Source organism: Eggerthella sp. 1_3_56FAA, from assembly GCF_000185625.1.
GTDB lineage: Bacteria > Actinomycetota > Coriobacteriia > Coriobacteriales > Eggerthellaceae > Eggerthella > Eggerthella lenta.
Genome location: NZ_GL622580.1, coordinates 644,727 through 695,754 on the forward strand (window position 1 = coordinate 644,727; position 51,028 = coordinate 695,754).

At 62.8% G+C, this 51,028-nt stretch carries 35 protein-coding genes and 1 pseudogene; 23 read left to right on the forward strand and 13 right to left on the reverse strand.

Annotated features, from left to right (window positions below):
• The 7 genes and pseudogenes from HMPREF1023_RS08105 to HMPREF1023_RS08135 form a co-directional block, all read left to right on the forward strand.
• A pseudogene (locus HMPREF1023_RS08105) lies at positions 1 to 475 on the forward strand (serine/threonine protein kinase); the annotation flags it as partial.
• 252 nt (positions 476 to 727) lie between these two features.
• Complete coding sequence (locus tag HMPREF1023_RS08110) at positions 728 to 1,867, forward strand: DMT family transporter (RefSeq protein ID WP_009305726.1); 1,140 nt, start codon at positions 728 to 730, stop codon at positions 1,865 to 1,867.
• An 86-nt stretch (positions 1,868 to 1,953) separates the two neighbouring features.
• Positions 1,954 to 2,514 (forward strand): hypothetical protein, encoded by a 561-nt coding sequence (locus tag HMPREF1023_RS08115; RefSeq protein WP_009305727.1) that lies wholly within the window; start codon positions 1,954 to 1,956, stop codon positions 2,512 to 2,514.
• A 323-nt stretch (positions 2,515 to 2,837) separates the two neighbouring features.
• Positions 2,838 to 4,133 carry an MFS transporter gene (locus HMPREF1023_RS08120; RefSeq protein WP_009305728.1) on the forward strand — a complete coding sequence of 432 codons (1,296 nt, stop codon included), beginning with the start codon at positions 2,838 to 2,840 and terminating at the stop codon, positions 4,131 to 4,133.
• 119 nt (positions 4,134 to 4,252) lie between these two features.
• Positions 4,253 to 4,852 (forward strand): TetR/AcrR family transcriptional regulator, encoded by a 600-nt coding sequence (locus HMPREF1023_RS08125; protein WP_009305729.1) that lies wholly within the window; start codon positions 4,253 to 4,255, stop codon positions 4,850 to 4,852.
• A 194-nt stretch (positions 4,853 to 5,046) separates the two neighbouring features.
• Entirely contained in the window at positions 5,047 to 7,209 is a 2,163-nt protein-coding gene (locus tag HMPREF1023_RS08130) for an amino acid permease (protein ID WP_009305730.1), read from the forward strand.
• Positions 7,210 to 7,255: 46 nt separating this feature from the next.
• Complete coding sequence (locus tag HMPREF1023_RS08135) at positions 7,256 to 8,743, forward strand: glutamate decarboxylase (protein WP_009305731.1); 1,488 nt, start codon at positions 7,256 to 7,258, stop codon at positions 8,741 to 8,743.
• 306 nt (positions 8,744 to 9,049) lie between these two features.
• Here the strand turns inward: HMPREF1023_RS08135 and HMPREF1023_RS08140 are convergent, their stop codons facing one another.
• The gene (locus HMPREF1023_RS08140; RefSeq protein ID WP_226844630.1) at positions 9,050 to 9,664 is read right to left on the reverse strand and encodes a helix-turn-helix domain-containing protein; all 615 of its coding nucleotides are present in this window, start codon (positions 9,662 to 9,664) and stop codon (positions 9,050 to 9,052) included.
• A gap of 231 nt (positions 9,665 to 9,895) precedes the next feature.
• Here HMPREF1023_RS08140 and HMPREF1023_RS08145 point away from each other — a divergent pair, with 231 nt between their 5' ends.
• On the forward strand, positions 9,896 to 10,588 hold the full coding sequence (locus HMPREF1023_RS08145; RefSeq protein ID WP_175282522.1) for a type 1 glutamine amidotransferase domain-containing protein: 693 nt from the start codon (positions 9,896 to 9,898) through the stop codon (positions 10,586 to 10,588).
• Positions 10,589 to 10,699: 111 nt separating this feature from the next.
• Here the strand turns inward: HMPREF1023_RS08145 and arcA are convergent, their stop codons facing one another.
• Positions 10,700 to 11,917, reverse strand: coding sequence for an arginine deiminase (gene arcA, locus HMPREF1023_RS08150; RefSeq protein ID WP_009305734.1), 1,218 nt, complete (start codon positions 11,915 to 11,917; stop codon positions 10,700 to 10,702).
• Positions 11,918 to 12,361: 444 nt separating this feature from the next.
• On the opposite strand from arcA, the gene HMPREF1023_RS08155 reads away from it, so the two are divergent.
• Positions 12,362 to 13,216, forward strand: a complete 855-nt coding sequence (locus tag HMPREF1023_RS08155; protein ID WP_021409887.1) for a helix-turn-helix transcriptional regulator — start codon at positions 12,362 to 12,364, stop codon at positions 13,214 to 13,216.
• Positions 13,217 to 13,355: 139 nt separating this feature from the next.
• On the opposite strand, the gene HMPREF1023_RS08160 is transcribed toward HMPREF1023_RS08155, so the two are convergent.
• A complete protein-coding gene (locus tag HMPREF1023_RS08160; RefSeq protein ID WP_009305736.1) occupies positions 13,356 to 15,101 on the reverse strand; it encodes an FAD-dependent oxidoreductase in 1,746 nt (581 codons plus the stop codon).
• Between the two features lie 328 nt (positions 15,102 to 15,429).
• On the opposite strand from HMPREF1023_RS08160, the gene HMPREF1023_RS08165 reads away from it, so the two are divergent.
• From HMPREF1023_RS08165 to HMPREF1023_RS08180, 4 genes are all read left to right on the forward strand, one after another.
• Entirely contained in the window at positions 15,430 to 16,896 is a 1,467-nt protein-coding gene (locus HMPREF1023_RS08165; RefSeq protein WP_009305737.1) for a helix-turn-helix transcriptional regulator, read from the forward strand.
• 117 nt (positions 16,897 to 17,013) lie between these two features.
• A complete protein-coding gene (locus HMPREF1023_RS08170; RefSeq protein WP_009305738.1) occupies positions 17,014 to 19,524 on the forward strand; it encodes a transporter substrate-binding domain-containing protein in 2,511 nt (836 codons plus the stop codon).
• A gap of 172 nt (positions 19,525 to 19,696) precedes the next feature.
• Positions 19,697 to 20,947 (forward strand): Nramp family divalent metal transporter, encoded by a 1,251-nt coding sequence (locus HMPREF1023_RS08175; RefSeq protein ID WP_009305739.1) that lies wholly within the window; start codon positions 19,697 to 19,699, stop codon positions 20,945 to 20,947.
• Positions 20,948 to 21,521: 574 nt separating this feature from the next.
• On the forward strand, positions 21,522 to 22,301 hold the full coding sequence (locus HMPREF1023_RS08180) for a carboxymuconolactone decarboxylase family protein (protein WP_009305740.1): 780 nt from the start codon (positions 21,522 to 21,524) through the stop codon (positions 22,299 to 22,301).
• A 96-nt stretch (positions 22,302 to 22,397) separates the two neighbouring features.
• Here HMPREF1023_RS08180 and HMPREF1023_RS08185 read toward each other — a convergent pair whose 3' ends face one another.
• From HMPREF1023_RS08185 to pxpB, 7 genes are all read right to left on the reverse strand, one after another.
• Complete coding sequence (locus HMPREF1023_RS08185) at positions 22,398 to 23,162, reverse strand: LamB/YcsF family protein (protein ID WP_009305741.1); 765 nt, start codon at positions 23,160 to 23,162, stop codon at positions 22,398 to 22,400.
• Between the two features lie 67 nt (positions 23,163 to 23,229).
• Complete coding sequence (locus HMPREF1023_RS08190) at positions 23,230 to 24,264, reverse strand: YhcG family protein (protein ID WP_009305743.1); 1,035 nt, start codon at positions 24,262 to 24,264, stop codon at positions 23,230 to 23,232.
• A 214-nt stretch (positions 24,265 to 24,478) separates the two neighbouring features.
• On the reverse strand, positions 24,479 to 25,318 hold the full coding sequence (locus HMPREF1023_RS08195) for a putative hydro-lyase (protein WP_009305744.1): 840 nt from the start codon (positions 25,316 to 25,318) through the stop codon (positions 24,479 to 24,481).
• 672 nt (positions 25,319 to 25,990) lie between these two features.
• Positions 25,991 to 27,340, reverse strand: coding sequence for an acetyl-CoA carboxylase biotin carboxylase subunit (accC, locus tag HMPREF1023_RS08200; protein ID WP_009305746.1), 1,350 nt, complete (start codon positions 27,338 to 27,340; stop codon positions 25,991 to 25,993).
• Between the two features lie 13 nt (positions 27,341 to 27,353).
• Positions 27,354 to 27,827 (reverse strand): acetyl-CoA carboxylase biotin carboxyl carrier protein, encoded by a 474-nt coding sequence (accB, locus tag HMPREF1023_RS08205; protein WP_009305748.1) that lies wholly within the window; start codon positions 27,825 to 27,827, stop codon positions 27,354 to 27,356.
• A 74-nt stretch (positions 27,828 to 27,901) separates the two neighbouring features.
• A complete protein-coding gene (locus HMPREF1023_RS08210) occupies positions 27,902 to 29,071 on the reverse strand; it encodes a biotin-dependent carboxyltransferase family protein (RefSeq protein WP_009305751.1) in 1,170 nt (389 codons plus the stop codon).
• Position 29,072: 1 nt separating this feature from the next.
• Positions 29,073 to 29,801, reverse strand: a complete 729-nt coding sequence (gene pxpB / locus HMPREF1023_RS08215; RefSeq protein ID WP_009305753.1) for a 5-oxoprolinase subunit PxpB — start codon at positions 29,799 to 29,801, stop codon at positions 29,073 to 29,075.
• Positions 29,802 to 29,893: 92 nt separating this feature from the next.
• Here pxpB and HMPREF1023_RS08220 point away from each other — a divergent pair, with 92 nt between their 5' ends.
• The gene (locus HMPREF1023_RS08220; RefSeq protein ID WP_009305754.1) at positions 29,894 to 30,607 is read left to right on the forward strand and encodes a sulfite exporter TauE/SafE family protein; all 714 of its coding nucleotides are present in this window, start codon (positions 29,894 to 29,896) and stop codon (positions 30,605 to 30,607) included.
• Positions 30,608 to 30,678: 71 nt separating this feature from the next.
• The gene (locus HMPREF1023_RS08225) at positions 30,679 to 31,119 is read left to right on the forward strand and encodes a universal stress protein (protein WP_009305757.1); all 441 of its coding nucleotides are present in this window, start codon (positions 30,679 to 30,681) and stop codon (positions 31,117 to 31,119) included.
• Positions 31,120 to 31,278: 159 nt separating this feature from the next.
• Here HMPREF1023_RS08225 and HMPREF1023_RS08230 read toward each other — a convergent pair whose 3' ends face one another.
• Positions 31,279 to 33,081: a LuxR C-terminal-related transcriptional regulator gene (locus HMPREF1023_RS08230; RefSeq protein WP_009305759.1), complete on the reverse strand. Its 1,803-nt coding sequence runs from the start codon at positions 33,079 to 33,081 to the stop codon at positions 31,279 to 31,281.
• A gap of 240 nt (positions 33,082 to 33,321) precedes the next feature.
• On the opposite strand from HMPREF1023_RS08230, the gene HMPREF1023_RS08235 reads away from it, so the two are divergent.
• Positions 33,322 to 35,088, forward strand: coding sequence for an FAD-dependent oxidoreductase (locus HMPREF1023_RS08235; RefSeq protein WP_009305760.1), 1,767 nt, complete (start codon positions 33,322 to 33,324; stop codon positions 35,086 to 35,088).
• Positions 35,089 to 36,033: 945 nt separating this feature from the next.
• Here HMPREF1023_RS08235 and HMPREF1023_RS08240 read toward each other — a convergent pair.
• Positions 36,034 to 37,806, reverse strand: a complete 1,773-nt coding sequence (locus HMPREF1023_RS08240) for an FAD-dependent oxidoreductase (RefSeq protein WP_229033388.1) — start codon at positions 37,804 to 37,806, stop codon at positions 36,034 to 36,036.
• 247 nt (positions 37,807 to 38,053) lie between these two features.
• On the opposite strand from HMPREF1023_RS08240, the gene HMPREF1023_RS08245 reads away from it, so the two are divergent.
• Positions 38,054 to 39,577, forward strand: coding sequence for a helix-turn-helix transcriptional regulator (locus HMPREF1023_RS08245; protein ID WP_009305762.1), 1,524 nt, complete (start codon positions 38,054 to 38,056; stop codon positions 39,575 to 39,577).
• Between the two features lie 213 nt (positions 39,578 to 39,790).
• On the opposite strand, the gene HMPREF1023_RS08250 is transcribed toward HMPREF1023_RS08245, so the two are convergent.
• Complete coding sequence (locus HMPREF1023_RS08250) at positions 39,791 to 40,219, reverse strand: DUF2871 domain-containing protein (RefSeq protein ID WP_009305763.1); 429 nt, start codon at positions 40,217 to 40,219, stop codon at positions 39,791 to 39,793.
• A 200-nt stretch (positions 40,220 to 40,419) separates the two neighbouring features.
• On the opposite strand from HMPREF1023_RS08250, the gene HMPREF1023_RS08255 reads away from it, so the two are divergent.
• From HMPREF1023_RS08255 to HMPREF1023_RS08275, 6 genes are all read left to right on the forward strand, one after another.
• The gene (locus HMPREF1023_RS08255) at positions 40,420 to 41,601 is read left to right on the forward strand and encodes a pyridoxal phosphate-dependent aminotransferase (RefSeq protein WP_035577440.1); all 1,182 of its coding nucleotides are present in this window, start codon (positions 40,420 to 40,422) and stop codon (positions 41,599 to 41,601) included.
• Positions 41,602 to 41,812: 211 nt separating this feature from the next.
• Positions 41,813 to 43,213: an APC family permease gene (locus HMPREF1023_RS08260; RefSeq protein WP_009305765.1), complete on the forward strand. Its 1,401-nt coding sequence runs from the start codon at positions 41,813 to 41,815 to the stop codon at positions 43,211 to 43,213.
• 162 nt (positions 43,214 to 43,375) lie between these two features.
• A complete protein-coding gene (locus HMPREF1023_RS08265) occupies positions 43,376 to 44,284 on the forward strand; it encodes a PfkB family carbohydrate kinase (protein ID WP_009305766.1) in 909 nt (302 codons plus the stop codon).
• 161 nt (positions 44,285 to 44,445) lie between these two features.
• Positions 44,446 to 45,855, forward strand: a complete 1,410-nt coding sequence (locus HMPREF1023_RS15975) for a GGDEF domain-containing phosphodiesterase (RefSeq protein ID WP_255346934.1) — start codon at positions 44,446 to 44,448, stop codon at positions 45,853 to 45,855.
• Complete coding sequence (locus HMPREF1023_RS15980) at positions 45,797 to 48,748, forward strand: PAS domain-containing protein (protein ID WP_009305768.1); 2,952 nt, start codon at positions 45,797 to 45,799, stop codon at positions 48,746 to 48,748. Before HMPREF1023_RS15975 ends, HMPREF1023_RS15980 begins: the two co-directional genes overlap by 59 nt.
• 219 nt (positions 48,749 to 48,967) lie before the next feature.
• On the forward strand, positions 48,968 to 50,845 hold the full coding sequence (locus HMPREF1023_RS08275) for an MFS transporter (RefSeq protein WP_009305769.1): 1,878 nt from the start codon (positions 48,968 to 48,970) through the stop codon (positions 50,843 to 50,845).
• Positions 50,846 to 51,028 lie beyond the last annotated feature (183 nt).

Here is a 51,028-nt window from a genome sequence, read left to right on the forward strand (position 1 = left end):
CTACCCCGAGCACCGCGTGCACGCCGTGAACTTCCCGGGCGACCCCTACCCGATCCACATCGACGCGACCTTCGTGCCGCTGCGCCCCGGCCTGATCATCAACAACCCGCAGCGCAAGCTGCCCGAGGAGCAGCGCGCGATCTTCGAGGCCAACGACTGGCAGATCGTCGACGCCGCCCAGCCGGCCCACTCCGAGCCGCCCGAGTTCTGCTACAGCTCCGTGTGGCTGTCCATGAACTGCCTGGTGCTCGACCCGAAGACGGTCATCGTGGAGGCCTCCGAGGTCTACCAGCAGGAGGAGATGGACAAGCTCGGCATGAACGTCATCCCCGTCGACCTGCGCGGCGCCTACGCCTTCGGCGGCGGCCTGCACTGCTCCACGGCCGACGTCTACCGCGAGGGCGAGTGCCTCGACTACTTCCCGAACCGCGTCGCCGACCCGACCCTGGTTCGCCCGGAGATGTGGAACGACTAGTCGCGTAGCTTGACCTACTTGTCACAGACAGGCATCGTCACTTCGTAAAAAGAAAGGGGATTCGGTTTGTAAGGCATTCCGGATCCCCTTTTCCTTTTCATAATCCAATTATCACGCACAAACAGATCGGTCATGTAGGATCAAAGGTAAGACTCCAATCGTTTCGCATTCGATCTTGCATGACAAGAAAACCCCTCTGACAGGGGGTTAGGTGGGGCATACTCTTTTTTGCTACTGGTTTAAGGAGGACCAATGGCAGACAACGCTAACAAGGAAATCAAGACCGCGACAGCCGATGACGGCTCGACCGGCTACGAGATGAAGATCGGTCTTGGCACCATTGCCATGCTGATCTCGGCGACGGGCATGGGCTTGGTGCCCCTGTTCAGCCGCTGGGCAACTCGTACGGACATGTTCGACGGGGCGCTGGGTCTGAACGCTGGCGACTCCATCGGTGCTTTGATGGCCGTGGGCCGCATGAGCATGGGCGTGCTGTTCTTCGTCGTCATCATGTTCGCTACGGGCAAGGTAGAGACGTTCAAGAAACTCAAGCTGACGCCGGCCATCGCGTTGGGCGGCTTGATGATCGGCATGTCGCTGGCGTGCTACGTGACGTCTACGCTGTTGACCACCATCTCGAACGCTGTTCTGTTCATCTACATCGGTCCTGTCGTTTGCGTAGTGCTCGCGCGCATCTTCCGCAAGGAACCCATGTCTGCTTTACAGTGGGTATGCCTGGTTGCGGTGTTCATCGGCATGTTGTTCGGCAACAACCTGATGGGTTTCAACGAGTCTGGCTTCTTCGTAGACTTCAACCTGGTTCCGTCTACGCCTGAGTTCCCGCAGAAGGGTCTCGGCGACGCCTTCGGCCTGGCTTCCGGCTTCTTCTACGGCGCTTCGATGTTCTTCAACGGCTACCGTAAGGACGCCGACACCACGGCTCGTGGTGTGTGGAACTTCATCTTCGCCGTCCTGGGCGCTGGTGTTATCACCGTCGTCCTGAACTCGCTCGGTGCAAACCCCGGCATGGAGAACTGGGCTCTCAACATCCACTTCACCGCATTCAACTGGATCGGTGCCCTGCTTTTGTGGGTCATCTGCGGTCCTGTGGCTCTGGGCTTCTTGCTGGTGGCTGGCCGCAACCTGCCGGCTGCTGACTACGGCACCATTGCGTACTGGGAAGTTCCCGTGGCCATCTTCGTGGGTCTGGTCGTGTTCGGCGAGGCCCTGACGGTTAACACGATTCTCGGTGGCATTCTCATCATCGGCGGCGGCGCTATCCCCTCTATCAAGGGCATGCTTTCCGCTCGCAAGATGAGAAAAGAAGAGGAGATTTGCGAGAATCTTGCCGCTCGCTTGGAAGAGGAAGAAGTCAAGGAGCACCTGCAGTAGGTTTGGCGGCGTGCGCCTGGTTCTCGGGCGCACGCCTTTCCGCTGAGAAGCGGTAATCCATAACCGGAAAGGAAGGGGTGTGATTCATGAAGATCACGAGCAACCTGACCCATGTTGCCACTGAAATCGAGTTCGAAGCGCCGTTGAACGAGGAGGAGCTGCTCGCCGTGTTCGAGAAGAGCGGCGTCCAGGGCTTCCCGGCCGAGCTCGACATCGCCGAGCGCACGGAGGACCACGTCCAGATGATGTCGCTTGACGGCCTGCTGGGCTTCGCCAAGGCGTCCGGGCTGTCCGCGGTGACCTACGACGTGACGTACTTCCCGCACGCCGACGACGCGGAGGTGGCCTACCAGCTCAGGCAGCTGGCGCGCGACCTGGAGATCAGCGCCGAGGTCATCCGCGACGTGTGCGCGGCCGAGATCCAGGAGTACCTGGCCCTCGACGCGAAGCGCGACGCCGGCCTGCCCGTCCACAGCATCGTGGAGGCCTACACGGGCGGCACCGCGTTCGCCTGGTACGGCATGAGCGACTACCCGCGCCTCAAGCGCTTCATCCTGCGCAAGCTGGCGCAGGGCGGTCAGAAGGCCAAGCACAGCTTCATCATGCGCGCCAGCAAGGCCCAGGTGGATATGCTCGACGAGTACTGATCGTCTTTTGCGGTTGAACCTTCGGGTTGCCCTACGGCCTGTCAGCGAGAACGCAGCACGTCCAAAATTATGCGTTTCACGAGGCATTTTAGGTGGAGCCCGTTTGCTGCAAAACGGGCTCCACGCCTTTTCGGGGCAGGGCTCTCGACGGTTCAAACGCATATAAAAGGTTACAGGTTTACCCCGTATTGCCGTTTTTGCGGTATGATAACCTCAGGTTAAGGCGTTTTCCGACTATCGAAAGGGGCTTCTTTTGGAGCACCAGATACGCCGACAGCTTGCGTGTACTTCTAACGAAGCTGCTAATTTCTTAGGGGATTACCATGGGATCTAACGACCAACGTTCCACTATCAGAAAAGTAGCCGTTTCATCGTTCCTTGGGAACTTCATCGAATGGTTCGACTACGCAACCTATTCGTACTTCGCAGTGGTCATCGCCAACGTGTTCTTCCCTGGCGACGACCCGGCGCTTGCGCTCATGCAGACGTTCGCGGTGTTCGCGCTTTCGTTCCTGCTGCGCCCCATCGGCGCCATCTTCTGGGGCAGCATGGGCGACAAGAAGGGCCGCAAGTGGGCCCTGTCCACGTCCATCTTCCTGATGACCGGCGCTACCTTCTGCATCGGCTTGCTGCCGGGCTACCTGGCCATCGGCCTCGCCGCCCCCATCTTGCTGCTGCTGCTCCGCATGATCCAGGGTTTCTCGGCTTCCGGCGAGTATGCCGGCGCTGCTACGTTCCTGGCTGAGTACGCTCCCTCGGACAAGCGCGGCGTGTACTGCTCGCTCGTGCCTGCTTCGACGGCCGTGGGCCTGTTGGTGGGCTCTACGTTCGCCACGGTCATGTACACGATCCTGCCTGACGCAGCCGTGAACGAGTGGGGCTGGCGCATCCCGTTCCTGTTGGCAGGACCGCTGGGTCTCGTCGCTCACTACATTCGTACCAAGCTGGAGGATTCGCCGACGTATCAGGAGATGCAGGCTGCTATCTCCAAGACCGACGACTCGAATCATCCTATCCGCGACCTGTTCCGTCATCACACGAAGGAGCTCATCATCTCCTTCGGTGCCGCCATGCTGAACGCGGTGGGCTTCTACGTGGTTCTCACGTACTTGCCGGTCTACCTGGAGACGGTGGTCATGATGCCGGCGAACGAATCGTCGCTGATCACCACTATCTGCCTGGTCGCGTACGTGGCGTTCATCTTCGGCATGGGGCATCTGTCCGATAAGTTCGGGCGCAAGAAGATGCTCATCATCGCCTGTGTGTCGTTCATCGTGCTGACGGTGCCGGCGTTCATGCTGTTGAACACTGCGCAATTCTTCACGGTGCTGGCCGTCGAGCTGGTGCTGTGCCTGGCGCTTACCATCAACGACGGTACGCTGTCCAGCTATCTGACCGAGACGTTCCCGACGGCGGTGCGCTACACCGGCTTCGCCCTGTCGTTCAACTTGGCGAACGCCCTGTTCGGCGGTTCCGCCTCGTTCATCTCGACTGCTCTGATCGCCGCTACCGGCTCCGGTCTCGCGCCTGCCTGGTACATGGTCGGCGTGTCTTGTGTCGCGCTGGTGGCGATGATACTATCGCACGAACATACGGGTAAGGATCTGTCCGAAGTGTAAGGCCCTGCGGTCTGCACGACGATAGTGCTGATACAAACGGGCGCCGTCCAGACCTGCTGGTCCGGACGGCGTTCGCTCATGAGACGGCGTGCTCGCGCCGCCCGTACAATGGAGGACGAATGGCTGAAACATCGCAGACGCCGAAGTCTTTGAAAGCTCAGATCACGCGCACGTCGCTCGTGCTGGCCGCGGCGGCGTTGTTGCGCGAGCAGGGGCCGAAAGCCGTGACGTATCGCAAGGTGGCGAAGTGGGCCGGTGCGGCCTCGTCATCGGTCGGATATTACTTCGACTCGGTGACGCAGTTGCTGCACGAGGCCGGTCGCTACAATATTCAGCTGTGGGCCGAGCGTGCAGAGAAAGCGGCATCGGCTGCCGAAGGCCTTGAGCCTGAAGAGTGTCGTCGTCATGTAATCGACCTACTCATTCGCGCCTGCTTGCCCGATGAATCGGTGGTGCCTTCGGCTCACTACGGGCAGCTGATTGCCGCGGCCGAATCGGACGTGGTCACCGAGGCTTACCAGAAGGGCCGCGTTTCGCTCGATGCCGCCATCGAGCGCATCCTTGCACGCGCAAAGATCGATATGCCGCCACGTATGGTGGGCACCGTGGTAGACGGCGCGGCAGTGGCCGCCATTTCCGAGGGGTACGACGTGCGCAAGTTCGCGTCCGATATCCTGCGCGATGCCGTCGAAGTCTACATCAAGGCATCTGAAGCTTAACGCTTGTAGCGCGCCTCAGTAATCCAGCAACTCACGTTTCGGCGACGGGAGGGTGAACGCCCTCCCGTCGCCGTTCTTCTTTCCAGCCTGAATGGTAGAACGGATGCAAGAAACGCATCGATTGCGATGTCGCGCCGCTGTGTTCGCGAGCGGCGCGACATCGCGTCCTAGGTGAGGAAAGGGGTTGAGGCAGCATGAGCGATACTCGTCGCGCACCGGAGGCGTCTTCGGCTGACGCGGGCCCGGTGGGCTCGGTGAGCCGGCCGTCGTTCAAACGCACGTTGACGTTCTTCGGATTCTTCGCCATCACGGCTTCCATGGTGATGACGGTATACGAGTACCCGTCGTTTGCGTCGTCGGGATTCCAGCTGGTGTTCTTCCTGATCATCGGCGGCATCCTGTGGTTCTTGCCCGTGGCGCTGTGCGCTGCGGAAATGGCCACGGTGAAAGGATGGGAATCGGGCGGCATTTTCGCCTGGGTGGGCAATACGCTGGGCAGACGGTGGGGTTTCGCCGCGCTGTTCTTCCAGTGGTTCCAGATCACAGTTGGGTTCGTCACCATGGCGTTCTTCATCCTGGCGGCGCTGGCCTACGTGTTCAGGTGGGACGCGCTGTACAACAACCCGCTGGTGATGTTCTTCGGCGTGGCGGCCATCGTGTGGCTGCTCACGCTCACGCAGCTGGGCGGCACGAAGTACACGGCGCGCATCTCGAAGGTGGGCTTCGTGGGCGGCATCATCGTGCCCGTGCTAGTGCTGCTGGTGGGCTTGGTGATCTACTTCGCCACGGGCGGCGTCTCGCAGATCAAGATGGACGCGGCCACGTTCGTGCCCGACTTCGGCAAGGTGGACACGCTGGTCATCTTCGCGTCGTTCATCCTAGCGTACATGGGCGTGGAGGCTTCCGCTTCGCATGTGAACGAGCTGAAGAACCCGAACCGCAACTACCCGCTTGCCATGATCGTGCTGGCAATCCTCACCATCGCGCTGGACGCGCTGGGCGGCTTGGCCGTGGCCACGACGCTTCCGGCGTCGGTTCTGGACGGCAACCTGTCGTTCGGCGTGATCGAGGCGTTCCGCGCCATCTTCGTGCAGCACATCGGCCCGTCTATGAGCTGGATCGTGTTCGTGGTGGCGCTGTTGCTGGCGCTGGGCGTGCTTGCCGAGATCTCGGCGTGGATCGTGGGCCCGTCGCGCGCGCTGCTTGATACGGCGCACGACGGCATCCTGCCCCCGTCGTTCAAGAAGGTTAACAAGCACGGCGTGTCGGTGAAGACGGTGGTCATCCAAGCCGTCATCGTCACGGTGTGGGACGCGGTGCTGTGCGGATCCATCGCGCTGTCCGGCGGATCCAGCTCGTCGGTGGGCTACCTGACGGCCATCGGTCTGACCGTGGTCATCTACCTGGTGGGATACGTGCTGTTCTTCCTCGGGTACTTCTATCTGATCTTCAAGAAGAAGAACCTGCAGCGCTCGTTCCAGCTGCCCGGCGGCACGCCGTTCAAGGCCATCGTGGCGGGCGTCGGCCTCATCATGACCGTGGCGACGTTGATCATCTCGTTCTTCCCGTCGTCGAACCTGGACGCGCAGTCGAACGCGGTGTACCAGGCGACGCTGGGCGTGGCGTTCGCGATATCGGTGGCTATCCCCTTCATCATATACGCGTTGCGTCATCGTTGGGAGCCGAAGCCTGTCGTGCCGGTAGGGGCGACGGTTGCCGCGCCTTCGGGCGCTGCCATGCCCGCGCGTCCCGCGGCTCCCGAACAGGGCGCTCATGTCCGCACCGATGCGGGCACCTCGGGCCCCATCAACAAGCGCACGAAGGCGCGCGACGCGATGGGCGGCCCGCGTGACGCTTCGGGCACGCCGCGATCGGCCGGAGCAAGCGGCGCGGTTGCTGGCGGCGGTCTGAGCGAGCGCGTGGCACAGGGCATTTCCAGCGTGGTGGTCGGCGTGACCAGCCGCCCGCCGGGACCCATTCCTGTGGACGCGAAGGATCCGCACGGTGCCCCCGACCCGCTGTGCACGCCTACCGTGGACGAAGGCCGTGCGCACGAGATGTCCCAGCCTCCGGCCTGCGGCGTGCCCACGCCGCAGAACCCCATGCCGGTTCCGTGCGACGTCTCGGACGAGGATTCCGCCTCGCGGCATGCGGCTTCCAGCTCCGGTGCCGAACGGCCTGCGGCCGATGCCGCCGACGTGCGCGACGATCTGATCGACCGCACGGCGGAAGGCGACCCCAGCTTGCGCTCCAGCGTGACGGAGGGCGTGGTCGGGCAGGGCGTTCCCCAGGCCGACCCCGATACGCCCGATCCGCAGCGCGAGACGGGCATCGACACCGACAAGCCGGCCCGCTAGCGCGCAGCGAACAACCAGGTATCAAACTTCGAAACAGGAGGTTTTCATGAAGGAACAGACATCTACCAGCAAGATCCTCGACAGCATGGACGAGGGCACCAAGTACTCGACGCCCATCTTCGGCTCCGAGGCGTCCGACGTGGCCATGCCGCGTCTCAAGATGAACGCCCAGCCGGTCGAGCCGCGTATCACGTACGAGATGATCAAGGAGTATCTGTCCATCGAGGGCAACGCCACGCAGAACCTCACCACGTTCTGCCAGACGTACATGGAGCCCATGGCCACGAAGATCATGGCCGAGACGATGGAGAAGAACGCCATCGACAAGGACGAGTACCCCATGACGGCCGACCTCGAGAACCGCTGCGTCGCCATGATCGGTGACCTGTGGCACGCGAACCCTGACGAGGAGCCCATGGGCACGTCCACCGTCGGCTCGTCCGAGGCGTGCATGCTGGGCGGTTTGGGCATGCTGTTCCGCTGGAAGAAGCTGGCGAAGGACGCGGGCATCGACATCTACACCGAGCAGCGTCCGAACCTGGTGATTTCCGCGGGCTACCAGGTATGCTGGGAGAAGTTCTGCCGCTATTGGGACATCGAGATGCGCCTTGTGCCGCTTGAGAAGGATCACCTGTCGCTGAACATGGACACGGTCATGGACTACGTGGACGACCACACCATCGGCATCACGGCCATCCTCGGCATCACGTACACCGGCAAGTTCGACGACGTGCAGAAGCTCGACGAGCTGGTGGAGGCGTACAACCAGGAGCATCCGAAGCTGCCCATCCGCATTCACGTAGACGGCGCGTCGGGCGGCATGTTCGCCCCGTTCGTGGAGCCCGACCTGGTGTGGGACTTCCAGCTGAAGAACGTGTGGTCCATCAACTGCTCCGGCCACAAGTACGGTCTCGTGTACCCCGGCATCGGCTGGGTGGTGTGGCGCAGCAAGGAGGCGCTGCCCGAGGACCTGATCTTCTGGGTGAGCTACCTGGGCGGCGAGGAAGCCACCATGGCCATCAATTTCTCGCGCTCCGCGTCGCAGATCGTGGGTCAGTACTACGTGCTGATGCGCAACGGCTTCGAGGGCTTCAAGGAGATCCAGGAGCGCACGCTCGACGTGGCGCGCTACCTGGCCGCCGAGCTCAAGGAGATGGGCATCTTCGAGATCTACGAGGACGCGTCGCACATTCCCATCGTGTGCTGGGGCTTGAAGGACGACGCCGACGTGGAGTGGTCGCTGTACGACCTGTCCGACCGTCTGCGCATGAGCGGCTGGCTGGTGCCGGCGTACCCGATGCCCGCCGACATGCAGGACACCACCGTCCAGCGCGTCGTGGCGCGCGCCGACTTCTCCATGCAGCTGTGCATCAAGCTGGTGGAGGACATGAAGAAGGAGATGGACACGCTGAACAAGGCGAAGTTCGTCACCGGCAACACCCAGGGCGTCATCCAGACCGGTTTCAACCATGGCGGCCGCTCCGCCGTCGACAAGGGCGAAAAGGTGCAGACGAAGGCGAAGAGCAACCAGTAACGGCTGGTGGTAGAAAAGCAGGTAAGGGGCCTGAACTTCGGGCCCCTTACCTGTATAGTGCAGGCGCCTGTAAATATGATTGATAAAGTCATGGACAAAAGTGGGCACTTTTCCGTAGGTTTTGCCGGGAAATCGGATAGGCCGCACATCGTGTTTTAGAAAACGCCTGGTGAAAGAGTTGTCGCTTCATATATTCTCATAGAAACATAAAGAAAAGTGGCGCTTTTTGTCCATTATTAAAATAGTCATATATAAAAGCCATCGACAAAGCATGTCGATGGCTTGTGCAAATCGTTTGCGCGCTCGCTATCCGAAGATGCCGAACTTGTAGACAAAGTATCCGGCGAGGGCACCGACGATGGCGGAAACTAGTGTGAGGATCACGCCCCTGAGCACGGGATGCCGACGGGCACGCTGGCTGCGCGGATTGCTGCGATCGACGGGCTCGCCCTTCGAGTATGCGAGAATCTCGTGATAGGTTACCAGATCGTGCTCTTTCTTGATGCGCTCCACGCGAGCGAGTAGCACCATTCCGAAGCCCCATATCAACAGGCCGATAATGCCGGACGGCACGGCGTCCCAGCCCCACCAGCTGATGCCTGCGATGGCGGCCGCGACTCCCAGAATAACGATGCCGAAACCTGCCCAGGTCAAGGCCATCATCTTCTTGTAGTCGTTCGAGATTGCTTCCTTCATGGCTTCCACGTCTCCTTTGATCAGTTCGTCGACTGTAACGTCGAAGAGGACGCTGAGCAGCAGCAGGCTTTCCACGTCAGGGTAGGTTTTGTCGTTCTCCCAGCTTGAGACGGTCTGGCGCGAAACGTAGATCTTCGCGGCGAGGTCGTCTTGCGAGAGCCCTCGTTCCGTCCGATGACGTTTGATCTGACTGCCGAGCTCCATGCGTTTCCCTTCGTTGATCATAGGTTGCCATGACGCGGCAAAGTGTACCATCAAATGGCCTTGACGCAGGGCGTTCCATCTCCGGCATACTCTGTCAAAAGTTCTTTACATGCTATTTGAACAGGGGCGATGCATCATGGCATCCTGGATGCCGTTTGGCGACGCGGTACTTACGGATGACAGCGAACGCGATCTTCGAGCAGCGCCCGTCGTATGCTCGGACGCAGTGACGGTGTCGATGAGGAGCGCGCTGTGAAGAAGATTCTGATTGTCCTGACCAACACTGCTGCGTACGGGGAGAGGAATGTCGCCACGGGGCTATGGTTGGGGGAGGCTGCGGAGTTCATGGACGAGGCGATTCAGCGCGGGTATGCGGTGGATTTCGTCAGCCCCAAGGGCGGCTACGTGCCGCTCGACCCGCGCAGCATGAAGCCTGCGTACGTCGATCGCGCTGCGTTCGCGCTGTACCGCACGCGTGACTTCCAGGAGAGAGCCCTTGCGCATTCGATGCATCCCGACGACGTGGATCCTGGCGAATACGTCGCCCTGTATTACACGGGCGGTCATGGCGTGATGTGGGATTTTCCCAGCAGCGAGGGTCTTGAACGGCTCTGCTTGGAGGTGTACGGCAACGGTGGCTACCTCGCCACGGTGTGCCATGGCATCGCCGGGCTGCTGTACGTGAAGGAAGGTTCCAGATACCTGATCGAGGGAAAGAGCATCACGGGTTTTACCGCGATGGAGGAGCGCCTCAGCGGTAAAAGCGCTGTTATCCCATTCTGGAACGAGCAGGTGGCGAAAGCGCATGGAGCCGTGTTTCGCAAGAAACGCCCGTTCGCCGAGCACGCCATTCAGGACGGAAGGATCATCACCGGCCAGAATCCCGAATCGCCCCGCGCCGTTGCCCGCCTGCTGCTGAAAAACTTAGAACGCCCCCTGTGCTGAACCCGGTTCTCGTTCGCCATTTGGGACCGGATTCAGCACAGGGGGCGCCTGGGGAAAGGAGGCGGTTGCGCGGAGCGAATCGCGCGCAACCGCTGTTGGCGATGGAAAAGCTTAGTCCTCGCGCTCGATGGGCATGCTCATGCAGCGCGGGCCGCCACGGCCGCGGGACAGCTCGGCGGACGGGACGATGATGAGGTCGAGGCCCTTGTCGCGCAGCACCTTGTTCGTGACGTCGTTGCGCTCGTACACCACGATCTTGCCCGGGGCGATGCACAGCGTGTTCGAGCCGTCGTTCCACTGCTCGCGCTCGGCCGCGATGCGGTCGCCGCCGCCACAGGGGATGAGCTCGACGGGATGACCGACGTAGGTCTCCAGGATGCTCTCCAGCGTGCCGTTCACTTCCTTGACCTTGATTCCCTCGCCCGCAGCGGTGATCTCGAAGACGGTCAGCGGGCCCATGATGCCGGGATGGATGGTGAACTTGTCCGTGTCGATCTGCGTGAACACGGTGTCGAGGTGCATGAAGGCGCGGGAGTTCGGGATGTTGAACGCCAGGATGGTCTCGATGGGGCTCGTCGGATCGTTGAAGATGTTCTTCGCGATGGCATCGATGGCATCGGGCTCGGTGCGCTGGGAAATGCCGATGGCCAGCACCTTGTCGTTGATGTTGAGGATGTCGCCGCCCTCGATGTGGAACGTGTTGTAGCGGCTGTAGTACTCGGGGGTGCCCTTCAGCATGGGATGATGCGCGAAGATGTACTCGCCGTAGATGGTCTCGCGGTTGCGGGTCTCGGAGTACATGCGGTTGATGGACACGCCGTTGCCGATCATCGCGAACGGGTCGCGGGTGAAGTACAGGTTCGGCATGGGCTTGATGACCATCTTGGAAGACTCGGAAACCAGGTCCACCAGCGAGTTGGACTTGTCGGTGTGCAGCTCGGTGAGGTTGATGCCCTCCATCGTCTTCAGCACGAAGTCCTTGGCGTCGGGATAGTTCTCCTGCATGTAGTCGAAGATGATCTTCTGGTAGCGGTCCGTGCGGATGCCGGCCTCTTCGATCCACTGCTTGAGGAACTGCTCGCGCAGCTCGGGGTTGGCCTCGAGAACCTCAGCCATGAGGTCTTCCAGGTAAAACACTTCGACGCCGTTGTCGCGCAGAGCCTGCGCGAACGCGTCATGCTCCTCCTGGGCGACCTTCAAGAACGGGATGTCGTCGAACAGCAGCTCTTCGAGCGTGTTCGGCGTCAGGTTCAGAAGCTCTTTTCCCGGGCGGTGCAGCAGGACTTTCTTCAAGGGCTTGATCTCGCTCTTGACGTTCACTCCTGACATGTGCAACCCTCCTTCTTCCTTTACGTCGGTTCCGCAGGGAACCGATCTTCGCCAAGTCGCCGTGCGGTCCTTTATGCCGTTCGGCGCGTTGGCACCACCATGCTCCAACCCGATAGTGAAGAAAAGATGTAAACGAGGTTTACCGGCAAACAAAGAAGGTTTACCGTCGGGAAGCGGGTCGATAAACCTCTACTAAACTGCTGATCGCAGGCTTGATCGCAAAATGCAGCGTTCGCAGGCCGAAAGCAGAGGGCTTCACGCCCGATTCCCAGAGCGGTTGTTTCGTGTATCATGGGAGGAAGGTTTAGGCAGTCGCTTCGCGTTTGAGAGAGGTGCCGCTCCGTGGGTTTCGTGCTCTTCCATTACACGCTTTTCGTGCTGTTAGGATCCATTCTGACATCGGCCACGTGTTTGTCTGCTTACCTTGTTTCAAGGAAGCGAACGATGCTGTACGCCTCCTTTGGTTTCCTGTTCTATTTCTTCGATGTGGCATGGGTGTTTCAACGAGATTTCTTCACCGGTGCCGATGCCGGAGTTGGGCCTGCGTATGCGCTGATCATGTCGCTGCTGATGGTGTTGGCCGGTTGCGGGTTCCTCACGTCGTTTTGGTTGCTGGTGTGCGATTACGTGGGCGAGACGCGCAAGGCGCTCAAAGTGATTCCGGCGGTCGTGTTCGTTGCGGCCAGCGTCGCGGTGCTTCTGATCGTGCCCGAAGGCGGCTTGCGCAGTTTCGCGTTCTACAGTCCGAGAGCGTTGTACCTGTTCTGGATGCTGGCTTTCGCCGGGGCATGGTACTTGAGGTCGAAGGACGCTGCCGAGCGTGCCCGCCTTCGACGTCATTTGGGTCTGTACGGGGCGCTGTGGTTTTTGGGGCTGTCCGTGGTGGTGGAGGACGCGTTGGTGTTCCTGCTGCCCGATCCTATCTTCATCGGGCCGCGCGCGTACGCTCCCGAGCGCAACTTCGCCGAGAACGCGCTGATGCTGTGCTGCGCGTTCTTCGCGTGCCGCGACGCGTTCCGGGTTTTGTCGCTGCGCTTCGACCGACCGCCCATGCGCGGCGGAGGGCGACAGGAAGAGCTCATAGACGACAACCTCATGATGTACGGCAAGCGCCACCAGCTGTCCGAGCGCGAATGCGAGGTGCTGCGCTACGTGCTGCTGGGCAACGACAACCAGAACATCGCGTCGTCTATGCATCTGGCACTGAGCACCGTGAAAGTGCACGTGCACAACATCCTTCAGAAAACCGGTCAAGCGAACCGCCAAGCATTGGTTCAGGACTTCTGGAAGATGTCATAGCAGTATGGACGTGTGACTGTGTCAAGGGGACGGGTCATTTGACACACTGCAGACACAGAAGCGCCCTCCCGGGAAGGGGAGGGCGCTTCTTCTCGAGGCGTCTGGAAGGGGGGAGGGAAACGCCTCGCGTAGGGGTTGCCTACACTGCCGCGGCGGCGTTCTTGCCGGCCAGGCGGCCGAAGGTGAGCGCGCTGCCCAGACTGATGCCGGCCACCACGACGGGGTAATCCACCAGCAGGCGGCGGCCCATCGTGTTGCCCGCCACGTACAGGCCGGGGATGGGATCGTTCGTGCCGTCCTTGGTGACGCGCAGCTCGTGGTCGCACTCCAGACCGCCGAACATGACCAGCATGCCCGCGTTGCCGAACTTGCACGCGTAGTACGGCGGGTTCTCCACCGGGAACATGCGCTTGGACATCTTGCCGAAGTCCTCGTCGATGCCCTTGTGGCACAGCTCATTGTAGCGCTCGATCTCGGCCTTCATCGTTTCCAGGGGCAGACCGGTCTTCTCGGCCAGCTCCTCCAGGGAGTTCGCGATGACGTCGGTGCGCTCGTCCACCATGGCCTGCGTCGTGTAGCCCAAGCCGAAGCCCGAGAGCACGGTCTCGTACTCGGCGGCCTGGTCATCCGGCACGAAGTAGGTGGTGTAGCCGTGGCCGTCGGGCATGTGGATGATCTGCTCGGGCCACTTGCTGTCGAAGATCTGCCACGCCTTCACGCCGGCCTTCGCCAGCTCGGGGTCCTTCGCGACGGGCTGGCGCGTGTGCTCGGCGGCGATGTTCTGGCCGGGCACGTCCTCGTTCATGAAGCGCTTGCCCTCCATGTTCAGCTGCAGGAAGCTGTCGACGCCAAGCGATCCGCCCATGTGGTGGGTCATCGGCGCGTGGGGGCCCAGCTCCATCCAGCCGCCGGCCCAGATGCCCATGAGCTGGCCGCGGCCGTCATCGACGCCGCCCATGAACTCCTCGGTCCACGGCGCGTAGTAGTGGCGCATCTCGGGGTTCGCGCCGTAGTCGCCGCAGCACAGCACCACGGCCTTGGCGTTCACCTTCAGGTAGCCGTCGGGCGTCTTCGCGTACGCGCCCACAACCTTGTCGTTCTCCACGATCAGCTGCTCGCCCTCGGCATTGTAGATCAGCTCGGCGCCGCCGGCCACGGCTGCGTTGAACGCTGCTTCGCACGCCCACTGCATGTTCGGGTTCGTGGTAATGGTGCCGTGGAAGTAGGGGTAGACTTCTTCCTTGTAGTTGTAGGTTTCCAGCGGCGGGAAGCACTTCGGGCGGATGAAGTTCGGCTTGTCCGTCTTGCGGTTGGCCGCGGTGGATTCCAGCACTTCGTAGTCGGCGCCCTCGATGAACCAGTCGAAATCCTCGCCCGAGTGGTCGTACCAGTAGTTCATCATCCAGGTGTCGCAGCGACCGCCCGTCTCCTTGACGAACTCGTTGAAGATGTCCTCTTTCGGAGCCCACTCGATGCCCAGGTCCTTCTGGATTTGGGATCCCACGACGCCGAAGTCGCCGGCCATGGAGATGACCGAGTAGCTGTCTTCCGGCTGCTTTTCCAGCACGATGACCTTCTTGCCGGCTTCGGCGGCTTCCTTCGCCGCGGCGGTGCCGGCGATGCCCATGCCGATGACCAGCACGTCGCAGTCCTTCTCCTCCTTGACGTCGGTGGGAACCGGCGGGGGCGTGAGGAAGTCGGGGGTGTATTTGGTGGGGGAGACGCTCGACGCGCTGCCGCCGTTCGGGCTGCCGTCGCCCTCGGCGGATGCGGTGCCGGCGCTCTGCTGCGGAGCGCAGCCGGCCAAGCCGGCGGCTCCAGCGGCAACGGCTGCGGTGGCTCCCAAGCCCAGGAATGCGCGACGACTCAGTCTGGTTTCTTTCATGTCCCTCTCTCCTTTCGATGAGAAGCGGGTTGGTTTTCCGCTGCCCGCTTCATCGCGAGGATTTCCGGTATGGAATCCTCCCCTGCGCTGCCAACCATACGCGCCCGCGAGCCTGCCCGCCACACCTGCGGGCGGGTGGTTTTTTGCGTTTAGGCCGGTGAGAAGCCCACCTGATACGGGTAGGGTATCGGATAGGATGCCTGATGGAACGGTGTATGAGTACGCGTTTGCCGTGGCGGGGGCTGTGCTGGGGCTCGAACCATGAGCCGGGGACGAATCCTTTTCGATGGGATATACTGGCGAGGAAGCAGACGGAGGGTAGGGGCCGATGAGCTGTTTGAAGGATCTGTTCACGGGCATGAGAGCGCGCGACGTCGTGTTCATGAGCGGGTATGCGCTGTATTTGACGTTCGGCTACATGTCGTTCGAGTCGCCGACGGTGCTCACCTCGTTGGGAGAGTCGGGCGCCATCGTGCAGTCGCTGTTCCTGGTGGCGGTGATCGCGGCGCGCATGGTGGTGTACGCGGCGATGATCGCGTTGGCGCGCCGGTCGGGGCGCGGGTTCTCGACGGCGGTCGTCCTCGTGTGCGCGGGCGTTGCCGCGACAGGGTTCATCGTCACGCGCATGGCTTTTCGGTTCGCAGAGTTCGTGCCGCTGAACGAGCTGGTCCCGTGGCTGGTGGCGGGCGGTTTGTGCTTCGGTGCGGGCGACGCGCTGATCAACCTGTTGTGGGCGCGTTTCTCGGGTACGTTCGATTTGCGGCGCGTGTACCTGTTCGTGCTCTTGAGCAGCGGGCTCAGCCTGATCGTGTACTTCGTTGTCACGCTGCTGCCGGCGGCGCTCATGCTGCCGGCGGGCGCGCTGCTGTTCTTCGCTTCCGTGGCGTTCTGCCGCCAGTGCCTCGCCGCGCGCGAGCCCATCGACGAGGAGTTCTCCGCGCCGGTGTTCAAGGGCGCGTTGTCGGTGCTGTGGCGTCCGGTGCTTGGCACGTCAATCCTGGCGTTCATGAGCGGTCTCATGCTGCAGCTTTCGATGTCTGAGGCCATCCCGCTGGGGACGTTCCAGTTCACGGCGCTTATCACGCAGGCTGCCGTGATCGCTGCCCTGTTGTTGCCCGCCTTGCTGGTGAAGAGCCAGCCTGGTTTGGGGTCGGTGTACCGTATGGCGCTTCCGCTGTCGGCGGCGGGCTTTTTGCTGCTGCCGCTCATCTGGAACGGCGCAGGTGGCTTGGCGAACGCGTGCGCCCAGTTGGGAACGCTGGTGGCCGGGATCATCCTGTGGTGCATGGTGGCGCATACGGTGCACGACACGAAACTGCCGGCAGCGTTGCTGTTCTCGTGCACGCTTGTGTGCACGAACGCCGCGCAGATGGCCGGCGCCCTCGTTGGCATGTTGAATGCGCATACGCTAGGGCAGGGCGACATCGCGCTGACGGCGGTGGCGCTGGTTGCCATCTATCTGCTGGCGATGGTGTCGCTGTTTCTGTTCAAAGACAAGACCCTGTGCGGCTTCGACGCCGTGGCCGAGGAAGGGGCGCCCACCGCCGAGCAGCAGGGCGACGCGCTGGAGGCGCGCTGCGCGCATGTGGCGGAGGCGCACGGGCTTACGCCGCGCGAGTCGGAGATCCTCGTGCATCTGGGGCAAGGGCGCACCGCGCGCGCGATTTCCGAGAAGCTGGTAGTATCGGAGAACACGGTGAAGTACCACATCAAGTCCATCTACCAGAAGCTTGACGTGCACTCGCGCGACGAGGTGATCGACCTCATCGAACGCTCGGGTGAGGAGGGAATGTGAGACAGGATCGAGTCAAGGGGAGTATAATGACAGCATTTACGAGGGGAAGCGAGCGGGGGATTGGGGCAAGAAGAGGAAACGCGATCTGAATGCGGCCCTTGGCGGGCCGTTCTTGCCGTGTTTTCGCTCGCGACCTTTCTTCTGCTGCTGGTTTTCGGCGCTCTTCCTTCCGTTTTCGATCCTGCACGGGCGTACGCCGACGAAGCGCCTTCCGATTCTGCTCGCGTCATTCGCGTCGCGTACGTGCAGCAGGAGCCGATGTCGCCGGCAGACGAGTCGGGGGCGTTTGTGGGGTACACCTACGAGTATTTCGAACGTTTGGCGCAGTATACGGGATGGTCGTACGAGTTCGTTCCGGTGGAAGGCTCGGGTCCGGCTGCCTATAAGACCCTGCGAGACTTGTTGGGTGCGGGTGATGCCGATGTTGCCGTCGGCTTGATGGCGACGCAAGAGGGTCGAGAGTCGCTCGCCTTCACGCGCGACAGCTTTGCTGCCTTGAACGTGGTGCTCAGAACCGCTGCCGAAGTGTCCGATGACCCTCTTGACGAGGCGACTTCCGATCACCCGCTGCGTGTGGCGGTGATCGAAGGCTCTCCTCTCGCGAGCGACCTCGAAGCGTTCTGCGCGCAGAACGAAATCCCTTACGAAACGGTGGGATTCGCCGATGCCGGCGAGGCGCGCGACGCCGTGCTGAACGGTCGGGTCGATGTGGAGCTTGCAGCCGATATGTCGGATACTACGGGGTTGCGCACTGTCGTTCATATGACAACTCATCCTTTGTATTTCGCCGTAGCGCTCGATAATCGTGCATTGGCCGGCGAGCTCGACGACGCGCTCGACCGCATCGACCAGGTGGATCCTCTTTTCAGGGCGCGTTTGCGCGATAGGCATTTCTCCGTTGCGTCTCCCGTGTTCTTGCTAACGGATGTCGAGAAGTCGTTCGTCGAAGGCGCTGCTCCGGTGCGGGTGGGCGTGCTGAGCGATCAACCGCCGTACCAATATCAAGAAGACGGCCAGGTCAAGGGCATTGCGGTGGATATACTTGAGACCGTGGCGCAGAAGACGGGACTGAGATTCGAATACGTTGCCGCCGAGACGGTGGAGGCTCTCGACGCTTTGCAGGCGGCGGGCTCTATCGACATGGTCGCGGGCATCGATCGCGACTATTCCACGGCCAACGAGCGAAACCTCGCGCTGACGCAGCCGTATGTGAGCGCTTCGTACGTGCTCGTGGCGAACAAGAGCGTTGCCGATGGCGCCATTTCGGGCAAGCGGCTGGCGATTTCCTCCTCTAGCAGCTACGATGGCGGTTTTTTGGGCGATGCGATACAGTTTCCCTCAATTGCCTCTTGTTTGCGCGCGGTGTTCAAGGGCGAGGCGGATTACACGTACGTGGACGAGTACATGACGCAGTATTTCCTGAACACGCCGGAATTTCGCGACGTGCGCATTGCGCCCCAGACGTACGAGCCGCGCCGCGTGAGCCTGGGGGTGGTGCGTTCGGACGACACGACGCTGCTGGGCATCGTGGATCGCGCGGTAGGGTCGCTCACCGAGGTCGAGCGCCAGGCGGTCATCAACGGCAACGTATTGCGCGAGCGGCCGGTTGATCTGGGCGAGCTCGTGCATGCGAATCCGGCCATCGCGCTCGCGGTGGCGTCGGCAACGTGCTTGATCGTGGTTCTGTTCGTGCTGATAATTCTCGGGTTGCGCGCGCGAAGCAACGCGAAGACCGCGTTCGACCTCAAGAAGCGCCTGCGGTTGTACGCGCTGTGCGACGACAGCTTCTTCGAGTTCGATTGCCGCACGAAAAGGCTGATCATCTCGATGCCTGGGAAAGGCCAACAAGGGCTCAGCGAGCCGTTCGCCTTCGAGTGCGACGCCCCGGCGGTGTTTGACGAGGAGCGCAAGCGTTCGTTCGCCGAACTCCTCGGCGGCAAAGAGCATCGCGTCGAAGAAGTGCGGATGCCCGATACGGACGGCATCGAGCATTGGTTGCGCGTGACGGTGGATCCGGTGGAGGACGCGTCGGGGCGCGTGGCGCATACGGTGGGCAAAATCGAGGTCATCGACGAAGAACGGCGGGAGAAAGACCAGCTCGTGGCGCGCGCCGAACGCGATAGCCTCACGGGCTTGCTGAATTCCGAGACCACTCGTCTGCGCATCGGGCAGCAGCTGGATGCGCTTGCGGGAGGCGAGCGGGGCGCCTTGCTGGTCGTGGACGTCGATTGCTTCAAAGACGTGAACGATACGCACGGTCATCTCGTGGGCGATCTCGTGCTGGCCGATATCGCCCGCATCCTGCGAGAGAACTTCCGCATCGGCGACGTGGTGGGGCGTTTGGGCGGCGACGAGTTCATGGTGTACCTCGACCGCGTCGGCTCGACGGACGTCGTGCTGGGGAAGTGCGACCGGCTGCGGCGAGCGGTAGAGCGCCATGAGTATCCGGGAACGGACTGCCGCGTCACGATCAGCGTCGGCGTTGTGCTGGCGCATGCAGGTGATACGTTCGACGATCTCTACGGCCGCGCCGACGAAGCCCTGTACGCCGCCAAGCGCGACGGCCGCAACCGGTGCGGCCTTGCCGACGGTGCTTTGCGGTCGCCGAAAGCGGCGCCCGCTCCGTAACCTCGGCATATACGCGCGGCCTTTATTCTGCTAAAGTACATCCATCTGTTCGACGCATCTGCGTGTCGGCAATGGAAGCAAGCGCGTTCGCAACGAGGACGAAACGCGCAATGGGGATCATGGGAGGACGAGAGGAAATCGTCCGTCCGAGAGAGATTCGAAAGGAGAGGGTATGAGCAGCTCTATCGTTCAGAAATTCAAGAACGTCGGGCCCGGCGCACTGGTCGCCGCAGGCTTCATCGGGCCAGGCACCGTCACCACCTGCACGGTTTCAGGCGCGAGCTACGGCTACACCATGCTGTGGGCGCTGCTGTTCGCCACGGTGGCCACCATCATCTTCCAGGAGATGGCGTCGCGCGTCGGCATCGTTTCGGGCAAGGGTCTGGGTGAAAACATCCGCGATCGTATTCCCAACAAGGCGCTTATGTGGATTGCGATCGTGATTGTTCTCATCGCCATCTTCGTGGGCAACATCGCGTACGAGACGGGCAACATCACGGGCGGCATCCTGGGCATCCAGGCCGTGCTTCCCGACGTGCCGATGATCCCTATCGTCATCGTTCTGGGTATTCTGGCGTTCGTCGCCATGTGGATTGGCTCGTACAAGGTGGTCGAGGTTATCCTCACGGCCATCGTCGTGTTCATGGGCGTGGTGTTCTTCGTCACGGCCATCGCCTCCAGCCCTGATTGGGGCGCCATCGCCACGGGCCTGTTCGTGCCGACGCTGCCCGAAGAGGGGTCGAAGGGCATCCTCACGGCGGTGGGCCTCATCGGCACCACCATCGTGCCGTACAACCTGTTCCTGCACGCCTCCGGCGCCTCCGAGCGTTTCAAGGATCCCGAGCAGGTGTCCGACGCCCGCTTCGACACGGTGCTGAGCATCGGTCTGGGCGGCATCATCTCCATGGCCATCCTCATCTGCGCCGCCGCCAACATCTACGGCACCGACACCGTGGTGACGAATGGCAAGGACATGGCGCTGGCGCTGCAGCCGCTTCTTGGCTCGTGGGCCACGTGGATGATCGGCCTCGGTCTGCTGTGCGCCGGCTTCTCCAGCGCCATTACCGCTTCGTTCTCGGCCGCTTATGCCGTGAACGGCGTGCTGGGCTGGAAGAAGACGACGAAGGATCTGCGCTTCAAGCTCATCTGGATCATCGTGCTGGTGTGCGGCTGCGTGATGGCTGTGGCGCTGGGCAAGAGCCCCACCGAACTGATCCTTGTGGCTCAGGCGGCGAACGCCATCCTGCTGCCCATCATGGCGTTCTTCGTGCTGTACTGCGCGAACGGCAAAGATCTGGGCAAGTGGCGAAACCACATCTTCGCGAACTGCGCAGGCGTGGTGATCATCGTGATCACGCTGTTCATGTGCTGGCGCAACATGTCCAGCTTCCTCGCGTCGCTGCAGACGCTGGTCGGCGCCTAACCGCGGTTGGTCCTGCTTCTATCGAGTGCGTTCGCGTGCCCGCCGGTTTCGGCGGGCACGCGTGTTTTCGAGGGATGTGGGGTGGGGGCGAGCGCGAAGAGCGCTGTCGGAGCGCGCGGGCGAGGTGCGGAGCAGCGCATGCTGCTGGGCGCTGAGCCGTTTCGTTCCCGCAAGGTCGATGAGCCGAAAATCGGTTCCGCGGGGTAAAAATAAACCGGTTTGGTAATCCTCTTTTACCGCTTTCTTCGTGCGCTAACTTTCCGAACTGGGCAAACGTGCGAAGACGATATCGGCCGGGCGTCGAAACGGCGGTTCGGGTTCTTCCAGGATTACCAAACCGATCGATTATTGCCGCAGGAGGTCGGATTTTGCTACACGGGTCGTTTTCGCTGACGGACCGGCGCGGCAAAGCGTCGCGGAGCTTCGCCGGCCGGCCGACGCGGCAAAGCGTCGCGGAGCTTCGCCGTCGTCTTCCGAAGTTTCAAATGTATCATTTTCTGTGACATTTTTCACGGAAGCGGTTTCAGAAGGTACTATGGCCTCGAGACAACAAGCACGTGAGAAGGAGACGGATATGACTACTGAAAACAGAGAGCGCGCGCAGGCTTACCGCAACCGTTTGTTCCCCGGGTTCGATTCGCCGCTTGCGTGCACCGATCCCGAGTTCGTCGAGCGCATGGACAACTTCGCCTTCGGCGAGGTGCCCGCCAGCGATGATCTGGACGACCGCACGCGGATGATGGCCATCCTGGCCGCGCTCATCGGCGCGCAGGCCATCGACCTGTTCAAGGCCATGGCGAAGGGCGCCTTCAACGTGGGCGTCACGTCGGTGGAAATGAAGGAGCTGGTGTACCAGTCCACTCCGTACGTGGGCATGGGCCGCATGCTGCCGTTTCTGTATGCGGTGAACGAGCTGCTGGAGCACCGCCTGGTGTCGCTGCCGCTTGAAAGCCAGGCCACCACGACGGAGGACACGCGCTTGGAGGCGGGCGCGCAGAAGCAGGTCGACCTGTTCGGCGAGGATATGGCCGACTTCTACCAGTCGGGTCCCGAGGAAACGCGCCATATCAACCGCTGGTTGGCCGAGAACTGCTTCGGCGATTACTACACGCGCACGGGGTTGAGCGACGCACAGCGCGAAATGATCACGTTCTGCCTGCTCATCGCTCAGGGCGGATGCGAGCCTCAGGTGGTCAGCCATGTGCGGGCGAACCTGCGTGTGGGCAACGACCGCGCGTTCCTCATCAAGGTGGTGTCGCAGTGCGTGCCCTACATCGGCTACCCGCGCTGCCTGAACGCCCTGCGCTGCATCGACGAGGCTGCCGAGCAGGTGGCGGAATCCAACGGCGAGTAAGTGCTCATCCGGAGCCGTTCTCTGGGCGAGGCGGCCCTTCATCGATTCGGCTCCGCACGTCTTTTTCGTGCGGGGCCGAATCGCGAGCGTGCCCCTTTATTCCGCTCCTACCGCTTTGATGACGATGTCGTCTTGCTCGAGTTCCTGGCGGATGCGGCTGACGAAGGCCAGCGCGCTGGGGGAATCTCCGTGCACGCACAGCGTGTCGGGGTGGAGGTCCACCAGCTTGCCCGTGACGGACAGCACGGCGCCTTCGCGGATGGCGTTCTTGACGCGCTCGATGGCGTGTTCTTCGTCGCGTATGAGCGCGGCGGGGTCGTTGCGGCTGACCAGGCGGCCCTCGTCGGTGTAGTTGCGGTCGGCGAAGAACTCCTCGGCCGTGACCAGCCCCAGCTTGCGGCCTTCGTCCACAAGCGCGCTGTTGGCCAGGCCCACCAGCACTAGCTTGGGGTCCACGTCGCGGACGGCCTGCGCCAGCGCAGCTGCCAACTCGGAATCGATGGCGGCGTGGTTGTACAGCTGGCCGTGCGGCTTCACGTGCGCGAGCTGCACGCCCTGCGCCGAGCAGAACGCCTGCAGCGCGCCGATCTGGTACAGCATGTACGAGTACGCCTCGTCGGGCGACAGGTGCATGTCGCGGCGCCCGAAGCCCTGCAGATCGGGATAGCCCGGATGCGCGCCGATGGCGATGCCGGCGTCCTTCGCCATGCCCACCGTCTTGCGCATGACCACCGGATCGCCCGCATGCTGCCCGCACGCGATGTTCGCGCTGGACACAAGCGGGATGATCTGGTCGTCGAGCCCCAGCGTGTAGCGCCCGAAGCTCTCGCCCAGGTCGCTGTTCAAGTCGATGCGGTACATAGGCAGCCTTCTTTCGTGCGTGGTTTTCAGCCTATTGTAAAGCAACGCCGTACGCGCGGGGAATACTTCACTTGTTTTCGGTTTGCTCCCAGCTGAGCAGCACGTTTTCCACTTGCTGCACCAATTGTTCTTTGTCGGGGATGTGGGAAACGTATCGTGAAGCGAATATGGCATTCTGCAATCCGCCGAGTGCATATTCGGCGGTAACGACATCTTTGTCGGTACACAAGATGATGCCGATGGGAGGATTATCGAATTCGTCGTTCATCTCGCGAGCGTAATAATTCAGGTACATGTTGATTTGCCCGACCGCCTCAGGCATCAACTTGGAAGTTTTCAGCTCGATCAGGACATATGCACGAAGAAGCTTGTTGTAGAAGACCATGTCCACGTAATAGTGCGTGTTGTTGAGCGTGATGCGCTGTTGTGTGCCGACGAACATGAAGCCTTGCCCTAGTTCGAGGAGGAACTTCTCCATATGTGCTATGAGTGCGCGTTCCAGTTCGCTCTCCGGTAAAGGGGCGTCGTCAGGGATTCCTAGGAATTCGAATACGTACGGATCCTTGATAATCTCGGCGGGTTGCAAGGCGCGAGCTCTGTTGGTTGCGAGAGCGGGATTGCCTTGCACGCTTGAAGAGCTGTTCGCTAGAAGCAGACGCTCGTACAGCGACGTTGAGATCTGCCGCTTGAGTTCGCGCACCGACCATCCGCCGGCAATCGCTTCGCGTTCGTAGAAGCTCCTCTTATCGGGATCTGAAATGATCAAAAGCTCGCAATAGTGGGACCAGCTCAATTTGCCAGACAGTGTCTGGCAAATTGGATAATCCAAGTAGAGTAGGCGCATGTTTTGCAAATTAGACCGCGAGAATCCCTTACCGTACTCTTCCGTCAGTTCTCGAGATAGTCGCTTGAGCGTCGCTGCGCCGTACTCCGCACGATTGGGGTTTGTCTGCTCGTGCTCCACGATGACGCGGCCGATGTTCCAGTAGGTAACCAGCATTTCATGGTTCACGTGCGCTACCGCGTGTCGGCGCCCCTGCTCCAATACAAGTTTGATGTCATTGAAAACGGACTCGTAGGATGCGATTTCTTCGTAAGGCATGGCAAGTCTCCTCTTCGATTCCCGGGGATGAGAAGATCTTGCTGGATCTTGCAGGCGTGGTACGGGCAGCGGGGGCACGCTGTCATCTATGGGCCGTCCATCTGAGGATCGGCGCCTGCACTGGTTCTCCGTTCGTGCAGTATAACAAAACGGGAACCTCATTCGAAGTCCCCGTTTTGTTCGAGCATGGTTCAAGTGCGTTGTTCGAACGAGCCTATTCTTTCAGGTTGATGTTCTTGGTGTCGGTGATCAGCATGCAGCCGGGGGCGTGGGTGATGGCGAAGGGCGGCTTGCTGTTCATGACGATGGACTGGGGCGTGACGCCGCAGGCCCAAAACACGGGCACTTCGCCGTCGCGGATTTCCACGGGGTCGCCGAACTCGGGATGCATGATGTCTCGCACGCCGATGGCATCCGGGTTTCCGATATGGATGGGCGCGCCGTGCACCTTCGGGATGGCGCCGGAGATCTGCACCGCCTTCACCACCTGGTCGTAGGGGATGGGGCGCATCGACATCACCATGTTGCCGCTCATGGAGCCCGCCGGCGTGCACGGCACGCCCGTCAGGTACATGGGCACGTTGCAGCCCATGGTGTTGTGGCGGATCTCGATGCCGGCCTCGATGAGCTCGGACTCGAACGAGAACGAGCAGCCGATGACGAACGACACGAGGTCGTCGCGCCAGTAGTCCTCGACGTTCTCCACCTCGGCCACCAGCTTGCCGTGCTCGTAGATGCGGTAGCGCGGGAAGTCGGTGGCAATGTCGCAGTCGTTCGCGCAGATGGTGGCCTCGCGCGCGCCCACCTCGGTCACTTCCAGCAGCGGGCACGGCTTGGGGTTGCGCTGCGCGAACAGCAGGAAGTCGTAGGCTTGCTCCTTCGGCAGCACGATGAGGTTCGCCTGCGCATACCCGGGACACAGCCCGCTCGTCGGCGCCGTGAACTCCCCCGAGCGAATGAGATGCCGCGCCTCAACCGGAGAAGCGGAAAGCATCTGCGCCCAAACGTCGTCAGCCACGCCCTCGGGCTTGACGGGAACTTGAGCATCCATCATAAGAGAACCCCTTTCCTCGGTGTTGTTCTTATTATGGCACTTCGGAAGTCGCTTTCGAGCAGCGTCTTTATGACCGCCATGTTGTTTCCGAGTCACGTGTTCCGTGCCTTGGCAGAGATCGCACGCTATGCACGATTTTGCGCGCGAATCGCAGAAGCCGACCAGCGATTTCTCCGAGATGACGTGCTGGTTACCCGAAAAAATCGTGCATAGCGTGCGATCTCTGCCAAGGCGGGGTGGGCCGATGTTTTTCTGTTCCCGAACCGGGTGGCCGATCGCAGGTTCGAGGGGTTGAGGACGGCGGCGTCTTTTGCTGGCGCCGCACGGGATCCTTCGACTCCGCGCCTGCCGGCGCTCCGCTCAGGATGACAACCTGCGGGGCTCGGCCTCCGCTCAGGATGACAACCAGGTAGCCCATCCCTTTCTCTCTCAAAACGGCGAACCTCGCAACCCGCACAAAAAGGGCTTTTCGAGCCTACGTCCGATGCCGCCCTCGCCGCCCGCAAGCCCCCCGCCGGTCCATGAAGGGCGACGTAAGACGTGCGAAGGGGTTCTGTCGGGCGGCGTTCACCAAGCGAGTTCCGCACGAGCCGAAACGCCCAGTGGGCGTTTCGTGCGAGCAGGACTGTTTGAGCGACTGAACGTTGCCCGACAGAACCCCGCCAGAAACCCCTACACTTCGCCCTTCATGAAGCGCTCGATGAAGCTGGTGTCGGCGTGGCCGGCGGCGAACGTCTCGTTCTCCATGATGGCGTACTGGAAGTCCAGGTTCGTCTTCACGCCCACCACCACCATCTCCTCCAGCGCGGTGCGCATCTTCGCGATAGCCTCGGTGCGGTCGCGTCCATGCACGATCACCTTGGCGATCATGGAGTCGTAATACGGCGTGATCTCGTAGCCGTCGTACGCCGCCGTGTCCACGCGCACGCCGTTGCCGCCGGGCAGGTGCATCTGCGAGATGGTGCCGGGCGACGGCAGGAACCCGCGCTCGGGCTGCTCGGCGTTCACGCGGCATTCGATGGCGTGGCCGCGGTACGTGATGTCGTCCTGCGTGAACGTCAGCGGGTCGCCCGCCGCCACGCGGATCATCTCTTCCACGAGGTCGGTGCCCGTGACCATCTCGGTGACGGGGTGTTCCACCTGGATGCGCGTGTTCATCTCCATGAAGTAGTAGTTCAGCTTATCGTCCAGCAGAAACTCGATGGTGCCCGCCGACGTGTAGCCCACGGCCTGCGCCGCGCGCACGGCGGCTTCCAGCATCTCGTCGCGCACGCGCTCCGTCATCACGGGCGAGGGGCTTTCCTCGATCATCTTCTGGTGGTTGCGCTGCACCGAGCAATCGCGCTCGCCCAGGGCCACCACGGTGCCGTACGTATCGGCGATGATCTGCACCTCCACGTGGCGCGGGCTCAGCACGCAGCGCTCCAGGTACATGGTGTTGTCGCCGAACGCGCCCACGCTCTCGCGCTGAGCGATGGAGAACTGCTCGGAGAAGTCGTGCTCGTCGTGGCTGATGCGCATGCCCTTGCCGCCACCGCCCGACGACGCCTTGATCATGATGGGCCAGCCGATCTCGCGTGCCATCGCCAGCGCTTCCTCCGGATGGTGCACGGGCTCCTTCGTGCCGGGAACCACGGGCACGCCCGCCTCCATCATGGTCTTGCGGGCCTGGCTCTTGTTGCCCATGCGGTCCAGGACCTCGGGCGCGGGGCCGATGAACACGATGTCGTTCTCGCGGCACAGCTTCGCGAACGTCGAGTTCTCCGACAGGAAGCCGTAGCCGGGATGGATGGCCTGCGCGCCGGTGCCCTTCGCGGCGGACAGGATGGCGGCGATGTTCAGGTACGAGTCGCGCGCGGCGGGCGGGCCGATGCACACGCTCTCGTCGGCCAGGTACACGTGCAGCGAATGCTTGTCGGCCGTGGAGTACACGGCCACCGTCTTGATGTCCATGGCGCGGCAGGCGCGGATGATGCGGACGGCGATCTCGCCGCGGTTGGCGATGAGTATCTTGTCGAACATGGCGCGCGCCGCCCTAGTGCGTTTCGCCGGCGGCGGTGGCCACGCGGAACAGCGGCTGGTCGTATTCGACCTGCGTGCCGTTGGCTGCCAGCACCTCCACGACGATGCCGGGGGCGGGCGTGGTGATCTCGTTCATCATCTTCATGGCCTCGACGATGGCCAGCGTCTGGCCGGACAGCACTTCCTGGCCCACCTTCACGAAGGGATCTTCGTCGGGGCTGGGCGAGATGTAGAACATGCCCACCATGGGGCTGCGCACGAGGATGGAGCTTTCGTCGGCGTCCTCGACGGCGGCCGCTTCGTGGCTTTCGGTCTTGCCGGCCAGCAGCGCGCTCACGCGATCGGCCATGAGCGGCAGCGCGGTAGACGAGAGCGGGCCGTGGTTGCGCTCCAATTCGATTGTCGTTTCGCCGTCATCCACGCGCAAGGCCGTGAGCTCGGCCTTGTCCATGATGGCGATCAGTTCTTCGATGGCTTTCGTATCCATGGCGGTTCTCCTACGTTTGTGACGGGGTTCTGTGACGGCCGGCTTCGGCGAACCCCTACCTACTTCTTCTTCGTCTACGTCGTTGCGCGTTCGGTGGTGTCGGTTGCGTCGGGCGGTTGTTTCTTTGGCGGGACGGTTCCCAGGGCGTTGCGGTTGCCGACGCGCTGGGAGCGATCGGCTCGGTCGATCCACAACATGTCGGCCTGCGACTTGCGTGCCTGTTCCTCCAGGATGGGGGTCAGGCGCCGCGCCGTGCGCCGGGGCGATATGCCGTCGGCGCTGGGCCGCCTCACTTTCAACGCCAGCATTTCGAACAGGTGCGCCTCTTCGCGCAGCAGCGCTTGGGCCTCCTGCACGCCGATGGACTCGAAGCGGATCTTGCCGCCCGGCGGACGTTGCACCAGCTTCGGGATGTCCACGCTGGCGATGGTGCCGATTTTCGCGTAACCGCCGGTAGTTTGCCGGTCGGCCAGCATGATGATGGGCCGTCCGTGCGACGGTACCTGCACGGCGCCGAACGCCACGCCGTCGGAGATGATGTCGGACCCGTGCTTCGTCTCGATTTCCGGTCCGTCCAGGCGGTACCCCATGCGGTCGCATTTCGTGGTGGTGGTGTACGCCTGCCCGTAGAACGTAGCCAGGCCTTTGTCGGTGAACATGTCCTGCTGAGGCCCGGGCACCACGCGCACGGTGATTTCGTCGCGGTCGAAGCCGTAGAACTCGTTGTCGCCGTCGATGCGGTGCGACCCTAGGTTGGGCAGGAAGTCCACGCTCTTCGTGGAAAACGGCAGGTAGTCGCCGACGATGAGCGTGCGACCCTTCCATCCGCCGAACTCGCACTTGAGGTTCGTCGAGCGACTGCCCATCACTTCGGGCACGCGCACGCTGTTGCCCGCGATGGCCAAGTAACCGTAGCAGCCGGTGCGCGACGCCTTGAAGCGCAGGATGGAGCCGCGCCGCACCATGACGGCCGCGTACATGGGCACGGGTTCGCCGTCCAGCGTCGGCGCGAAGTCGCCGCCCGTGATGGCGAAGCAGGTGTTCGTGGTGAAGCGCACCGTGGGTCCCGCCAGCGCGAATTCCAGCACGGGTGCGCCGGGGTCGTTCTCCACCAGGAGGTTCGCGATGGCGAACGCGCGATGATCCATCACGCCGTTCGTGGAGAAGCCGCTGCCCTGATAGCCGAAGCGCCCCACGTCCTGGATGGTGGTGATCACACCGGGTTTTTTGACGACCAGACCCATGCTACTCGCCTTCCACGAAGATGCCGTACGAATACGTGCCCGCGGCCAGCTGCGCTTCGATGGCGGTGTACTCGTCGGGCGTGATGGGCACGAAGCGCAGGTACTCGCCCGCTGCGTACAGGATGGGTTCCTCACGATCGGGATCGTAGGGTTTGAGCGGCGTGCGCCCGATGATCTGCCAGCCGCCGGGGGAGGCCAGCGGGTAGATGCCCGTCTGCGCGCCGCCTATCCCGACGCTGCCCGGCTCGATGCGCGTGCGCGGCACGGCCAGGCGCGGCGTGTGCAGGCGCTCGTCGAGGCCGCCCAGGTAGGCGAAGCCGGGAAGGAAGCCCAGCATGTCGATGAGGTAGTCGCGCTCGGTGTGGATGGCGATCACTTCGTCTTCGGAAAGGCCTGCCAGTTGCGCCACGTTCGCCAGGTCGGGGCCGAACTCGCCCCCGTAGCACACGGGGATGGGCACGATCTTGCGGATGCTGAGGTCGGCCTCGCCCACGTCGCGCAGCTTGGAGCGCAGCTTCGTGGACAGCTCGTCGAACGTGATGACCAGGGGGTTGTAATACACCATAAGCGAGCAGAACGTGGGCACCAGCTCGGTGATGCCCCGAATGGGATCTGCGGTAAGGTTGTCTGCGGCCATGCGGATCTTGGCGCTCGTCTCCGCGGATATCGCATGGGCGAATTCCAAGTTGAGCGCCGAGTCTCCTGCGATGGTGATGGTGAATCCCGCCATGCAATTCCGTCCTCTGGCGTGTGCGTCGTCTTATGATGTGCGCCCCGTGCTACACTTGTAGGCTGGTCACATAGATAAGGATTGTAGCATATATGGAAAAAGCGCTTTTCCTGGCCGCGTTCTTTTTCGCATACACGGTCCAGGCCATCACGGGATTCGCAGGGAACATCTTCGCCATGCCGGTGGGCACGACGCTGCTGGGCCTGGAATCTACGGTGTCCATCCTCAACGCGATGGGCTTTTTCGCCTGCGGCTTGCTGACGGCGCTCAACATCAAGAGCGTGAATTGGCGCGAGCTTGGCAAGATCCTGGGCGTGATGATCGTGTTCATGGTGCTGGGCATTTGGCTGGATACCCTGGTGCCCCTGCATATCCTGTTGAAGATCTACGGCGTGATCATTGTGATCATCGGTATCAAGAACCTGGCGGTGCCCCAGCAGAAGTTCATGCCGGAATGGGCGCTGTGGATCATTCTCGCTCTGGCCGGCCTGATCCAAGGCATGTTCGTGTCGGGCGGCGCGCTGCTGGTCATCTACGCGGTGCAGAAGCTGCGCGATCAGCAGCAGTTCCGCATCACGCTTTCCGCCGTGTGGACCGTGCTCAACCTTATTTACGCAGGCATCGCGTTTCAGCAGGGGCACTTCACGGGCGACGTCGTCCAGATCATCGTGTTCTGCGTGCCGTTGGCCGTGCTGGCCACGTTTCTGGGCAGCAAGCTGCAGAAGAAGATCAGCCAGGAAAGGTTCCTCAAGCTCACGTACGTGCTGTTGTTGTGCGTCGGCGTCATCTTGCTGGTTACGTCGTAGCGTTCGGCGGCGCGCGGAGGTGCTGCTTGGGGTACAATGACCCCAGATGCAATCGAGGGAAAGGAACGACCATGGCGCAGGAATACGCTCGTATCTTCGCCGCGCTCGACGGCGCGTCGACGCAGGAAGCGGTCGCGCAGCGCGCGGTGACGCTCGCTGCGGACAACCACGCGAAGCTCATGTTCGGCCACGTGATCGATTCGGTTCCCTACGAGGCTTCGGGCGTCGATTTCGAAGCGCTGTGCGCCGAGGGCAAAAAGCGCATCGAAGCCGACCTGGCCGACGTGTTGGCTGCGGCGCGCCAGAACCCGGACATTCCTTCCGTGGAGGTGTCTGTGCATGCGGGGCGCATCGCCGACACGCTGGAGCACGAGCTGATCGAGCCGTTCGAGCCGAACCTCGTGGTGTGCGGCGAGCGCGGGCTGTCGAACATCAAGTACGTGTTCGTGGGCAGCGTGTCCACGTTCCTCATCCGCAACCTCCGCTGCGACGTGCTGGTGGTGAAGCAGTAGGGAACGAGGCAGAATGAGACAGGTGAACGGGGCCGATGGCTCGCTCCGTTTTCTGCGAGAAGAAGCGAATCGCTCGATCGGTTGGAGCCGGTCGGGCGATTCTCGTTTCAGCCCGCCGAGGGGGGGTAGGGCTTGACGACGGGCATCGTGCGCTGTCGGCTACCCCTCGCGGCACAGGTCGATGATGTCCTGCTTGGAGTGGACGTCGAGCTTTCGGTACACGCGCTTCGTATACGTCTTCACGGTGTTCTCCGAGACGTCGAGAGCGCGCGCGATGGCGGCCACCGTTTCCCCGAGGGCCAGCAGCTCGAGCGTTTGACGCTCGCGGTCGGTCAGGCCGTGTTGGAGGGCTAAGCGCTCGCACGGGTTCGCGCGGGTGACCGCGAGGGGCGCTGATGCCGGTTGGTCGTCTCCGACGGCGCATTGTCGCCCGAAAGCCTCGGTTTCGGGTGCAAAAGCGCGGTTTTCGGGCGACAATGCGTCCGTGGAGTGCGCGGGCGCGACGTCGGCCAAGCGAGGCTGGCGCATGAAGGCCGCCAGTTCCGCACGGGTATGCACGTCGAAGGCTCGGTAGATCTTCTGCGTATGGTATTTCACGGCGCTCGGCGAGAGGTAGAGATCCTGCGCGATGCGCGCGATGGTGCGACCCTCTAGAAGCTGTTTGAAGACGGTGGTTTCCAGATCGCTCAGCCCGTAGGCGGCGGCGACGAGATCGGGTTCGGGCGCGGCGACGATCTGGATCGGCGCGGAGGCAAGCCGGGTTGCGTCGGCGGGTTCCGAGGCGGCGCCGCCGGACGGTCGCGCGTCTTGCTCGGGCGGCGGTGAAGGCTGCGGATCGCTGCGGCGCGGGATGCGCTCGCGGCCAAGGAGCCAGGAAGCACCCAGCATGACCAGGTACAGCGTTCCCAACCCGATGAGGGCGAACCCGGCGTTCGTCCCCGGAAGGTACACGCGGGTCAGCGCACCCGCTTCCGTTCCCGCCAGCAGGCACAGCAGCGAAACCGTGTCGCTTGCAGCGTACAGCGGCATGACGGGTATGCGCGCAGCCTTTCCCACTTCGGCGATGGTGCAGGCCAGCACGATGCCGCACATCATGTAGCCCGTGGTGGCCAGTGTGCCGGCAATAGCGGGAGGGACGGCTTCCGTCAGCCCTGGCAGCACCAGCAGGCCCAGCGCGGAAAGCGGCAGCGCCACGCGGTAGCTGCCTTCCAGCTTGAACGGCTGGCGAAACAGCAGCGCGGGCACCGACATGATGACCAGCACGCAGGCGGAAATCCCCAGCACGAGGTACTGCATGAGATCGGGATCGATGTCGGGTTGCCCCGATAGGCTGGTGACGAACCCGCTGAGCAGGGCGAACAATCCTACGGCGAGCACGCCTTTGCCCACAAGCGGCGCGACGTCGGCTATCTGGCTGGAGAAGGTGCGCTCGATGGGCCGTGCGACGCGCAGCCGGGTGGCGCAGGCGCATGCCGCCAGCAGCGATGCCAGGGTGATGGGGATGTACCATTCCTGCGGGTATTGCAGCACGATCGCGCACAGCGCGGTGGCGGCCGCATGGCTGCCCAGCAGGAACAGGTAGCTGGTGCGGTAGGAAAACATCGGCAGCGCCGACAGCCACAGCAAGCTGAGCACCGCCTGGCCGACGCCGATGAGCACCGTGCCCGCCACGAACCCGGGCTGCACGCCTGCGCTGCATGATCCCGGCACCAGCGCGAATCCTATGCACAGCGCTACGGCGGCGAAACCGGCCGCCTTCGAGCCAAGGGGCTCGTGCGCGACGTTGCGGTACCGCAGGGCGACGGCTACGAACGCTGCTGCGTGCGTAGCGCCGAGCACCGGCATGTATGTGCCGTCGTCGAATGAGGGCACGCTGGCGAACGCGGTGGTCGCATGGTAGCTGAGGATATTGGCAAGCAGGAGAAACGCATATCCTGCGTAGCATGCTGCGCGCGTAGCCATGTTCGATCTCCCCTCCATGCCCCGAGCCATCCGCTTCCCGTGCGGATGCCGCGCCCTGCCCTACATGATACCCGTCGCGAAGCGCCGCGCTGCTCATTTTGGCCGTTTCGGGTGACAGAAAACCGGGTCTTGGCGGCTCTGGGTGATGCCCGTTTGCCTGCCGCTTCGTATGCTGGAGGCGTGGTTGGCGGCCTTTCGGCGGTCGTCCATTTCGTCAAAGGAAGAGGGAAGGGGATCATTATGAGAGAGCAGAAACTCACCCGTCGCACGTTTCTCGGCTTGGGCGCGACAGCTGCGGTGGCCGGGGCGGCCGGCCTCGCGGGATGCGCGCCGGCTGCGAAAAGCGATGCGGGCGCAGACGCAGGCGCGGCCGAGGGCGGCGCGGCAGGTTCGGGCGGCGCAGCGACGGGCGGCAACCCCACCGAGTTCGTGCCGTCGTTCATGAACCCGCCGGCGCCCGTCGACGAGTCGAAGGTAACCGAAACCGTCGACGTCGATGTGTGCGTGGTGGGCCTCGGCCTGGCGGGCGTGTGCGCGCTGCGCGAAGCCGCGGAGTCGGGCGCGAAGACGTTCGGCTTCGATAAAGGTTCCGACGTGGGCTACCGCTCGGGCGAGTTCGGCACGTTCGGCAGCGAGATCCACAAGCAGCTGGGCATCGAGCAGCCTGAGACGCAGGAAGTGGTCAACGAGCTGATGAAGGTCATGGGCAACCGCCCCAATGCGCAGCTGCTGAACTATTGGATCGCGAACTCCGGCCCGGACTTGGACTGGTACATCGGCACTGCCGAGCACGAGCTGCTGACCAGCGACCACGACGTGCCCACCGACCCCGAGAAGCCCTACGTGTTCCCTGAGCGCTTCCCGGTGAACGAGAACTACAATTGGCGCGAGGAGAACTACCCGTGCTTCCCCGGCATGGTGCACCTGCTGCCCGATCACGGCTGGGCCATGCACGGCACGCTGGAGGCCGCGCAGAAGGCCGGCGCCGAGGCGCGTTTCAACCTGAAGGGCGAGCAGCTCATCAAGGAAGGCGACAAGGTGGTGGGCGTGTACGCGTCCGACGAAGACGGCAACATCGTGCGCGTCAACGCGAAGAAGGGTGTCGTGCTGTCGTGCGGCGACATGTCCAGCGACACCGAGATGCTGACGTACTACGCGCCCCAGGCCACAAAGTACGGCTGCTTCTTCAGCACCATGGACAAGAGCGGAAAGCCGGTGAACACGGGCGACGGCCACAAGATGGCCATGTGGGCCGGCGCGGTCATGGAGGACGGCCCCTATGCCCCGATGACGCACAGCCTGGGAACGAACTCCGTCGGCATCGACCCGTTCCTCATGGTGAACCAGGACGGCAAGCGCTTCGCCAACGAGGACGTGGGAGCGCAGGAGCTGCAGAACGCCATCAAGCGTCAGAAGGGCGGCGTGTCGTACCAGATCTTCGACAGCAAGTGGAAAGAGCAGCTGTCGGCGATGCCCCAGTGCTTCGGCGGCGTGACGCACTACATCCCGCCCGAGCAGGAAGCCGAGTACGAGCACGCCATCAACCACTTCGCTGCGGGCTACGCCTCCGACACGTACTTCCAGGGCGAGATCGAGCAGGGCTCCATCATCCCGGCCGATTCCATCGAGGAGTTGGCGAAGGCCGTGAACATCCCGGCTGACGCGCTGGTGGAGACGGTGGAGCGCTACAACGAGCTGGCGCACGCGGGCAAGGACGCGGACTTCTCCAAGGTGTCCACGCGCCTGTTCCCCATCGAGAACCCGCCGTACTACGCGGTGCCGTTCGGCGACTCGGGCATGTTGGTGCTGATCGGCGGCATCGACTGCGACGTCGACTGCCGCGCGCTCGATGCCGAGAAGAACCCGGTGCCCGGCCTGTTCGTGGCGGGGAACACCATGGGCGGCCGCTTCCTGGTGGACTATCCCGTGACGGTGGCCGGCGCCAGCCACTCGATGGCCATGTCGTTCGGTCGCCTGGCCGGTCGCAAGGCGGCAGAAGGCAAGTAGCGCGAAGCCCTGCGGCGCGCATCGCGCGCGCCGCAGGGTGCCGGGCGGCGTTGCCGCCCGGCACCCTCGCGCGGCTGCGCTGCGCGAGGCCTCCTGTACCGTACCGCCCAAGGCCGCTCGCCTCCCTCCCCGAGCGGCCTTGGTCTTGCGCGGCGCTACTGCGGCAACACGTAGCGCCGCGCTGGTCCGAAATCGTCCGGCAATCGTCCGACAATCGTCCGAAATCTACCGGCGATCTACCGAAAATCGTCCAAAATCTACCGAAATCTACCGGTCGGTGTGTAAGCGGGGGCGGTTGGGCGGGGCGTCGGGGTGCCCCGGCTGGGGTGCTCTGGCGGAAGTGGGCGAAAAACGGCTCCTGTGACAAATTTCGCGCGGTCCGGCGGGCGCGCGGCGGTGCGTCCGAATACATAACCCCAGGTGGCGAAAATCTCGCGTGCTCCTTCCTGCTGAAAACCGCTCGCAGGATTGTCATGGGAGCCGATTCGCGCCCACGGATTGGGAATGTGCGCTGCCGGGCGGGGCGCGACCCACGCGCCCGCGGGTCGGAGGCTCCGCAGCATGGAATCACGGTTGTGAACGATTTTTCGACGCGGAAATCTTTCGAAAGCCTGCGAAAGGCCTGGTCGGCTGTGTCGGTCCGATGCAAGAATCGTTCATAACCGTGATTCCGTGCTAGGGGTGGCGGGTCGGCGCGCTGTCGGACGGCGGCTCCCGCGCGCGCTCGCGGATCGGGGGACGCGGCTTCGACGGCCGCCGGTTTCCGGATCGTGCGCAGTCGGCTGCGATCCGGATCGCGATACAGAGGGGCGGGGTTGATGCCCCGTTCCCGTTTCCTGCGAGAAGAGGGAACCGCCCGATCGGTTGGAGCCGGTCGGGCGGTTCTCGTTTTCCAGCTCGCCAAGGGGGAGGGGAGGTCGGCGAGTGTGGACGGGGTTGTTCGGTTTACAGCTGCGCCAGGATGCGGCCGACCAGCATGCCGTGCGTCAGCGCCATGCCATGGCTGATGCCGGGAGCCGGCAGGGGGTAGTCGACGAGGAAGCGGCCGCCTTGGGCGTTGCCCACAGCGTACAGGCCCTCGATGACCTCGTCCTCGGTGTCCATCACGTTGAAGTCCACGTCGGTTTGCAGGCCGCCCATGTTCACGAGGATCACCGTGTCGGTGAGCGGGTAGGCGTAGAACGGACCTTCCTCTACGGGGAACAGACGGTCGGCGCGCTTGCCGAAGTCCTCGTCGTTGCCGGCGGCCGCCAGCTCGTTATAGCGCTCGATGGTGGCGGTGAGCGCGGCTTCGTCGACTTCCATGAGCTTGGCCAGCTCGGCGATGGAGTTCGCCGTCACGCCCAAGGCCTTCTCGCCCTCGAAGTAGCTCAGGAAGCCCGGCGTGTTGCCGTCTTCGTTATCCTCGTCGGAGATGTAGGCGTTTTTGCCGTACGAGCCGTTGGGCACGTCGGCGCCCGACTCCACGTACCAGTTCACGTTGCCGTGGCCGGTGTCCATGTACTTGATCTGGTCTTTCCACTTGCTGTCGAAGATCTGCCAGGCCGTCTTCTTCGGCAGGCGCGAAAGCTGGTTCTGGAACGGCTGGCCTCCCACGTCCTCGTTCATGAAGCGCTCGCCGTTGATGTCCACCAGCAAGAACGCATCCATGCCCAGAGGTCCGCCCAGGTGGTGCGTCATGGGAGCGTGCGGACCGTCCTCCATCTTCGCGCCGATCCACATGCCCATCTGCTGGCCGTCGCCCGTGTTCGTCTTCTCGCCCTTGGCGTCGACGTTCGGGAAAATGCTCATGAAGCGGTCGGACCACGGCACGTAGTAGCTCATCATTTCGGCGTTCGAGGCGTAGTCGCCCGTAGCCAGAAGCACGGCCTTGCTGGCGGTGATCTTCTTGTAATCGCCGTTCTCGTCTTCGACGATGACGCCTTCCACGCGTCCTGCGTTGTCCGGACGCACCAGCTGGCGGGCGAACGTGGAGTACAGGAACTGCACGCCGGCCTTTTCGCAAATGTCCACCATGTTCTGGATGTAGGGGCCGTTGTCGGGCAGGCAGATCTGGCAGTCGTCGAAGATGGGGTAGAAATCGTCGGCGATGTTGGCCTCGGCGGGATGCGGCCAGTGCATTTTGCGGACGCTCATGGACTTGCCGTCGTAGGTGTCGGATTCCGCCTCCACCACGTACTGACCCTCGCTGGCGGCCAGGAACCAATCGAACGCCTCGCCGGAGTTGTCGGCCCACAGGTTCAGGATGCGCTGGTTGGGGCGGTAGCCGCACTCTTTCATGATCTGGCCGACTGCGGCGTTCTTGTCGATGTGGATGCCCAGGTCCTCTTGGATTTTGCCGCCGATGCAGCCCACCTGGTTCGAGCGGTACTGCCACGTGGTGGCCTTCTCCACGACGACGATGTTCTTCGCGCCGCTTTCCACGGCTGCGCGAGCCGCGCTGATGCCGGAGAGTCCGGCGCCCACGATGACGATGTCGGCTTCGACGGTCTCTTTGATGTCGCTGTCGGCAATGGGGCTCGGAGCGGTCAAGAAGCTCGGTCCGCCGGCGGCGGTGGAGCCGGATGCGGCGCTGGCGTCCGATGCGCCTGCGCTTGCCGCGTCGCTGCTGGCTTGCGGCGAGCAGCCGGCCAGCCCTGCGGCTCCGGCGGCCATGGCGGCTGTGGCGCCCAAGCCTAGAAACGCGCGGCGGGACAGCCCTCGTTCATTGCGTGACATGGTCATGTCGTCCTCCCTGTTCGAAGTGTTCTCGCGTCATCCCTCATGTGACGCTGGCATGACGATACGTCGCAGCGCGTGGTTTGCCGCCGACCCAAAGGGTTGATTCCGAAGGAGGTGGGTTGATATCGTCCCAAAGGGTTGATGCTGGCGTGCGTTCGCGCTCCGGGTGAAAAAGTCCGGTACAATGACGGAAGTTTTCAGGGGCGTGCGAGGGGCGAGCGATCGTCCGGAGGGAGGAGGATCGGTGAAGGCTGCGTTCTCGTCGACAAGCCGCGAATTCACTTCGCGCTACGCCGGTCTAAGCTTCTACTGGGCCTGGGTGTTCTTGTCGTTCAATTCGCTGGATATAGTGGGAGGGGACGGACGGGCAATCTCGATAGTGCACATTATGTCGTCGGCTACCGCTATGGTGATGTTTGCGGTATGTGCGTTGAGCTGGCGCTCGGTGATGGGGTGGGCGGCCAAGCGCGTTCGAATCGTGCTGCTGGCATGCGGCGTGACGGCGCTTGCCGGAACCTGCCTGTACGCACTCCCCTTGTTCTCCGCTTTGCCTGCGGCGATGGGCGCAGGCGCGTTTGCCACGGGATTCGCTTGCACGCCTATCGTCTTGGCTTGGGGTGTAATCTATCGTGACCTCGACGCCCGGCGCGCCGTGCTGTTCACGTCCATGACGTTTCTGGGCGCCGCCTTGCTGTACGGGGCGATCATGCTGCTTGGGTCGACGATGGCGCCGGTTGCGGTGTCGCTGCTGCCCTTGGCCGCGGCGGTTGCTGCGATGGTGAGCTTGCGCGATTGGCGGGCCGAATGCGCGCCGGATGCCGAAGCGCGCCGCCGCGCGCGGAGCGAGATACGCGACCTCGTGCGCACGGCGCTGTCGTGGCGCGTGCTGGTAGGGCTGATCGCGGCGTTGTTCTCGTATGGCGGGCTGCGGGTGTATTTCGGCTCGGTTGCGCCGAGCGTGTTCTCGGATCCCGCGCTCATGGCGGGCACCATCGCGTTGGCGGCGTTCGTGTTCTTCGTGTATGGCGCTCTGGTGTCACGCACGAGCCTCAACCTTGGCGTGCTGTACCGTATCGCCATGTCGGTGTGGGCGTTGGCGTTCGTGTTGATCGCGCTGGTGGGTCACGACAACGTGACGATGGTGTTCTTCATGGCGTCGCTCAGCTCGGTGCTGTTCGAGGTGCTCACCTGGGCGCTTTTGGTCGAAATCGCGCGCACGACTCATTTTGCGGCGCTGCTGGTGTTCGCGGTGGGCCGTTTGGCCGTGCATGTGGGAATAGTGGCTGGCGAGGTGGCTGCGTTTGCATTGATCGACGATATGGCGTTGTTCGCGGTTGTGGCCGTGTTCGTGTTGGTGGCGTCGACGGGTTTCGCGTTCGCCGACCGCGATACCACGTTCGCATTTGAGAGCCCGACGCCGGCCGAGTTGGAGCGACTTTCCGGTGGGGACGGGCGTTCGCATGCCGACGAGTCGGTTTCGTCTGGCTCGGGGGCTGCGGGCTCTGCGGTTGAGCCGGCGGATGCGAGCCTTGTTCCTGTCGCCGCGGACGTTGGGGCGCGCATCGAAGCGCTGGCGAAAGCGTATCAGCTATCGCCGCGCGAGAAGGAGGTGTTCGCTCTGTGGGTGACGGGGCACGGCTCGAAGTACATCCAGGAGAAGTTCGTCATCTCGCCGGCAACGGTGAAAACCCATGTGCGCCATATTTACGAGAAGTGCGATGTCCACAACCGCGCCGAACTTATGCGCAAGCTGGAAGAGGCCGGCTGAGAAGCGACGCGGCTTCGACGCGCTGCCGGGCGGCATTTCCCGCGCGTGCCCGCGGATCGGGCGTGCGGCTTCGGCGCGCTGCCGGTTTCCGGAACGTGCGCCGGTCGGCTGCGATCCTGCGAAAGCGCGGCGTCCTTGCTTGGCGCCAAAACGACGAAGCCCTCCAACATCTGGTCGGAGGGCTTCGCGGGGGGCGGTCGCGGAGGCGCGCCCTTAGGCGCGCGTTGCCAGCTTGCGGTTCACCACGCGCTTGAACATCACGGTGAGCAGCACGAGGCCCACGCCGATGAGGATGTGGCCGATGCCGGCGATGCCCGAGATGGCGGCGTCGGGCATCGCAAGCGGTGCTCCGGTGACTTCCACGACGCCGCGCACCAGCATCATGCACACGGTGACGACCAGGCCAACGTTGTACACGATGTAGAATGGCTTGAACAGCTTGTCGCCGGTGAAGTCGTCCTGCAAAGCGAACAGCGTGGCGATCAGGAATACCGCGAACCCGAGCACCAGCAGGTGCGGGTGCATAAGTCCCAGTGTGGTCTGCCCGGTGAACTGCGCGAAGTTCGTGAACTCGCGGAAGAATACGCCTGCCGCCGCCCCGGCGATAAGGTATACGAGTGCGGTGTTGATCAGTTTCTTCATAAGGATCCTCCCTGGTCCGTATGGTCAAATATGAACGTTGTTCATTATCCGAGGTTTCTTTTTCCGAAGGGGATATGTCACCAAATCGTCATCAATTGCCGTTTCCCTGCGGGCGATCCACGAGCGCGAGCGGTTGTGCTACCCTGTTCCTCATCGAAATCAACGGCGGAGCCGGGCGACAAGACGAGGACGTGGTGCATATGGTGAACGAGAGAATGTACGGCTTGGGAGCCGAGCCGAGCGCGATTCGCGAGTTGTTCGCGTACGGCATGGTGCGCAAGGCGGAAATCGGCGCCGAGAACGTGTTCGACTTCAGCATCGGCAACCCTAGCGTTCCCGCGCCCGATGCCGTGAAGCAGGCGGTGCTCGAGCTCATGGACGAGGAGCCCAGCGCCTTGCACGGCTACACGCCGGCAGCGGGCGATCCGCGCGTGCGCCAGGCCGTGGCTGACCATATTCGCCGTCGCTACGACGTGCCCGCCCAGCCCGAGCAGGTGTACCTCACGGCAGGTGCCGCCGCAGGCTTGGCCATCTCCATCTCGGCCGTCACCGAGCCTGGCGACGAGGTCATCATCATCGCCCCGTTCTTTCCCGAGTACAAGGTGTGGATCGGCACGGCGGGATGCGCGTGCGTGGAGGTGCCGGCGCATGTGCCCGACTTCCAGCTGGATATCGACGCGCTTGCGCAGGCCATCGGACCGAAGACGGCCGCCATCATCCTCAACTCGCCGAACAACCCGGTGGGCGCCGTGTGCTCGCGCGAGAACCTGGAGGCGTTCGCCGCGCTGCTTGCGCGCAAGGAAGAAGAGCTCGGCCGCAAGCTGTACGTTATCAGCGACGAGCCGTACCGCGAGATCACGTACGGCGCCGAGGTTCCCTACGTGCCGTGCGTGTGGCCGCGCACCATCGTGTGCTACTCGTACTCGAAGTCGCTGTCGCTGCCGGGCGAGCGCATCGGGTATCTGTACGTGTCCGACCTGATGGACGACGCGCGCGAAGTGTCCACGGCGGTGGCCGGCGCGGGCCGCGCGCTGGGCTTCATCTGCGCACCGGTGCTGTTCCAGCGCGTTATCGCGCGCTGCATCGATGAGCCTTCCGACGTGGCGGCCTACGCGGCCAACCGCGAGCTGCTGACGACGGGCCTCGGCGAGTTGGGATACGAGTTCGTGGAACCGCAGGGCGCGTTCTACCTGTGGGTGCGCGCGCTCGAGGACGACGCGCAGGCGTTCAGCGATCGCGCGAAGGCTCATGAGCTGCTGCTGGTTCCATCCGACAGCTTCGGCGTCGGCGGCTGGGTGCGCGTGAGCTACTGCGTCTCGCGCGAGGTCATCGAGCGCAGCATGCCCGCGTTCAAGGCTCTCAAAGAATCGTACGAAGGCTAAGGGCTTGCCGTAAAGGGCCGGCGACGCGGCTTCGGCCGTCGTTGTCGGCTTTTTGTTTTGCCGAACCGGAAAGGTCGGGAAAAAGTGTTGCCCTCCTCGAACTAATGATGGCGCTCTCGTCCTCGACGCGCGATAATATCGCTAGATCGCTTTGCTGCGATAAAGCAGCATAGCGATGCAGACGGTATAGGTTCGAACAAGGGGACACACGATGGCTCAGCAAGACGGTTCTCCGGCGAAGGCGTCCGGAGAGAACATCGAGCAGTTCGGCTACAAGCAGGAACTGCGAAGAGGTATGGGACTATGGGACGTGGTATTGTACGGCGTCCTGTTCATGGTGATTATCGCGCCGCAGTCCATTTTCGGCACCATCCAGCAGAACAGCCACGGCATGACGCCGCTGGTGTACATCATCGGCTTCGTGGCCATTCTGTTCACGGCTATGAGCTACATGCGCATGAGCAAGCGGTTCCCCATTGCGGGTTCGGTGTACTCCTACGTGCAGCGCGGCATCAACCCGCACGTGGGCTTCATGGCGGGCTGGCTGATCCTGCTCGACTACGTGCTGGTTCCCTCCTTGCTCATCGTCATGGTGATGAACTGGGGCGTGGCGCTGGTGCCGGGCAGCCCGGCATGGCTGTGGGCTGTGGCGTTCATCGCGTTCAACACGTTCGTCAACATTCGCGGCATTCAGATGAGCCGCGGCGTTGACTGGGTCATCTTCATCGTCGAGATTGTGGCCGTGGTCGCGTTCATCGCTCTTGGCACCAACTTCGTGTTGGGCGGCGGCGGCGCGGGCGGCTTCGTCCTCGACCCGATCTACCAACCGGGTCAGGTGGACGCGCACTTCGTGGCGGCGGGCATCTCCATCGCGGCGCTTTCGTTCCTGGGCTTCGACGGCATGTCCACGCTGGCCGAGGAAACGCACGAGCCCGAGAAGAACATCGGCAAGGGCATCATCATCGCACTGTCCATCATCATCGTCGTGTTCGTGGCGCAGACCTACATCGCCGCCATCGTGCAGCCCGATTGGGCGGCCACCGATCCCGACATGGGCTTCTTCGATTCCGTCTACCTGGTGGGCGGGCCGGTGTTCTACAAGATCATGTTGCTGGTCAACATCGTCGCGGTGGGCATCGCCAACATCATCAACGCGCAGATGGCATCCTCGCGCCTGCTGTACAGCATGGGCCGCGACGGCGTGATCCCGCGCGTGTTCGGCAAGGTGCATCCGAAGTTCCAGACGCCGTGGTTCGCCTCCATCTTCTTGGGCGCGATCACGCTGTGCCTGGCGCTTCCGCTGCAGGACTACATGGGCACGCTGGCGGGCTTCGTGAACTTCGGCGCCCTGTCGTCGTTCATCCTGCTGAACTTCGCCGTGTTCTGGTTCTTCTTCGTGAAGGAGAAGAAGCGCGCGTCGTTCAAGGACATCCTGATGTACCTCATCTGCCCGTTCATCGGCATAGCCATTTTGGGCTACGTGTTCACCGGCTTCGAGTGGGCCACGTATGCCGTGGGCGTCACCTGGCTGGTCATCGGCCTGATCATCGGCGCGGTGAAATCCAAGGGATACAAGGAAGTGCCCGAGGCGTTCAAGAACCTGGAAGTGTAAGGACGCATTCGTTGATTGAAGGGACGGCCGCGGCGTATTTGCCGCGGCCGTTCGCGTTTTCGTTCCCCGCAACGCATCATCGCCCGAAAAACACGCCTCAGCTTCGATTTCCGTGTTTTTCGGGCGATGATGGTGCGCAAGCCGAATGAGAAGGAGATGACGATGGGCGAAGGAAAGGCCGTGCTGGCCGTCGGAGCCATCATGGTGGACATGCTGTGCCAGGTTGCGCGCCTGCCCCGATCGGGCGAGGGGATCGTGGTGGAGGAGTCGCGCGCCGTCGTGGGCGGTTGCGCGTTCAACGCGGCGAACGTGCTGCGGCAGCTGGGTGCTCCGTACGAGCTGTTTGCGCCGGTGGGGTGCGGCATCTTCGCCGGGTTCGTGGAACGCGAGCTGCGCGAGCGCGGGCTCGAGGCGCCGCGGTTCGATGATCGCGACAGCGGCGGCTGCATGTGCTTCGTGGAGCCGGGCGGCGAGCGCACGATGGTCACGCTGCCGGGCATCGAGCGTCATTTCGTGCGCGCATGGTTCGACCGTGTCGAGGCCGCGCGCTTCGGTTGCGGGTTCGCGAGCGGCTACGAGGTGGAAGGGCCGGGCGGCGACGCCATCATCTCGTTCTTCGAGGATCATCCCTCTATAGAGCTGTATTATGCGCCCGGCCCGCGCGTCTGCGGCGTAGGCGCGCAGAAGACGGCCCGCATCAACGCGTTGCATCCGGTATGGCATCTGAACGACCAAGAGGCGCTTGCGTATACCGGGCGCGCCACGGTTGAAGAGGCGGGCGCCGCCATCGCCGAGAAGTGCGGCAACGCGGTGGTGATCACGGCGGGCAAGGACGGCGCGCATCTGTTCGTCGATGGGCGGCATGCGGTGGTTTCTGCCGGGCTTGTGGATGTGGTGGACACCGTCGGCGCGGGCGATGCGCATCTGGGCGCGCTGACCGCGGCGCGCGCGGCTGGACACTCATGGGAAGACGCGCTGGCGTTGGCGAACCGCGTGGCCGGAGCGGTGTGCGGCGTGGAAGGGTCGACGCTGACCGACGAGGCGTTCGCGAGGACGGGTGCGCGGCTGTAGGACGCGTTGTCTGATGGCGCAGTCGTTCGTTGAGATATTCTCTGACGAAACTGTTATCTATACGTAAACTTGTCGTACAATTGAAGTTACTTTTCCCTAACGGCTAGGAATTGTCGTCGGTGCTTGCCCGTGCGATCTTCCCGGATGAAAGTGGTATGCTCATGGAGGCGATGTTCGGTGAAGTCGAAACCCTTGCCTACGTGATAGACAGCGAATGCCGCGTCGTCTACTTCAACAAGAAGATGGAGGTTGCGTTTCCCCATTTGAAAACGGGCATGCTTTGCTATCAGGCCTTGCGCGGCGAGCCCGCCTCTTGCCCGGATTGCCCGCTGATGCTTGACCATGCCAGCAAGGGCCGGGTCTACAACCAGCGCATCCGGAGCTGGATAGAGACAGAGGTGAGCGACATAGACTGGCCTGGCTCGGGCGCGTGCCACATTTTCCTGAGCCGTGTCATCGATCGGCCTGATTTGGGCGCGGCCGATCCGAAGCCGTTCGATGCCCTGACGGGCCTGTATACGCGCGAAGCGTTTTTCTCGGCGGTCTCCACTGCGATCCAAGCATATCCGGAGCGCTCGTATTGCCTGATGGCCGTTGACATCGAACATTTCAAGCTGTTCAACGAATGGTACGGCGAAGAGGCCGGAGATTTGTTTCCGGAAGAGGTGGGGAGGCTGCTCGGCGAGGCTGCAGTCGAGAGCGGCGGCGTTTCAGGCTATCTGAGCGGCGACGACTTCTGCATGCTGCTGCCTTGCGACGAGGGCATGATCGAGACTCTGCGAGCCCGCATTACCCAAAGCGCGCTTCATCACGGCAAAGGCATGGGCTTTCTTCCCGCGTTCGGGCTGTTCCGCATTGACGATCGGTCCCTGCCCGTCGGCATCATGTACGATCGCGCGTTGCTGGCTTTGGCCTCGGTCAAGGGGAATTACGCTCAGCGTTTCCGATGGTACGACGATGGTATGCTCAGAGAGATCAAGGACGACCATTCGCTTTTGCTCGAAGTGCAGCAGGCTTTGGAGAAGGGCGAGATCACGTTCTACGCTCAGCCGAAATGCAACCTCGACACGGGCAAGATCGTGGGCCTCGAGGCTCTGGTTCGCTGGATGCACCCTGAGCGCGGGCTCATCCCGCCGATCCAGTTTATCCCCATGCTGGAGCGAAATGGGCTGATAACCGCGCTCGATCTGCATATTTGGGAGGAAGTGTTCCGCGCTCTGCGCGCGTGGATGGACGCCGGCCAGGCGCCCGTGCCCATTTCCGTGAACGTGTCGCGCCGCGACTTGTATGCGCTCGATGTTTTGGGCACGTTCGAGGGATTGCTCGAAAAGTATGATATCCCCCCTCGTCTGCTCGCCGTCGAAATCACCGAAAGCGCGTACGTCGAGGATTGCGAGCTGATCGTGGACATCGTCGAGGGTTTCCATGACCTGGGCATCTCCGTTCATATGGACGATTTTGGCAGCGGGTATTCGTCGCTTGGCATGCTGAAGGACGTGAACGGTCGACGTCTTGAAACTGGACATGAAGCTGCTGGACGCGATAGACGCGCAAAGCCGCAAAGCCCGTAGCATTCTGGAAGCCATCATCGGTATGGCGAACTTGCTGGACATCCGCGTGATCGCGGAGGGGGTGGAAACCGAATCCCAACGGCAATTGCTGGTGAAGATGGGGTGCCTGTACGGGCAAGGATACTTTTTCTACAAGCCCATGCCGAAGGCGGAGTTCGAGCCTTTGATTGCGAATCGGACGAAGGTTGATTTCCGCGGCATCCATGCGGACTCCATCGAGAGGTTCCGTATTCGCGACCTGATAGAGAGCAGGGTGCTTAGCGATGCCATGCTCGACGATATCCTGGGTCCCTTGGTGCTGTACGATCTGTACGACGGCGAAGTGGAGCTTCTGAGCGCCAACGAGCAGTACTGTCAGCTGAACGGGGTTAACGCCGTTGACCTGCACGAGCTGCGTTCCACGTTCGCGCGTCGAGCGTTCGAGTCGGATTGGGACGAGGTCATGGAAGCGTTCGAGCAAGCTCGCGAGAACGTCCCGAATGGCGCGGTCGTCGTAGTGCGTCGTATGCGCCCGGACGGGTCGACCGCTCACCTGCTCGTCCATCTGCTGTTCCTGCGCGAGCACGAAGGCCACTACCTGTATCTGGGTTCGCTGAGGGACGTGACTCGCGAGCGGCAGCAGGCGCGTCAGCTGGAGTCCTCTCGTCGAGCGTTATCGGCTGCCACGGATGCTTCCCCGCGCGATCCGCTGCTCGTAGCATTGGGGGAAGAGAACCGGCGAACCGCCCTGGCGCTTTCTGCAGAGCTTTCGCCTGGGGGAATGATCGGAGGATACTGCGAGCCGGAGTTCCCGCTGTACTTCGCCAACGCTGCTATGGTGGAGCTTCTGGGTTACGACACGTACGAGGAACTGGCTGCGGGCATCGATTGGCGCGTGGGCAACACCATACATCCGGACGATCTGGCCTCGGTTGCGCTCGACATCGGGCCCGAGTACTACGTGGGGCTCGAGTACACTACCACGTACCGCATGGCTCGCAAGGACGGGACGTGGTTCTGGACGCTCGACAAAGGCCGGGTGGTCGAAGCGGAAGACGGCAGGCTTGCCATCGTGAGCGCTTGCACCGACATCACCGAAGTCATGGCGGTGCAACAGCAGCTTGCCGAGCGAAACAAATTGTTGATCAGCCAAAACGAAGAGCTTGCATTCCTGAATGAAGATATGCCCGGCGGCTATCATCGCTGCCTCGACGCTCCCGGGTGCGATTTCCTGTACATGAGCGACCGCTTTCTGGACATGTTCGGCTACACGCGCGAAGAGATAAAGGAGCTGTTCGACGACAAGTACATGCTCATGGTGCACCCCGACGACCGCGACAGCGTGGCCAAAGGCGTGACCGCGCTCAGGGAGGGCACTGCGGGGTCGGATCCGTTGGAGTACCGCATGAGAGCCAAGGACGGCTGGCGCTGGGTGATCGACCAGAGCCGTTTCTTGGAATACGATGACACCTCGTTTCTGCAGGGCGTCGTAGTGGACGTGACGGAAACCGTGGAACTGCGCGACATGATGAGCATGCTGATCGAGCACACCTCGAGCGACATCGTGCTGCTGTCATGGTCCGACAAAGAGGACGTCCGCGTGAACGTGGTGGCGTGCGGTGCGTCGAAGAAGTACGGGCTCTCGCCCGAGCAGTACGAGGATATCATTCGCGGCCAGCTGTACCTTCCGAGCGGAGACGGGGGCGGGCGCCTGGTCGACGAGATCGTCGACAAGATCGATCGAGGCGAGAGCTTGGCGATTGTGGATCGACCGCGCTTTCCCGGGCACGAGAACGTCTGGATGCACGTCGAGGCACGCCGCGTGGGCCTCGAGTCCTCTGAACGTATAGCGTTGTGCCTGGTCACCGATGTGACTACCATGAAGAACCAGCAACAGGAGCTGTGGCTCACCAAGCGAAAGCTGGAGGGGGTTCTGGATCAAGCCGGCGTCCAAAGCTGGGACTGGGACATCAACAGCAATCGCTTGGTGCTCTCGCGCAGCGAGCTTATGGAGCGTATATTCGCAGGTCTGAGCCGCTTCGAGGACGACATGCTGGTCGTGGACGGGTTCGACCCCGAGACTATGCGGTTCCGCTTCGTGCCGCCCGACTACCAGCAGGCGTTCAGGGACTCGTTTCGGGGCGTGCGCACTGCTCGCGATCGACAGCGCTCGGTGTTCGAGATTCCGTTCACGTTCGAGGACGGGGCGCCTGTGTGGATAGAGGTCGCGTGCGAGACGGTGCGCGATGAGCGGGATCGACCCGTCCGCGCGGTGGGATACTACCTTGACATGACCGATCGCAGAAACGAATCCTTGCAGAACAAAGCGAACTCCGAGGCGTTGCGGCAGCTGCGAGAACAGAGCTTCCAGCTGCTCAAGATGGCGAAGACCGATGCGTTGACCGGGTTGCATAACCGCCAGGCGGCCATCCCGAAGATAGAGGAGCGCCTACGCGCGGTCGAGGCGGGCGAGCTGGGCGATGCTTCGTGTGCGCTGATCATGTTGGATCTGGACTCCTTCAAGCTGGCCAACGACGTGTTCGGGCACGCGTACGGCGATCAGGTTATCGTGCATGTGGCCGAGGCTCTGAAGGAGTCGTTCCCTGGCGACGTCGTCTGCCGTATGGGTGGGGACGAGTTCCTGGTGTGGTGCGAGGACGTGGACGAGGGAGCGCTGGAGGATAGGATCGCCTCTGCGCTGCGTGCCATGGAGGTCGAACGCGTTGAGGACGGTCGAACGTTCCTGTTCTCAGCGTCGGCCGGTTACGTGCTGGTTCCGCAGGAGGGCTTCTCGTTCGACGACCTGTATCAGAAAGCGGATTCGGCGTTGTTCTCGGTCAAGATGGGCGGCAAGCGCTCCTGCTCGCGATACTGGTCTGGGATGAAGAGCGTTCGCTGCGAGCTGGCCGAGTGACGGGTGCTGCCGGCTCTTTGTCTGCAGCCGCTTCGGCTCGCTTGCTTGCGCGATCATGAAAACAACACTTACGAGAATGCTTGAGATTCGCTAGAATCGAAGATGCCACGGCGCGCTCCAGCGCGCCCGGCGTGTCTCGTTTCCCCGAAAGGCGCCTTCTGCGCTGGTAGGTTCGATGGGGCCAATCAAGACAACCGAAGACGAAAGGACGATTCCTTTATGCAAGGGAAACCTCTTGTGCTGCTGCTGTCCGTCTTGTACGGCAGCGCGTTCATTGCGGGGTTCAACGAGAACCTCGTCAACATGGCGCTCGTGTCCATCATGGCGGAGTACGGCGTCGACTCCGTGACGGCTCAGTGGCTGGTCACCGGCTATATGATCGTGGCCACCGTCGTGGTCACGTGCATGGCGTTTCTCTATCGGCGCTTCCATGTGCGCACGCTGTTCTTCGGCGCGGCCGGCTTGAGCATCGTCGGCTCCGCGATGGGGCTCGTCGCTCCCAGCTTCGAGCTGCTGCTGGTCGCGCGCCTCGTGCAGGCGGTGGGCACGGGCATCTTCATCCCGCTTATGATGAACACCATCCTCGTGGTCACGCCGAAGAACAAGCTGGGCACGTACCTGTCCGTCGGCGGCTGCATGATCACGTTCGGCCCCGCGTTCGCCCCGGTGGTGTGCGGCGCGCTGGTGACGGCGTTCGGATGGCACAGCATTTTCGTCGTGCCCATCGTGGCGATGGCGGTGCTGGCCGTGCTCGGCTTCTTCTACATGAAGAACCTCGAAACGCACGAAGCGCATCTCGACGTGCTGTCGGTGCTCCTTTCCGCCGTGGCGCTGACCGTGTTGTCGTTCGGTTTGACGCAGCTGACCACCGACGGTGTTCTGGCTGCTGCCGCCCTCGTGCTGGCGGCGGCCATGGTTGCAGTGTTCGTGGTGCGCCAGCTGCGATGCGCGCATCCGCTCATCGATTTGGCGCCGATGAAGAATCGCGCGTTCTGGCCGGCGCTCATTCTGGTGACCATCGCGATGATGAGCATGTTCTCGATGAGCGTGCTGTTGCCGCTGTACTTCGAAGGCGCGGCGGGCATGACCGCCTTCGCCGCTGGTCTGGTGATCCTCGTTCCCGTGCTGGCGAACGCGGGCGCCACGCTGCTGGGTGGCCGCATCATGGACAAACGAGGCGAATGGCCTTTGCTGCCTCTGGGCTTCGGCGGCATTGCCATCGGCTTCATCGCGTTGGTGGCGGTTGCGCCGCAGCTGTCCGTGCCGGCGGTGTTCGCGGCCATGCTGGTGATGTACGTGGCGGTGGGCTTCATCTTCTCGCCCTCGCAGACGGCAGGCCTGCGGGCGCTGCCGCCTCAGCAGAACCCGTTCGGCGTGGCGCTCATGACCACGTTCGTGCAGATCGCTGCATGCATCGGGCCATCGTTGTATATCGGCATCATGTCGTCGGGGCAAGCGGGCGCTGCGGCCGGGGGCGCTTCTGCGGCGCAGGCGACCGCGGACGGGTTCGCGCTTGCGATGGTGGTGGCCGCGGCCATCGGCGTCGTTGGGTTCGCTTTGTCGCTGGCGTATGCTCGCGCGGCGCGGAAGCGTGCGGCCGTGCAGGCCGTGGAACGCGCGGCGCAGTCTCCGGTGCAGTCGGTGCTGGCGTCCATCATGGAGGCCGACCCCTACACGCTGCCGGCCGCCACGCCGGTGCGCGAGGCGATGCGCGCGTTCGTGGATTTGAGGGTCGGCGGGTTGCCGCTGGTGGACGAGCAGGGGCATCCGGCGGGCTTCGTGTCCGACGGCGATGTGATGCGCTACCTCGCCGACAAGCATCCGCTGATCACGGGATCGTATTCGCTGGTAGAAGCTGCCAACAGCCAGACGTTCGACGAGCGCCTGCGCGAGCTCATCGAGCTTCCGGTGAGCGCGATTGCCACCGACAAGCTGGTGGCAATCGAGGCCGGATCGTCGCTGGAAGAGGTGTGCAACCTGCTGGCCACGCGCCGTTTGAAGAAGGTGCCAGTGGTGCGCGACGGCGCGATCGTGGGCACCGTCAACCGCTCCGACGTGCTGCGCTACGCGATGGACACCTGCCTGCAGGGAGTGTAGGGGAGACGTCCGGCTTCGCGGGGTGCTGCAGGGCTCTGGCCGGCTCCGCCGTGCTGCAGGCTGCCGGCTGGCTGAGATCCCTAGCGTGCGATCTCTGCCACGCCGAGGACGATCTGCTGTAGAACGGGAGCCGGGGGTGCGCGCGTCGGCCCGCGCGCGGCGGCCGGGGTCGCGTGCTCGGCC

Excerpts from the sequence above, each read along its gene's own strand:
- HMPREF1023_RS08110 (WP_009305726.1), top strand. The coding sequence starts at position 728 with ATGGCAGACAACGCTAACAAGGAAATCAAGACCGCGACAGCCGATGAC.
- HMPREF1023_RS08115 (WP_009305727.1), top strand. The coding sequence starts at position 1,954 with ATGAAGATCACGAGCAACCTGACCCATGTTGCCACTGAAATCGAGTTC.
- HMPREF1023_RS08120 (WP_009305728.1), top strand. The coding sequence starts at position 2,838 with ATGGGATCTAACGACCAACGTTCCACTATCAGAAAAGTAGCCGTTTCA.
- HMPREF1023_RS08125 (WP_009305729.1), top strand. The coding sequence starts at position 4,253 with ATGGCTGAAACATCGCAGACGCCGAAGTCTTTGAAAGCTCAGATCACG.
- HMPREF1023_RS08130 (WP_009305730.1), top strand. The coding sequence starts at position 5,047 with ATGAGCGATACTCGTCGCGCACCGGAGGCGTCTTCGGCTGACGCGGGC.
- HMPREF1023_RS08135 (WP_009305731.1), top strand. The coding sequence starts at position 7,256 with ATGAAGGAACAGACATCTACCAGCAAGATCCTCGACAGCATGGACGAG.
- HMPREF1023_RS08140 (WP_226844630.1), bottom strand. The coding sequence starts at position 9,664 with ATGATCAACGAAGGGAAACGCATGGAGCTCGGCAGTCAGATCAAACGT.
- arcA (WP_009305734.1), bottom strand. The coding sequence starts at position 11,917 with ATGTCAGGAGTGAACGTCAAGAGCGAGATCAAGCCCTTGAAGAAAGTC.
- HMPREF1023_RS08155 (WP_021409887.1), top strand. The coding sequence starts at position 12,362 with ATGCTGTACGCCTCCTTTGGTTTCCTGTTCTATTTCTTCGATGTGGCA.
- HMPREF1023_RS08160 (WP_009305736.1), bottom strand. The coding sequence starts at position 15,101 with ATGAAAGAAACCAGACTGAGTCGTCGCGCATTCCTGGGCTTGGGAGCC.
- HMPREF1023_RS08165 (WP_009305737.1), top strand. The coding sequence starts at position 15,430 with ATGAGCTGTTTGAAGGATCTGTTCACGGGCATGAGAGCGCGCGACGTC.
- HMPREF1023_RS08175 (WP_009305739.1), top strand. The coding sequence starts at position 19,697 with ATGAGCAGCTCTATCGTTCAGAAATTCAAGAACGTCGGGCCCGGCGCA.
- HMPREF1023_RS08180 (WP_009305740.1), top strand. The coding sequence starts at position 21,522 with ATGACTACTGAAAACAGAGAGCGCGCGCAGGCTTACCGCAACCGTTTG.
- HMPREF1023_RS08185 (WP_009305741.1), bottom strand. The coding sequence starts at position 23,162 with ATGTACCGCATCGACTTGAACAGCGACCTGGGCGAGAGCTTCGGGCGC.
- HMPREF1023_RS08190 (WP_009305743.1), bottom strand. The coding sequence starts at position 24,264 with ATGCCTTACGAAGAAATCGCATCCTACGAGTCCGTTTTCAATGACATC.
- HMPREF1023_RS08195 (WP_009305744.1), bottom strand. The coding sequence starts at position 25,318 with ATGATGGATGCTCAAGTTCCCGTCAAGCCCGAGGGCGTGGCTGACGAC.
- accC (WP_009305746.1), bottom strand. The coding sequence starts at position 27,340 with ATGTTCGACAAGATACTCATCGCCAACCGCGGCGAGATCGCCGTCCGC.
- accB (WP_009305748.1), bottom strand. The coding sequence starts at position 27,827 with ATGGATACGAAAGCCATCGAAGAACTGATCGCCATCATGGACAAGGCC.
- HMPREF1023_RS08210 (WP_009305751.1), bottom strand. The coding sequence starts at position 29,071 with ATGGGTCTGGTCGTCAAAAAACCCGGTGTGATCACCACCATCCAGGAC.
- pxpB (WP_009305753.1), bottom strand. The coding sequence starts at position 29,801 with ATGGCGGGATTCACCATCACCATCGCAGGAGACTCGGCGCTCAACTTG.
- HMPREF1023_RS08220 (WP_009305754.1), top strand. The coding sequence starts at position 29,894 with ATGGAAAAAGCGCTTTTCCTGGCCGCGTTCTTTTTCGCATACACGGTC.
- HMPREF1023_RS08225 (WP_009305757.1), top strand. The coding sequence starts at position 30,679 with ATGGCGCAGGAATACGCTCGTATCTTCGCCGCGCTCGACGGCGCGTCG.
- HMPREF1023_RS08230 (WP_009305759.1), bottom strand. The coding sequence starts at position 33,081 with ATGGCTACGCGCGCAGCATGCTACGCAGGATATGCGTTTCTCCTGCTT.
- HMPREF1023_RS08235 (WP_009305760.1), top strand. The coding sequence starts at position 33,322 with ATGAGAGAGCAGAAACTCACCCGTCGCACGTTTCTCGGCTTGGGCGCG.
- HMPREF1023_RS08240 (WP_229033388.1), bottom strand. The coding sequence starts at position 37,806 with ATGTCACGCAATGAACGAGGGCTGTCCCGCCGCGCGTTTCTAGGCTTG.
- HMPREF1023_RS08250 (WP_009305763.1), bottom strand. The coding sequence starts at position 40,219 with ATGAAGAAACTGATCAACACCGCACTCGTATACCTTATCGCCGGGGCG.
- HMPREF1023_RS08255 (WP_035577440.1), top strand. The coding sequence starts at position 40,420 with ATGGTGAACGAGAGAATGTACGGCTTGGGAGCCGAGCCGAGCGCGATT.
- HMPREF1023_RS08260 (WP_009305765.1), top strand. The coding sequence starts at position 41,813 with ATGGCTCAGCAAGACGGTTCTCCGGCGAAGGCGTCCGGAGAGAACATC.
- HMPREF1023_RS08265 (WP_009305766.1), top strand. The coding sequence starts at position 43,376 with ATGGGCGAAGGAAAGGCCGTGCTGGCCGTCGGAGCCATCATGGTGGAC.
- HMPREF1023_RS15975 (WP_255346934.1), top strand. The coding sequence starts at position 44,446 with ATGGAGGCGATGTTCGGTGAAGTCGAAACCCTTGCCTACGTGATAGAC.
- HMPREF1023_RS08275 (WP_009305769.1), top strand. The coding sequence starts at position 48,968 with ATGCAAGGGAAACCTCTTGTGCTGCTGCTGTCCGTCTTGTACGGCAGC.